The organism is Pseudomonas sp. NY11955, assembly GCF_048068035.1.
GTDB lineage: Bacteria > Pseudomonadota > Gammaproteobacteria > Pseudomonadales > Pseudomonadaceae > Aquipseudomonas.
This window is the reverse complement of the sequence record NZ_JBLUPS010000005.1, coordinates 338,828-396,180: the sequence shown is the minus strand read 5'-3', so window position 1 is coordinate 396,180 and position 57,353 is coordinate 338,828. Positions and strand designations below refer to the sequence as shown.

Here is a 57,353-nt window from a genome sequence, read left to right as displayed (position 1 = left end):
CGCGGCTGGAAGCCGTTCGCTTTCCAGCGGCGTGTCTGGGCTGCCGTCGAACGGGGCGAGTCCGGGTTGCTGCACGCCAGTACTGGCGCCGGCAAGACCTACGCGGTATGGCTCGCCGCGCTACGTGCATTCAAGGCCCAGCCGCAGGGCCGCCAGCCGCCCCCCCTGCAGGTGGTGTGGGTGACCCCCATGCGTGCCCTGGCCGCCGACACTGCACGTGCCTTGCAAGCGCCGCTGGATGAGCTCGAACTGCCTTGGAGCGTAGGGGTGCGCAGCGGTGACACCGGCAGCGCCGAACGCGCCCGGCAAGCCCGGCGGCTACCCAGCGTGCTGGTCACCACCCCCGAAAGCCTGACCCTTCTGCTGACCCGGGCACAGGCACGCGAGGACTTCGCCACGCTGCAACTGGTGGTGGTGGATGAATGGCACGAGTTGCTTGGCAACAAGCGCGGGGTACAACTGCAACTGGCCTTGGCACACCTGCGCCACTGGCACCCGGGCCTGCCGACCTGGGGCCTGTCCGCAACCCTCGGCAACCTGCAACATGCACTGGACGTCTTGCTGCCGCAAGGCGGCTTGCTGGTGCAAGGACGCCAGGACAAGGCGCTGCAGGTCGACACCCTGTTGCCGACAGTGATCGAGCGCTTCCCCTGGGCTGGGCACATGGGCCTGAAGATGCTCGACCAGGTCAGCCGTGAGATCGACGCCAGTGCCAGTTGCCTGGTGTTCACCAACACCCGTGCACAGGCCGAACTCTGGTACCAGGCGCTGCTTGACGCCCGTCCCGACTGGGCTGGGCTGATTGCCCTGCACCATGCCTCGTTGGCCCGCGATACCCGTGACTGGGTCGAACGCAGCCTGAAGCAAGGCAACCTGAAAGCGGTGATCTGTACCTCCAGCCTGGACCTGGGCGTGGACTTTCTGCCCGTGGAGCGGGTGCTGCAAATCGGCTCGGCCAAGGGCATCGCCCGCCTGATGCAACGCGCCGGCCGTTCAGGGCATGCGCCGGGGCGTCGCTCGCGGGTCACCCTGGTGCCCACCCATAGCCTGGAACTGGTGGAGGCTGCCGCGGCCAGGCAGGCCCTGCTTGCCGGCCACATCGAAGCCCGCGTCTCACCGCGCCTGAGCATGGACGTGCTGGTGCAGCACCTGGTCAGCATGGCCATGGGTTGTGGTTTTCGTCCCGAGCAGTTGCTGGCCGAAGTGCGCAGCACCTGGGCCTTTCGCACGTTGCGCGACAGCCAGTGGCAATGGGCGCTGGACTTCGTCTGCCATGGCGGCAGTTCACTCACCGCCTACCCGGACTACCAGCGCGTCGTGCGCCACACCGACGGCGTTTACCGGGTTGCCAGCGAACGCCTGGCACGGCGACACCGCATGGGTATCGGCACCATCGTCAGCGATGCCAACCTGCAGTTGAAGTACTGGGGCAAGGGCGGCGGGGGCAAGACCCTGGGCAGTGTCGAAGAAGCGTTCATCGCCCGCTTGCGCCCCGGCGATACGCTGGTGTTTGCCGGGCGGGTGCTAGAGCTGGTGCGGGTGGAAAACATGACGGCCTATGTGCGTCGCAGCACGGCGCGCAAGGCTGCGGTGGCGCGCTGGAACGGCGGGCGCATGCCGCTCTCGAGTGAACTGGCCGACGCGTTGGTCGAGCAGTTCGATGCAGCAGCCCATGAGCGCTTTGACGGCCCGGAGATGCAGGCAGTGCGCCCGCTGCTAGCGCTACAGGCACAATGGTCAGCCTTGCCCACCACCGGTACGCTGCTGGCCGAGACCTACAAATCCCGCCAGGGCTGGCATCTGTTCCTGTACCCGTTTGCCGGGCGCATGGCCAACCTGGGCCTGGCCAACCTGATTGCCTGGCGGGTCAGCCGCGAACAACCGCTGTCGGTGTCGATCGCCGTCAACGACTACGGCTTCGAATTGCTCAGCCCTACCCAGGTGGATTGGGCCAGGCACTTGCCGCTGGCGCTGAGCACCGGGCACCTGCTGGAAGATGTGCTGGCCAGCCTGAATGCCGGGGAGATGGCACTGCGGCGCTTTCGTGAAATCGCCCAGATTGCCGGGCTGGTGTTCGGCGGATATCCAGCGGCGCAGAAGAGCACCCGGCAGATCCAGGCCTCCAGCGGGCTGTTCTATGAAGTGTTTCGCAAGCACGATGCTGGGAATCTGCTGCTTGGCCAGGCGCGGGATGAAGTGTTGAGCGAAGAGCTGGAGATCGAACGGCTGCGTCGACAGCTAGTGAAAATGGGTGAACTGCAACTGGACCTGCGGACGTTGAAGCGGCCAGGGCCATTGGCGTTTGCCTTGTTGGTGGAGGGCATGCGCGAGACGCTGAGCACCGAAAAACTGGCAGACCGGATTGCGCGAATGCTGACGGAACTGGAACAGGTAGCGGGCGCGCAATGAATCACCTGCCCATCGAACACTGTGGCCAGGTGCTCTGGCTGCTCCCCGACAAGGCCATCTACTGGCCCGCGCGCCGTGTACTGCTGGTGGCCGACGTGCATATCGGCAAAGCCGCCAGCTATCGCGCCCTGCATCAACCGGTGCCACGCGGAACCACTGAGACGACACTCGGACGGCTCGATGCACTGCTGGTCGCGCATGACTGCGAGCAACTGATCATCCTGGGCGACTTCCTGCATGCCCGCACGGCCCGTGCACCGGCAACGCTGGCCAAGCTGCATGACTGGCGAGCACGGCATGAAAAGCTGCAAATAGTATTGATTCGAGGCAATCATGACCGTAACGCCGGCGACCCACCTGCCTCACTCAACATCGAGGTCATTGACGAGCCTTGGGTACTCGCACCCTTTGCCCTGCAGCACGAACCGCAGCCCCACGCGACGCATCCGGTGCTGGCAGGCCATGTGCACCCGGTCTTCGTCCTGCGCGGCAAGGCCCGTCAGCGCCTGCGCCTACCTTGTTTTCTGTTCGATGAACAGGTCAGCCTGCTACCGGCATTCGGCGAGTTCACCGGAGGTTGGGAAATCACCCCCACCCGCGCCAGCCGAGCGTACCTGGCTGGCGCGGGCCGCATCTGGCCGCTCTAGAGCGGCGCTCAAGCGACAGGCGCGGGAGGTGGCTCGTCAGGCAAGGTTGGCTCGCCTGGCTCCATGGGGGGTGTTTCACCGGGTTCCGGCGGCTGCGGGGTATCGGGGTCAGGCTGATGGGGCACGCCCCCCGCCTGCATGGGCAGCGGGTGCGCCAGCAGTGACCAGGGCAACAACCCCACGTGATTGGGCTGCAGGCCTGCCAGCTTGGCACTGATTGCGGGATGGAGTTTCATTGGCTGCTCCTGACGAAAGCCGATGCACATCATGCGCACCGGCATCACTGCGTTGGAGTGCCAAAGGCGCGGGTAATTCCCCGCGCTTGTCGGCTCAGGTACGCGGCAGGGTAACGCCGCGCTGGCCTTGGTATTTGCCGCCACGGTCCTTGTACGACACTTCGCACTCTTCGTCGGACTGCAGGAACAGCATCTGCGCCACGCCTTCATTGGCGTAGATCTTCGCCGGCAGCGTGGTGGTGTTGGAAAACTCCAACGTCACGTGGCCTTCCCACTCGGGCTCAAGCGGGGTGACGTTGACGATGATGCCGCAACGGGCATAGGTGCTCTTGCCCAGGCAAATGGTCAGAACGTCGCGCGGAATACGGAAATATTCCACAGTACGCGCCAAGGCGAACGAGTTTGGCGGAATGATGCACACGTCGCTCTTGATGTCGACGAAGCTGCCGGCGTCGAAGTTCTTCGGGTCGACGGTAGCCGAGTTGATGTTGGTGAACACCTTGAATTCGTCGGCGCAGCGCACGTCGTAGCCGTAGCTGGAGACGCCGAAGGAGATTACCCGGCTGTCCTGCTCGCCGCGCACCTGGCGCTCGACGAACGGTTCGATCATGCCGTGTTCCTGCGCCATGCGGCGAATCCACTTGTCCGATTTGATGCTCATGGCGGGGTGTCCTGAAGAGTTGCGTGGTGAAAATCGTGATGCGCATCTTACCGGTCCCGGCGCCCAGGTTAAAGTTCCATGCCTAATCCCGCGCCGGGCGGGGGCTGCAGCCGCCGTCGATCCGAATTTGCGTAAAGCGCCTTCTTACCATTGGCAGGTTGCGGAAAGTGGGGTAAGGTGGCGCCACTGTGCTGCACGTGACACCGAGAATCTCTAGTTTGATGCACGATCCTGATCGGCCCATCGCTGAATTTTCTGCTCTCTTTGCGCTCAGTCCCGGGCAGGGTTTTTCCTGACCGTTATCAAATTGTCCAAGGAGACAGAAAAATGTCCAACCGTCAATCCGGTGTTGTTAAGTGGTTCAACGATGAGAAGGGCTACGGCTTCATCACCCCTCAGTCGGGCGACGACCTGTTCGTGCACTTCAAAGCCATCCAAGCTGACGGCTTCAAAACCCTGAAAGAAGGCCAGGCTGTTACTTTCGTCGCTACCCGCGGCCAGAAAGGCATGCAGGCTGAAGAAGTTCAGATCGCCTAAGTCGATCTAGCTTCCTAGCTTTCAAAAAAACCCGCCTTCCGGCGGGTTTTTTTATGCCTGCTTGAAAGTCGGCGCTGGCTTCGCGGGCTTGCCCGCTCCCACAGAGGCTCCACAGACCTTGAGTGCTGTGCAGTCCCTGTGGGAGCGGGCAAGCCCGCGAAGTGGGCGACTCGGTCTCGGCTCAGTCTTCGCTGATGGTAATGCTCGGCATCGCCGGTGCCGCTGCTTCCTGCAGCACGATCCGCGCGCCCACCTGTCGCGCCAGCTCCTGATAGACCATGGCAATCTGGCTTTCCGGCTCGGCAATCGCCGTCGGCTTGCCGCTGTCGGCCTGCTCACGGATCAGCATCGACAACGGCAGCGACGCCAGCAGGTCGACGCCATACTGGCTGGCCAGCTTCTCGCCACCGCCTTCGCCGAACAGGTGCTCGGCATGGCCGCAGTTCGAGCAGATGTGCACGGCCATGTTCTCGACCACACCCAGCACTGGGATGTTGACCTTGCGGAACATTTCCACACCCTTCTTGGCATCCAGCAGGGCCAGGTCTTGCGGCGTGGTGACAATCACCGAACCGGCCACCGGCACCTTTTGTGCCAGGGTCAGCTGGATGTCGCCGGTGCCAGGCGGCATGTCGATCACCAAGTAGTCCAGGTCGTCCCAGGCGGTCTGGGTCACCAATTGCAGCAGCGCACCGGAGACCATTGGGCCACGCCATACCATCGGTGTGTTGTCGTCGGTGAGGAAGGCCATGGACATGACTTCCACACCATGGGCCTTGATCGGCACGAACCACTTCTGCTCACGAATCTGCGGACGGGTACCCTCGGCAATCCCGAACATCACACCCTGGCTGGGCCCGTAGATGTCGGCATCGAGAATACCTACCCGCGCACCTTCGCGGGCCAGGGCCAGGGCCAGGTTGGCCGCGGTGGTCGACTTGCCCACACCGCCCTTGCCCGAAGCCACGGCGATGATGTTCTTGACGTTGGCCATGGCCGGCACCTGGGCCTGAGCCTTGTGCGCAGCCACCACGCATTCGATCGACACCTGGGCACCGCTGACGCCCTCAAGGTTGCCGATGGCGGTCTGCAGCACCTGGGCCCAACCGTTCTTGAACAGCCCGGCGGCATAACCCAGTTGCAACTGCACGCTGACCTGCCCGCCCTGGATATCGATGGCACGCACGCAGCCGGCGCTGACTGGGTCCTGGTTCAGGTAGGGGTCGGTGTACTGGCGAAGCACGCCTTCGACGGCGGTACGGGTGACGGCACTCATGGAGACTCCCATTGGCAAACTGAATGTAAAACAGGCGCCTATCCTAACCCGTCAATCGTCAGCAGATGCGTATGTGGGGTGAAATATCTTCGCCAGCCCTTTATAGTGGCCGATCACCCTCATTTTTACCCCGTAGCCAGATAAGTAGCCGAGCCACCATGTCCGAGCCACGTCAGATTCTCGTCACCAGCGCCCTGCCCTATGCCAATGGATCGATCCATCTAGGCCATATGCTGGAGTACATCCAGACGGACATGTGGGTGCGTTTCCAGAAAATGCGCGGCAACCAGTGCATCTACGTCTGCGCCGACGACGCCCACGGCTCGGCCATCATGCTGCGCGCCGAAAAAGAAGGCATCACCCCGGAACAACTGATCGCCAACGTCCAGGCCGAGCACAGCAGCGACTTCGCCGACTTCCTGGTGGATTTCGATAATTTCCACTCCACCCACAGCGAAGAAAACCGCGAACTGTCAGGCCTGATCTACACGCGCCTGCGTGAAGCCGGGCACATCGCCACCCGTTCGGTGACCCAGTACTTCGACCCGGAAAAAGGCATGTTCCTCGCCGACCGCTTCATCAAGGGCACCTGCCCCAAGTGCGCGGCCGAAGACCAGTACGGCGACAACTGCGAAAAATGCGGCGCCACCTACGCGCCCACCGAGCTGAAGAACCCCAAGTCGGCGATCTCCGGTGCCACCCCGGTACTACGTGACTCCCAGCACTTCTTCTTCAAGCTGCCAGACTTCCAGGCCATGCTGCAGCAGTGGACCCGCAGCGGCACCCTGCAGGACGCGGTAGCCAACAAGCTGGCCGAATGGCTGGATTCCGGCCTGCAGGAGTGGGATATCTCCCGCGACGCGCCGTACTTCGGTTTTGAAATCCCAGGTGAGCCGGGCAAATACTTCTACGTATGGCTGGATGCACCAATCGGCTACATGGCCAGCTTCAAGAACCTCTGCGCACGTCGCCCGGAGCTGGACTTCGATGCCTTCTGGAACGAAGGCTCCAAGGCCGAGCTGTACCACTTCATCGGCAAGGACATCGTCAACTTCCACGCCCTGTTCTGGCCAGCCATGCTCGAAGGCGCCGGCTTCCGCAAGCCGACCGCGGTCAACGTGCACGGCTACCTGACCGTCAACGGCGCCAAGATGTCCAAGTCGCGCGGCACCTTCATCAAGGCCCGCACCTACCTGGACCACCTGCAGCCGGAATACCTGCGTTACTACTACGCAGCCAAGCTGGGCCGAGGCGTCGACGACCTGGACTTGAACCTGGAAGACTTCGTGCAGAAGGTCAACTCCGACCTGGTCGGCAAGGTGGTCAACATTGCCAGCCGCTGCGCAGGTTTCATCCACAAGGGCAACGAAGGTGTGATGGTAAGCGGTGATGCCGCGCCTGAGCTGACCGAAGCCTTCCTGGCGGCCGCGCCCTCCATCGCCGAAGCCTATGAAGCCCGTGATTTTGGCCGCGCCATGCGCGAAATCATGGCGCTGGCCGACCGCGCCAACGCCTGGATCGCCGACAAGGCCCCGTGGTCGCTGGCCAAACAGGAAGGCAAGCAGGATGAAGTACAGGCCATCTGCGCCCAAGGCATCAACCTGTTCCGTCAGTTGGTGATCTTCCTCAAGCCGGTACTGCCGGTGCTGGCCGCCGATGCCGAGGCGTTCCTCAACGTTGCCCCGTTGACCTGGGGCGACCACCTGTCGCGCCTGGAAAACCACAAACTGAACCCGTTCAAGGCCCTGATGAGCCGTATCGAGCCGGCCAAGGTCGAAGCCATGGTCGCGGCCAGCAAGGAAGACTTGCTGGCTACGCAAGCCAAGGCACCAGCGGGCAATGGCGAGCTGACCAAGGACCCGCTGTCGGCGGAGATCGAGTTCGATACCTTCGCGGCAGTCGACCTGCGCGTGGCGCTGATCGTCAAGGCCGAAGCCGTGGCAGGTGCCGACAAGTTGCTGCAACTGACCCTGGACATCGGTGACGAACGCCGCAACGTGTTCTCCGGCATCAAGTCGGCCTACCCCGATCCGTCCAAGCTGGAAGGCCGCCTGACCATGATGGTAGCCAACCTCAAGCCACGCAAGATGCGCTTTGGCGTGTCCGAAGGCATGGTCATGGCTGCCGGCCCTGGCGGTGAAGAAATCTACCTGCTGAGCCCGGACAGCGGCGCCAAGCCAGGCCAACGCATCAAGTAACCCCTCTGCCCCGGCCTTTGTGCCGGGGCAGTGCGTTCTGCACCTTGATTGCCGGACAATCGTCGCGATTCCCGGCTATCTTCATCTCATGAATGACTACATCCTGGTCCTGATCAGCGCCGCACTGGTCAATCACCTATGCAGGCTGCAACAGCCAATCTCCAGGCTGCACCTGCATGTACACGGCCTGGCGGGAGCCCTGTGCATTGCCTTGGGCGTGCTCGGCGCACAAGTGATGATGCGCGGGGTACTTACCCCATTGCGCATCCAAGACCTTGCCCTGTTCCTGCTATTGCCCTGGCTTGCCCTGCTGGCCTGGGGCCTGCCCCGGCTAATGGCCAAGTGGCGCCCGGCCTGGCCCGTAGTCGGGTTGCCAGCGCTGCTGCTGAGCAATGCCGTGGCGCTGGGGTTGGGGCTGCAGCAGACACGCGACGACAGCACCTGGGTAACCACGCTGCTGCAAGGCCTGCTGGCGGGTGGCGGTTTCTGGCTGGTGTTGATTTTGTTCAGCGATCTGCGCCAGCGCAGTGCCCATGCCGACATCCCTGGCGTACTACGCGGCCTGCCCATCGAACTGATCGGCGCCGGGGTGATGGCCATGGCGCTTTCCGGTTTCAATGGAATGTTCGGCCAATGAACAACAACCCCGACCCACGGTTACGCACGAGCATGGGCCTGGTCCTGCTGGCCTGCTTGCCTGGTCTGCTGGCTCTGTTGTGGCTGCATGGCTGGGGCATGCTGCTGAACCTGCTGCTGTGTGCCAGTGCCGCATTGCTGTGCGAAGCGCTGCTGCTGGCGCTGCGCGGTCAATCACCCAGCACGGCGCTGAACGACGGCAGCGCACTGGTGACCGCCGTGCTGCTGGCGGCCGCCCTGCCTACGCTGGCCCCATGGTGGTTGCCAGTGATCGCGGCAAGTGTTGCCATCGGCATCGGCAAGCAGGCCTTTGGTGGCGTCGGGCGAAATCTGTTCAACCCCGCCATGGTCGGTTATGCCTTCGTATTGCTGAGTTTTCCGTTACAGATGAACCATTGGCCAGGGCCGGTACCGGGCCTGCTGGACAGCCTGCGACAGGTGTTTGCAGGCGGCGAACAGATCGATGCCTGGGCCCGGCCGACGTTGCTCGACGGCTTGCGCCACAACCGTAGCCTGACCATCGACGAGCTGTTTGCCAGCCATCCGGGCTTCGGCAGTATTGGCGCGGCAGGAAGCGAATGGGTCAACCTGGCATTCCTGGTCGGCGGCCTGTTCTTGTTGCAGCGCAAGGTGATCAGCTGGCATGCGCCGGCAGGCTTGCTGGCAGGGTTGTTCGTATTCAGCCTGTTGGGCTGGAACGGTTCGGGGTCGGACTCCAATGGTTCGCCCTTGCTGCACCTGTTTTCCGGCTCGACCATGCTGGCAGCCTTCTTCATTGCCACCGAGCCGGTCTCCGGCCCCAGGAACGAATGGGCCAGGCTGTGCTTCGGCGTAGGCACTGGCCTGCTCATCTACCTGATTCGCACCTGGGGCAGTTACCCGGATGGCACCGCGTTCGCCATCTTGCTGATGAACCTGGTGACGCCAACGCTCGAGCGCCTGGCCACGCAGCGCCAGCAGGCCACCCGATGAAGCGCCTGGCACAGGATGTGGGCTTGCTGTTGCTGGCTGGGGCATTGGCCGTGTCTGCCACCCTGGCATGGCGGCATTTGACCAACCCAGCCATCAGCAGCGCCGAGAAGCAACTGCAAAGCCGCCAACGCCTGGCAGTGCTGCCAGAAGGCAGTTATGACAACCAGCCGCTGGACAACCCTCTACCGAGACCCAAGGCACAGCGCCCCAACAGCCACATCCTGGCGGCTTACCGCGCCACCCTGGCAGGCAAGCCAAGCGCTATCGTCCTGGTCACGCAAACCCAAGGTTATGCCGGGCCGATCCTGCTGAGTCTTGCCATCGCCACAGACGGCCGGCTGATCGGCAGCCGGGTCGTCGAACAACAGGAAAGTCCCGGGCTGGGCGCTCGCCTGGGCGACCCGCAGTTGCACTGGCTTGGGCAATTCGACAATCGCCAGCTGAACGATCACTGGGCGCTGAAACGGGACCAGGGCGACTTTGACCAATTGGCCGGCGCAACCGTGACCTCGCGGGCAGTGATCGCTGCCTTGCAGGAGGCGCTGAGCTACTTCGATGAACAGCGCAGCGTACTGCTGGAGAGTACCGTGCATGAATAGCTTCCGCCTGCTGGCCGTAAGCCTTGTGCCCCTGCTGGGCGCCACCCGCACACTTGCCGAAGGCGCCACCATTGGCCTGAGCGCGGTACTGATGGGATGCCTGCACCAACTGCTGCTGACACCCTTGCGTCCGCGCCTGGCCAACTGGGCCTATGTGCTGGCCAGCCTGCTGGTGCTGGCAGCCCTGGCCAGCTGCCTGCAAATGGCCCTGCGTGCCTGGTCGCTACCCTTGGCCCTAGCCCTCGGCTTCTATCCCGCCTTGTTGTGCCTGCAGTGTCTTGCCAGCGATTATCTGCTGCCCGACCAACGCCGCTGGCACCTGCTCGCCAGGCACCTCAGTGCGGTATTTGCCAGCTGCCTGCTGCTCGGCGCCATCCGCCAGTGGCTGGCCGACGTCACCGACCTGCACCTGGCCAGCCTGGCCTCCGGCGCCCTGCTACTGCTCGGACTGCTGTTGGCCTTGTACAATCGCCTGCGTCCGGGCCCTGCCCACCCACGTCGTCAAGGAAAGCTCTGATTACATGAATGCCGCCAAACGCCTGGAGATCTTTCGCAGGCTGCACGAAGACAACCCCGACCCAAAGACCGAACTGGCCTACACCACCCCATTCGAGCTGCTGGTCGCCGTGACACTGTCGGCGCAATCCACCGACGTCGGCGTCAACAAGGCCACTGCCCGGCTGTTCCCTGTCGCCAACACCCCCGAAGCCATCTTTGCCTTGGGCGTTGAAGGGCTTAGCGAGTACATCAAGACGATCGGGCTTTACAACAGCAAGGCCAAGAATGTCATAGAAGCCTGCCGGCTGCTGATCGAGCGCCACGACAGCCAGGTACCGCAAACCCGAGAGGCGCTGGAGGCGTTGCCCGGTGTAGGCCGCAAGACCGCCAACGTGGTGCTCAATACCGCATTCCGCCAACCGACCATGGCTGTGGACACTCATATCTTTCGGGTCAGTAACCGCACGGGTATCGCGCCAGGCAAAACGGTACTGGAGGTGGAAAAGAAACTGGTCAAGTTCGTACCGAAAGACTACTTGCTCGACGCCCACCACTGGCTGATCCTGCATGGGCGCTATGTGTGCCAGGCGCGCAAGCCAAGGTGCGGCAGTTGCAGGATCGAAGATTTGTGCGAGTACAAGCACAAAAGCTCCGACGATTGAGCCAATAGCTGAAAACCACTCACGGCGATTGAAAAAATCTTTTTTACCAGCGTCTGCTTTCTGGTTATAAGGACGGCCAATGGCCCCTTGGCTTGGAGCGACTCATGAGTACCGATAAAGACGACCTGTCGATCGAAGATGATTTCGTTGCCGCAGACGATGACGCGGAACCCCAGGTGGAAACCGCAAAGACCAATCTGAGCAAACGCCGCACCATCGATAACATGCTGGAAGAGCGGCGCTTGCAAAAACAGCTGGCCGACTTCGACTACGACCTGTAGTACTGAACCTGTAGCCTTGGCAAAGCCTCCTGGCCGGAGGCTTCAAGGCCTGGCCTTCAGAGGCCTTGACGTTGCGCCAGCTCGATCAGGTCGACCAGCGACTGCGCATTGAGCTTGAGCAATAGCCGCGACTTGTAGGTACTGACCGTTTTGTTACTGAGGTACATGCTGTCGGCAATTTCCTTGTTCGAACGCCCTCGCGCCAACTGCTGCAGTACCGTCATTTCACGGGCCGAGAGGCGGTTGACCATATCCATCTCGCTTCCCGCTCCCCTGCCGCGTGACGCATGCAAGGCCTGGTTGGGGAAGTAGCTGTAACCCGACAACACGGCCTTGATGGCGCTAAGCAGCTCAGTGAGTTCCTGCTGCTTGCACACGTAACCCGCCGCCCCCGCCTGCATGCAGCGCATCGAAAAATTGCCCGGGGACTGCGACGTCAGCACCAGTACCTTGCTACCCGGGCTGTAAGTCGCCATGCGGGCGATCACCTCCAGTCCATCCAGCTTTGGGATACCGATATCCAGCACCACGATATCCGGCAGGTGTTGCCGTGTCAGTTGCAAGGCAGCCACCCCATTGTCGGTTTCAGCCACAACGTCATACCCATGCCGCTCCATCAGCATGCGTACGGCCAGGCGTATGACCGGGTGATCATCCACGATAAGCACTTTATTCATGCGATATCCATTGATTCATTGTTATTGCTTTGGCACGCCACGATAACCGACGGAAGGCTTGCTGGCGCGGCGATTTGCCGGCGAAACTCATGGGCAGACAAAACTTACAACACTTACAGAAATCTCCTACACACCATGACTATCGTTGTAACAAACAAATTCCTTATTACCGAATTAACGGTATCACCCACCTGCAACAATTCACCAGTTGAAAACTGACCTTCGGCTGCAGAAACTTCCAACGCAAACATGTTGAAAAAGTAAAGCGGCAAGCTGTCTTGACGACTATTCCCGCCCAGGGAAACAGTCCTGTCTTCAATCGAGTACCCCAGCAAGTTAAAGATGGTCAAAACCGCTGGAGCCGGCCACATGACCCAAGCACAACCTGTCGCCCCGCTGACGATCATTGCCATCTTCGCGGGGGTCATCGAAGCCTCCGCCCTTGCCACACTGCCGTTTCTCAGCGAGTCCAGCCAAAAGCTCTACATTTGGTTCCTGGTGGGCTTCCCGTTCTTTCTGACAGCACTGTTCTTCCTGACACTCAATTTCAACTACAAGTCGTTTTACAGCCCCACACCCGACACAACCGCAGACGACTGTTCGCTGGCACCCAACAGCCTGGCCGCGCCTGCAATGGGTAACGAAGCCTGCGAAGCGGTTCAAGGCGACCCCGTCACGTTCATGTTTTCCGGCCCCGACGCCTATCACATGATGGAACAACAACTCTTGTCCGCACTTGCACAGCCTCCTGTGCCGGCGCGCACCTGGCGCTTTTGCAACCTGGATAGGCGTCAGTGCGCACAGCTTTCGATCAGTGCACTGGAGGGCTATGTTGTGAAACACGACAGTTGAACACCCCGATTTTTCTGCACGCATAAAAAAACCCCGGCCTCAGCCGGGGTTTTCATTGCACAAAGCCACAATCAGAGCAGCGAGCGGCCCTTGTTGGCAGCAATGCGCATGCGCAGAGCGTTGAGCTTGATGAAGCCGGCAGCGTCCGCCTGGTTGTAGGCGCCGCCATCTTCTTCGAAGGTGGCGATGTTGGCGTCGAACAGCGAATCGTCCGACTTGCGACCGACCACGGTGACATTGCCCTTGTACAGCTTCAGACGCACAACGCCATTCACGTTGACCTGCGAAGCGTCGATCATCTGCTGCAGCATCAGACGCTCCGGGCTCCACCAGTAGCCGGTGTAGATCAGGCTGGCGTACTTCGGCATCAGCTCATCTTTCAGGTGAGCGACTTCGCGGTCCAGTGTGATCGACTCGATGGCACGGTGAGCCTTGAGCATGATGGTGCCGCCTGGGGTCTCGTAGCAGCCACGCGACTTCATGCCGACGTAACGGTTTTCGACGATGTCCAGGCGGCCGATGCCGTTGGCACCACCGATACGGTTCAGGTCGGCCAGCACGGTGGCCGGGGATTTCTCGACGCCGTCGATGGCGACGATGTCACCGTTGCGGTAGGTCAGCTCGATGTAGGTAGCCTGGTCCGGGGCGTTCTCAGGCGAGACGCTCCAGCGCCACATGTCTTCTTCGTGCTCGGTCCAGGTATCTTCCAGGACACCGCCTTCGTAGGAGATGTGCAGCAGGTTGGCGTCCATCGAGTACGGCGACTTCTTCTTGCCGTGACGCTCGATCGGGATGCCGTGCTTTTCGGCGTAGTCCATCAGCTTCTCGCGGGACAGCAGGTCCCACTCGCGCCATGGAGCGATGACCTTGACGCCTGGCTTCAGGGCGTAGGCACCCAGCTCGAAACGCACTTGGTCGTTGCCTTTGCCGGTAGCGCCATGGGAAATGGCGTCAGCGCCGGTTTCGTTGGCGATTTCGATCAGGCGCTTGGCGATCAGCGGACGGGCGATGGAAGTACCCAGCAGGTACTCGCCTTCGTAGACGGTGTTGGCGCGGAACATCGGGAACACGAAATCACGCACGAATTCTTCGCGCAGGTCATCGATGTAGATCTCTTTAACGCCCATTGCCTGGGCTTTGGCACGAGCCGGCTCGACCTCTTCGCCCTGACCCAGGTCAGCGGTGAAGGTCACCACTTCGCAGTTGTAGGTATCCTGCAGCCACTTGAGAATCACCGAAGTATCAAGGCCGCCGGAATACGCCAGTACGACCTTTTTTACGTCCGCCATGCCATCACTCCACGGGGTTGTACGGAAAGGGATCGATTCTAACGGCCCTGCAGAAAAAATTACAGTGGGGCGACAGCTTCTGACGACAAAGCGACAGGAACTTTCGTAGGGGCGACGAGATGTATGCCTTGAGATGTTCGGCGCGTATGAGATCGAGCGCCGCCCGCGCGGCGCATCGCGAGCGAAGCTCGCTCCTACATTTGTTTCGGGCCAATTATTCCTGTGGGGTTTACGCGCGAACGCCTTGGTGCATGGCTGGATATCGCGTCGTACGAACAAGGCGGTCGCGCACGCCTGCCACAGGCGATACTTGCCCGAAACAAATGTAGGAGCGAGCTTCGCTCGCGATGCGCCGCGCGGGCGGCGCTCGATCTCACAGGCGCTGGAGATGCTGTGCCGAACACCCGGGGCCTACCCAATCTCAGGGTGCCTTGCCCACCGCGGCAGCAGCCGGGCTGGTTGGTGCTGCTGGTGCTGGTGCTGGTGCTGGTGCTGGTGCTGGTGCTGGTGCTGGTGCTGGTGCTGATGCAGGCGCTGCAACCGGCGCCTGCTCCACCGGTTTCAGGACCACCTCAACCCGATCCAGCTCAATATTCACCCGCCGATTGCGCGCCCGATTCGCCGCACTGTTGTTCTTCGCCAACGGATAACGCTCACCATGGAAGCGCACAGTGATCTGCTCTTCCTTCACACCATGGGCCGTGAAGTAATCAGCCACCGCCAACGCCCGGCGGCGCGACAGGTCACGGTTGGTCAGGCGGTTGCCACTGTTGTCGGAGTGACCGTTGAGCTCGATGTGGTTCACCGTCGGGTCGGCTTTCATGTAATCCAGAATCACATCCAGCCGTGCACGCGCCGCTTCGTCCAGCTCGATGCCGCCCCCCGGGAAGCCCACCTGAGTCTGGCGCACCTGGTCGTAGTTCATCGGCAACAGCTTACTGGCACAGGCTTGATAGTCACTGTAGGCCTTGGCGAAGCTGACCGGCAGCACACGCACCTCCATCGGCCTGCCAGCCTCACCGGTGTAGTTGCGCACCACGGTGCTGCGCCCGTCGAGCAAGCCGTTGATCAAGCGGCTGGCCTGCCCTTGGGATGAGCTGAACAGCACCCCGCTGCGGGCCATGCGCACATTGCCCAGGTTGATATCGCCACGCCCAGGTTGCCACGGCGCTGCCGCCGCTAGCAGGCTGGCGCTGCCCGTGCCGAGCAAGTTGCTGTCCGAACGCAGCTGGAACACCGGCTGCTCGCCCGCCCGGCGCACGAACTCACCACTGCCAAAGCCGTCGATCGGTTGGATCAAGCGGCATTCGAACTGATCACCCTCGACCTTCCAGGCAATGTTCTCCATGCGCGTCTGGAAAGTCAGTGCGCCGGCCGGCAGGCTGGCGAACAGGGTCAACAGGGCTAGGTAACGCTGGCGCACGGGCGGCTCCACAAATTCTGACGGCTTACCTGCAGGCTATCGGACGCCGCTCGGAAAACTTGATAGCCGTGCTCGCCCCAGGGTTTTCCGGTAGGATTGGGGCTTGAGTTCGACCCGCCTGGAATCCCCAATGTCCGATCGCCTGACCCTCCTGCGCCCCGACGACTGGCACATCCATCTGCGCGATGGTGCCGTCCTGCCCCACACCGTTGGCGATGTGGCGCGTACCTTCGCCCGTGCCATCATCATGCCCAACCTGGTTCCGCCGGTGCGCAATGCCGCCGAGGCCGGCGCCTACCGTGAGCGCATCCTCGCCGCCCGCCCGGCCGGCAGCCGCTTCGAGCCGCTGATGGTGCTGTACCTCACCGACCGCACCAGCCCCGAGGATGTCCGTGCGGCCAAGGCCAGCGGCATCGTGTACGCCGCCAAGCTGTACCCGGCCGGCGCCACCACCAACTCCGACTCGGGCGTAACCAGCATCGACAACATCTTCCCGGCCATCGAAGCGCTGGCGGAAGTCGGCATGCCACTGCTGGTGCACGGTGAAGTGACCCGCAGCGAAATCGACGTGTTCGACCGCGAGAAGCGCTTCATCGACGAGCACATGCGCCGCTTGGTCGAACGCTTCCCCACATTGAAAGTAGTGTTCGAACACATCACCACTGGCGATGCCGCGCAGTTCGTCACCGAGGCCCCGGCTAACGTCGGTGCCACCATCACCGCGCAGCACCTGCTGTACAACCGCAACCACATGCTGGTTGGCGGCATTCGTCCGCACTTCTATTGCCTGCCGATCCTCAAGCGCAACACCCATCAGGTAGCGCTGCTGGACGCGGCCACCAGCGGTAACCCGAAGTTCTTCCTGGGCACCGACTCGGCGCCGCACGCCCGTCACGCCAAGGAAGCCGCCTGCGGTTGCGCCGGCTGCTACACCGCCTACGCCGCCATCGAGATGTACGCCGAAGCATTCGAACAGCGCAATGCCCTGGACAAGCTGGAAGGCTTCGCCAGCCTGCACGGCCCGGCCTTCTACGGCCTGCCGGCAAACACCGATACCATTACCCTGGTTCGCGAAGAATGGACCGCCCCGGACAGCCTGCCGTTTGGCGAGCAGACGGTAATCCCGCTGCGCGCGGGTGAGAAACTGCGTTGGCGCCTGCTGGAGGAAAACGCGTGAGCGAAGACCTCTACGAAGACGACCTGGACACCCAGGGCAGCAGCGGTTCGCGCCATCCGATGGCCGAGCGCTTTCGCGGTTACCTGCCGGTAGTGGTGGATGTGGAGACCGGTGGTTTCAACAGCGCTACCGATGCCCTGCTGGAAATTGCCGCCGTCACCATCGGCATGGACGAGAAAGGCTTCCTGTTCCCTGAGCACACCTACTTCCACCGGGTGGAGCCGTTCGAGGGCGCCAACATCGAGGCGGCCGCGCTGGAGTTCACCGGGATCAAGCTGGACCACCCACTGCGCATGGCCGTCAGCGAGGAAAGCGCGCTGACCGACATCTTCCGGGGTGTACGCAAGGCGCTCAAGGCCAATGGCTGCAAGCGGGCGATCCTGGTAGGCCACAACAGCAGCTTCGACCTGGGCTTCCTCAATGCGGCAGTGGCGCGCAATGACCTGAAGCGCAACCCGTTCCACCCGTTCTCCAGCTTCGATACCGCCACACTGGCGGGCCTGGCCTATGGCCAGACGGTTCTGGCGCGTGCTTGCCAGAGCGCCGACATCGACTTTGACGGGCGTGAGGCGCACTCGGCGCGTTACGACACCGAGAAGACGGCCGAGCTGTTCTGCGGCATCGTCAACCGCTGGAAAGAGATGGGCGGCTGGCGCGATTTCAACGATTGATCTGAAAAAGCATTCGCGGGCATGCCCGCTCCCACAGGTTCACCTTTGCCTTCAGGCATGCAGAGAACTTGTGGGAGCGGGCGCGCCCGCGAACAGGCCGGCACAGAACGGCACAAAAAAAACCGGCCACCAGGGCCGGTTTTTTCATGCACGCGGCAATTACAGCTTGCCAGCGTTCTCGCTCAGGTAGGCAGCAACGCCTTCTGGCGAAGCGTTCATGCCCTTGTCGCCTTTTTTCCAGTTGGCAGGGCAGACTTCGCCGTGCTCTTCGTGGAATTGCAGAGCGTCGACCAGGCGCAGCAGCTCGTCCATGTTACGGCCCAGTGGCAGGTCGTTGATGATCTGCGAACGGACAACACCATTGGTGTCGATCAGGAAGGCACCACGGAAGGCTACGCCACCTTCGGACTCGACGTCGTAGGCTTTGCAGATTTCGTGGGTCATGTCGGCAGCCAGGGTGTACTTCACCTGACCGATACCGCCGTTGTTGACCGGGGTGTTACGCCAGGCGTTGTGGGTGAAGTGCGAGTCGATCGACACGCCGATCACTTCCACGTTACGGGCCAGGAAGTCAGGGATGCGGTTGTCCAGGGCGATCAGCTCGGACGGGCAGACGAAGGTGAAGTCCAGCGGGTAGAAGAACACCAGGCCGTACTTGCCCTTGATGGCCGAAGCCAGGTTGAAGCTGTCGACGATCTCGCCATTGCCCAGCACGGCCGGAACGGTGAAATCGGGGGCTTTCTTACCAACGAGTACGCTCATTGTAATCTCCTGATGAGGGTGAAAAACCGTTTGCCGGGCCAGACGAGCCTGCCCGACATCCAACAAAGGCCGACCATCATACACGGCTTCTGATGACAGGCCGACTCCATCGACACAGCAACCGCCGGTCGCTCAAGCGCGGCCCTTCCAGAAAGTCCTTTGACAAGCATTCTCATTAACATTAAGCTCCAACCCATCGACTCAACCCGCGATGGTCAGCCCTTATGTATGTGTGTCTTTGTGTCGGCGTTACCGACGGACAGATCCGCGATGCGATCTATGAAGGATGCTGCAGTTACAAGGAAGTGCGAGCCGCGACCAATGTCGCCAGCCAGTGTGGCAAATGCGCCTGCCTGGCCAAGCAAGTGGTCCGTGAGACCTTGACCGAGCTTCAGGTCAGCCAGGCCGCCCTGCCCTACCCGGTAGAATTTACCGCAGCCTGAAAACCCAGAATTTGAAGAACCGGACCTGGCGTCCGGTTTTTTTATGCCCAAAATTCAATAAGTTAGCGTTCCAACGCGGTTCACAAACATTCTTATTCCTATTAATTTTCACTTATTATTCAATAACTTAGGTTTGACACTCCTAAGTATCGGGCTCAAACTTCACTGTATTGGCACACTTCTACAGGGCAGGAACCCGAAATGAAAGGCGACGTAAGCGTCATCCAGCATCTCAACAAGATCCTCGGAAACGAGCTGGTCGCGATCAACCAGTACTTCCTGCACGCACGCATGTACGAAGATTGGGGCCTGAACAAGCTCGGCAAGCACGAGTACAAGGAATCCATCGACGAGATGAAGCACGCTGACAAACTGATCAAGCGTATTCTGTTCCTCGAAGGCATCCCAAACGTTCAGGACCTGGGCAAGCTGCTGATCGGCGAGCACACCAAGGAAATGCTCGAGTGCGACCTGAAGATCGAACAGAAAGGCCTGGTCGACCTCAAGGCAGCCATCGCCCATTGCGAAACCGCTGGCGACTTCGGCTCGCGTGACATGCTCGAAGATATCCTCGAGTCCGAGGAAGAACACATCGACTGGCTGGAAACCCAGCTGGGGCTGATCGACAAGATCGGTATCGAAAACTACCTGCAGTCGCAGATGGGCGAAGAGTAATTTTTCGCCGCATAAAAAAACCCGCGATCAGCGGGTTTTTTTATGCTTGCCGGAAGATCAGGCTTCAGCAGCCTTGGCCTTGGCAGCCGCTTCCTTGATCAGGGTTTGCAGCTCACCCTTTTCGAACATTTCCAGCATGATGTCGCTACCGCCAACCAGCTCGCCAGCTACCCACAGCTGCGGGAAAGTCGGCCAGTTAGCGTACTTTGGCAGGTTGGCGCGAATTTCTGGGTTCTGCAGGATGTCGACGTAGGCGAACTTTTCGCCACAACCCATCACAGCCTGCGATGCCTTGGCCGAGAACCCGCACTGCGGGGCATTCGGCGAGCCTTTCATGTAAAGCAGAATGGTGTTGTTGGCAATCTGCTCTTTGATCGTATCGATGATATCCATCTAGCACCTCAGCTGAACTTTCCGACGCGGTCGTCGGCACGGTGACGCATTGTATCGGAAAGCCGAGCAGCGTGCTCGGCCTTACCGCTCCTTACGCGGCCTCTACCTGCACCGGCACGCCATTGAGGGCAGCATTGCCGGAAACCGGGTCCCGCAGGCGCTCGTCGGTCAGGTCATTGGCACTCACCCCAGGTTGCGCCTGGGCGACCTGCATGTGCACGCCCTGACGGCCGTGACCGAAACCATGGGGCAAGCTGACCACACCGGGCATCATGTCCTCGCAGGCCTGCACCTCCACTTCGAGCTCACCGGTGCGCGAACGGATACGCACCCGCTGGCCATCCTGCAACTGACGCTGTTGCAGGTCTTGCGGGTGCATCAACAACTGATGGCGTGGCTTGCCTTTCACCAGGCGATGGAAATTGTGCATCCACGAGTTGTTGCTGCGCACATGTCGACGCCCGATCAATAGCAGCTCGCCCGGCACCGGGGGCGCCAATTGCGCCAGCCGGTGCAGGTCGTCCAGCAACACCTGAGGTGCCGCCTCGACAGCCTTGCTGGCAGTTGCCAGGCGCACAGCCAGATTGCTGCGCAAAGGCCCGAGGTCAAGCCCGTGCGGGTGATCGTCCAGCGTTGCCAAGGAGAGCCGCCAAGGCGTTGCATCGCCATAGCGCCCTTTGCGCAGGGCCAGGTCGATCATCTGCGCAGGCGCCATAGTCGCTTTCAATTCCAAGTCGGCACGCTTGGCAAACGCCTGCGCCAGGCCAACGAAGATTTCCCAGTCATGCAGCGCCCCCTCCGGCTTGGCCAGAATCGCCCGGTTGAAACGGGTGACGTTGCGCACGGCCAGCAAGTTGAAGGTGCTGTCGTAATGGTCGTTTTCCAAAGCCGAGGTGGAGGGCAGGATCAGGTGGGCGTGGCGAGTGCTCTCGTTGATGTAGAGGTCGATGCTGAGCATGAACTCCAGGTCTTGCAGTGCCGCATCCAGCTGGCGGCCGTTAGGGGTGGACAGCACCGGGTTGCCGGCTACTGTCACCAGGGCGCGCACCTGCCCGTCACCCGGCGTCCGTATCTCCTCGGCCAAGGCCGCCACGGGCAGCTCGCCGCCGTACTCGGGCAAGCCCGACACACGGCTCTGCCAAGCGTTGAAATGGCCACCGGAGGTGGTTGCCACCAGATCGACGGCAGGCTCCGTGCACAACGCGCCGCCTGGGCGGTCAAGATTGCCGGTCACCAGGTTGATCAGTTGCACCAGCCAATGGCAAAGGGAGCCAAAAGCTTGGGTCGAGACGCCCATGCGGCCATAGCACACAGCCTGCCCGGCAGCGGCGAAATCCCGTGCCAGTTGGCGAATGTCCGCCGCTGCAATACCACAATGGGCACTCATGGCCTCGGCACTGAACGGCGCAATGGCCTCGCGCACCTGCTGCAGGCCGCTGACGGGCAAGTGCGAGCCCCGGGCCAGGCCCTCTTCAAACAAGGTATTGAGCAGGCCACACAGCAGCGCTGCATCACCACCGGGACGGATGAACAGATGGGTGTCGGCCATCGCCGCCGTTTCGCTACGCCGCGGGTCCACCACCACCAGGCGCCCACCACGCGCCCGCAGGGCCTTCAGACGCTTCTCCACGTCCGGTACGGTCATGATGCTGCCATTGGAGGCCAACGGGTTGCCGCCAAGAATCAGCATGAATTCGGTATGGTCGATGTCCGGGATCGGCAGCAACAGGCCATGGCCATACATCAGGTGGCTGACCAGGTGTTGCGGCAACTGGTCCACTGACGTGGCAGAGAAGCGGTTGCGGGTCTTGAGCAGGCCCAGGAAATAGTTGCTGTGGGTCATCAAGCCGTAGTTGTGCACGCTCGGGTTGCCTTGGTAGACCGCCACGGCATTGCGCCCATGGGCTTGCTGGACTGCCCACAACCTGTCGGCAGCCAGGGCGAAGGCCTCGTCCCAGCCAATGGCCTGCCAATGCTCGCCTACTCGCTTGTGTGGCTGGCGCAGGCGATCCGGGTCGTTCTGAATGTCCTGCAAGGCCACGGCCTTGGGGCAGACATGGCCACGGCTGAACGGGTCCAGAGGGTCGCCCTTGATCGAGCTGATCAACGCCCGCCCGTCGTCCTCGTGGCTGACTTCGATGTTGAGCCCGCAAATCGCTTCGCACAGGTGACACGCACGGTGATGCAGGGTCTTGGTCATGGCCGCCTCTGCCTTGTTGTTATCCAACCGTGACTATGCGCCCGGCCCCTCGTCGCAGCCAGCGTGCTTTGCCGCATGAATCCACCGACATCAGGCGCACGATTTGCGACAGCCATTTGCCAAATTGCCAGCAAGCCGTGTACAACCTTTGTGTAGTAAATAAAAAACAGCACGGGCCAACGGGTAAAGACACCCTTTGCAACACCCTTTGCGATCAGGCCGCTGTTTCCCCCCTTGGCTTCAGGCGACATTTACTTATAGTATTGCGCCTTTCCCTATTTCGTCCGCCCCGTGCGGCTTACGCCGCAGGTCACTCCCGTTGTCAAAAAAAACCATACGGTCGACCTGCATACCGTTGCAGATAAGGTAGTCAATCATGAGCGCTAGGCACTTTCTCTCCCTGCTGGACTTCACCACCGACGAATTGCTCGGGGTGATCCGCCGCGGCATCGAGCTGAAGGACCTGCGCAAACGAGGCGTGCTGTTCGAGCCACTGAAGAACCGCGTACTGGGCATGATCTTCGAGAAGTCCTCGACCCGTACCCGCGTGTCCTTCGAGGCCGGTATGATCCAGCTCGGCGGCCAGGCCATCTTCCTGTCCCCGCGCGACACCCAACTGGGCCGTGGCGAGCCGATTGGTGACAGCGCCATCGTGCTGTCGAGCATGCTCGATGTGGTGATGATCCGTACCCACGCCCACAGCACCCTGACCGAGTTCGCCGCCAAATCGCGCGTACCGGTGATCAATGGCCTGTCCGACGAGTCGCACCCGTGCCAGCTACTGGCCGACATGCAGACCTTCCTTGAGCACCGTGGCTCGATCCAGGGCAAGACCGTGACTTGGATCGGCGATGGCTTCAACATGTGCAACTCCTATATCGAGGCCGCCAGGCAGTTCGATTTCCAACTGCGCATCGCCTGCCCCGAAGGCTACGAGCCGGACCAACGCTTCATGGCGCTGGGTGGTGACCGCGTGCAAATCATCCGTGATGCCAAAGAAGCCGTGCGTGGTGCACACCTTGTGGTCACCGATGTCTGGACTTCCATGGGCCAGGAGGAGGAAACTGCACGGCGCCTGGCGCATTTCGCGCCTTACCAGGTCACCCGCGAACTGCTCGACCTGGCGGCACCCGATGTCCTCTTCATGCACTGCCTGCCCGCCCACCGTGGCGAGGAAATCAGCCAGGACCTGCTCGACGACCCACGTTCGGTCGCCTGGGACGAGGCTGAAAACCGCCTGCATGCACAGAAGGCGCTTCTCGAATTCCTTGTAGAACCGGCTTACCACCACGCATGAGTCAACCCCTACTGCTCAACCTGCGCAACCTCGCCTGCGGCTATGGCGACCAGCGCATCGTCCAGAACCTCAACCTGCACCTGAATGCAGGCGACATTGGTTGCCTGCTGGGTTCTTCCGGTTGTGGCAAAACCACCACCCTGCGCGCCATCGCTGGCTTCGAGCCGGTGCACGAGGGCGAGATCCAGCTGGCCGGCGAGGTCATTTCCCGCGCGGGTTTCACGCTTGCCCCGGAAAAGCGCCGTATCGGCATGGTGTTTCAGGATTACGCGCTGTTCCCGCACCTGACCGTGGCACAGAACATTGCCTTTGGTATCGCCAAGCACCCCCGCCAGGCTGCAGTCATCGAAGAGATGCTGGAGCTGGTCAAGTTGGGTGGCCTGGGCGGGCGTTATCCGCATGAGCTGTCCGGCGGGCAGCAGCAGCGGGTCGCCTTGGCCCGGGCGCTCGCGCCCGAGCCGCAGTTGCTGCTGCTCGACGAGCCGTTCTCCAACCTTGACGTGGAGCTGCGCCGGCGCCTGAGCCATGAGGTTCGCGACATTCTGAAAAGCCGTGGTACCAGCGCCATTCTGGTTACCCACGACCAGGAAGAAGCCTTTGCCGTCAGCGATCAGGTCGGCGTGTTCAAGGAAGGCCGCCTGGAGCAGTGGGATACACCGTACAACCTTTACCACGAACCGCAGACGCCGTTCGTGGCCAGCTTCATTGGTCAGGGGTACTTCATCCGTGGCCAGATGAGCAGCCACGAGGCCGTCAATACCGAGCTGGGTGAACTGCGCGGTAACCGTGCCTACATCATGGCACCGGGCAGTTCGGTGGATGTGCTGCTGCGTCCGGACGACATCGTGCATGCGCCGGGCAGCGCGCTACAGGCCAATATCGTCGGCAAGAGCTTCCTGGGAGCCTCGACACTGTACCGCCTGCAATTGCCGACCGGCAGCCAGCTCGAAGCGATCTTCCCTAGCCACAACGACCATCAGGTTGGCGAGGATGTGGAGATTGCGGTGAAGGCCGATCACCTGGTGCTGTTCCCGGTACCGGGCAGCGTGGCGGCGCAGTTGCCGCGGCAGGAAAACGGCGTTCGTCGCTACAGTTCGGCAACCTGACTCCAATACCCTGGGGCCGCTTTGCGGCCCAGGATCTCAGCCTCGACCAATACCGGCGAACTTGCCTTGGGTATGCTCGGCCAGCACCGCCGCCGCCAACTCCACTTCCAGCCCACGCCGCCCGGCGCTGACATGGATGGTTGCAAAGTTCTGCGCTGACTCGTCGATGAACGTGCGCAAGCGCTTCTTCTGCCCCAGCGGGCTGATCCCACCCACCAGGTAACCCGTAGCCCGCTGCGCCGCCGCAGGGTCGGCCATCTCGCACTTCTTCACCCCGGCAGCATGGGCCAGGGCCTTGAGGTCCAGGGTGCCCACCACAGGCACGACCGCTACCAGCAACTCCCCTTTCTCGCTGCTTGCCAGCAACGTCTTGAACACCTGTTGCGGGTCGAGCCCAAGCTTCTCCGCCGCTTCCAGGCCATACGACGCCGACTTCGGGTCATGTTCATAACTGTGCACGCGATGCTCGGCACGGTGCTTCTTCAACAGGTCTAGGGCGGGGGTCATGCAAGGGCTCCGGTCTGGATCGGCTCGGCGGCTACTTTAGGACAATTCCCACATCCCAGCCAGCGCACCGCAATCGCGCAGCTCTAGTACGTGGATTGGCAGCTGATTTTAACGGCCATATCGTGACTGGTCGTTCACTTTCGACCTTTGACATCAGCGTTTCTTGTCTATATTTTTTCGTTTCTGAATAAACACTGCACTTTTAAAGTGCATTTCCTACATACGCTCGGGGTCAATGGGGATAGACACCGGGCTTTGCTGTCGAGCGCCACGCGCCTCACAACAAAAAAAAACGAGGTCATACATGACGACTGCTCTACGCCAACCCACGCTGTCCAGCCAATGCCTGGCCGAGTTCCTCGGCACCGCCCTGCTCATCTTCTTCGGCACTGGCTGCGTCGCCGCGCTCAAGGTCGCGGGCGCCAGCTTCGGGCTGTGGGAAATCAGCATCATCTGGGGCGTGGGGGTCAGCATGGCCATCTACCTCACTGCCGGCATTTCCGGTGCGCACCTGAACCCGGCCGTGAGCATCGCCCTCACCCTGTTCGCCGGGTTCGACAAGCGCAAGCTGCCCTTCTACATGCTGGCCCAGGTGTGTGGTGCCTTTTGTGGTGCGGCGCTGGTCTACACGCTGTACAGCAGCCTGTTCTTCGATTTCGAACAAGCCCACGCCATGCTGCGCGGTAGCGAAGCCAGCCTGGAGCTCGCCTCGGTGTTCTCCACCTACCCGCACCCGTCGCTGTCCATCGGCCAGGCATTTCTGGTCGAAGTGGTGATCACTGCCATTTTGATGGCCGTGATCATGGCCCTGACCGACGACAACAACGGCCTGCCGCGCGGTGCCATGGCGCCGCTGTTGATCGGCCTGCTGATTGCGGTGATTGGTAGCGCCATGGGCCCGTTGACCGGCTTTGCGATGAACCCTGCCCGTGATTTCGGGCCAAAACTCATGACCTTCCTGGCCGGCTGGGGCGAAATCGCCTTCACTGGCGGACGAGACATTCCTTATTTCCTGGTTCCGGTGTTCGCCCCGATCCTTGGCGCCTGCCTGGGTGCTGCGACCTATCGCGGCCTGATTGCCCGCAATCTGCCAACGGCCGCCGCGAACCCTGAGACAAATGACATTCGCCAGGGCGATACTCAAGTCAATTGATGCCGGCATCACGCCCAGCCCTGACCCCTATTTTTGCAAGGCCTACGACCATGACAGACACCCAGGATAAGAACTACATCATCGCCCTGGACCAGGGCACCACCAGTTCACGGGCGATCATTTTCGACCGTGACGCCAATGTGGTGGGCACCTCCCAGCGCGAGTTCGTCCAGCACTACCCGCAGGCGGGCTGGGTCGAACACGACCCGATGGAGATCTTCGCCACGCAGAGCGCGACCATGGTCGAGGCCCTGGCCCAGGCCGGTATCAGCCACGCCCAGGTCGCTGCGCTGGGCATTACCAACCAGCGCGAAACCACTGTGGTGTGGGACAAGGAAACCGGCCGTCCGGTGTACAACGCCATTGTCTGGCAGTGCCGCCGCAGCACCGAAATCTGTGCTCAGCTCAAACGTGACGGCCATGAAGACTACATCCGTGAAACCACCGGCCTGGTCACCGATCCTTACTTCTCCGGTACCAAGCTGAAGTGGATCCTCGACAATGTCGAAGGCGCCCGTGAGCGCGCCGAGCGTGGCGAACTGCTGTTCGGCACCATCGACACCTGGCTGATCTGGAAGTTTTCGGGTGGCAAGGTGCACGTCACCGACTACACCAACGCCTCGCGCACGCTGATGTTCAACATCCACAGCCTGCAATGGGACGACAAGCTGCTGGAAATCCTGGGTATCCCACGGCAAATGCTGCCTGAAGTGCGCCCATCCTCGGAAGTGTACGGCCACACCAAGAGCGGCATCGCCATCGCCGGTATCGCCGGCGACCAGCAATCGGCACTGTTCGGCCAGATGTGCGTGGAGCCTGGCCAGGCCAAGAATACCTACGGCACCGGCTGCTTCCTGCTGATGAACACTGGCGACAAGGCGGTCAAGTCGTCCCATGGCCTGCTCACCACCATTGCCTGCGGCCCGCGTGGTGAAGTGGCCTATGCGCTGGAAGGCGCCGTATTCAACGGCGGCTCCACCGTGCAATGGCTGCGTGACGAATTGAAGATCGTCAACGACGCACTGGATACCGAGTACTTCGCCAGCAAGGTCAAGGACAGCAACGGCGTGTACCTGGTACCGGCCTTCACCGGCCTGGGCGCCCCGTACTGGGACCCGTATGCACGCGGCGCGCTGTTCGGCCTGACCCGTGGGGTGAAGGTGGACCACATCATCCGCGCGGCGCTGGAGTCGATTGCCTATCAGACCCGCGACGTGCTCGACGCCATGCAGCAGGACTGCGGCGAGCGCCTGTCCGAGCTACGCGTGGACGGCGGTGCAGTGGCCAACAACTTCCTCATGCAGTTCCAGGCCGACATCCTCGGCACCTGCGTGGAACGGCCGCAAATGCGCGAAACCACGGCCCTGGGCGCCGCCTACCTGGCAGGCCTGGCCTGTGGCTTCTGGAGCGGCCTTGACGAGTTGCGCGACAAGGCGATCATCGAGCGCGAGTTCAGCCCACAGCTGGACGAAACGCAGAAAGAGAAGCTGTATGCCGGCTGGAAGAAGGCGGTCGAACGCACCCGTGACTGGGAAGATCACGAGGCATGACGCCTGCTGGGGCCGCCAAGCGGCCCCAATCGTCTACTGGTCGTCCTCCCCTTCCTACGGCATCATTGCAGCATTTGTCCGGCAGCCCCAAAGGACCGCCCATGAATCTGCCCCCTCGCCAACAACAAATCCTCGAACTGGTGCGCGAACGCGGCTACGTCAGTATCGAAGAAATGGCGCAGCTGTTCGTCGTGACCCCGCAAACCATTCGCCGCGACATCAACCAGCTGGCCGAGCTCAACCTGCTGCGTCGCTACCACGGTGGCGCGGCCTACGACTCGAGCATCGAGAACACCGCCTACGCCATGCGTGCCGACCAGATGCGCGACGAAAAGCAGCGCATTGCCGACGCCGTGGCCCGGCAGATTCCCGACCATGCCTCGCTGTTCATCAACATTGGTACCACCACCGAATCGATTGCCCGGGCACTGCTCAACCACAGCCACCTGAAAGTCATCACCAACAACTTGCATGTGGCAGCGATCCTGGCCGCCAAGGACGATTTCGAGGTGCTGGTGGCGGGCGGCACTGTGCGCCGCGATGGGGGAGTAGTCGGCCAGGCCAGTGTCGATTTCATCAACCAGTTCAAGGTCGACTTCGCCCTGGTGGGTATCAGCGGTATCGACGAAGATGGCAGCCTGCTCGATTTCGACTACCAGGAAGTGCGGGTATCTCAGGCGATCATCGCCAATGCCAGGCAAGTGATCCTTGCCGCCGACTCCAGCAAGTTCGGGCGCAACGCCATGGTACGCCTGGGCTCGATCAGCCTGGTCGATTGCCTGGTGACCGACCAGGCGCCAACGCCCACCCTCACTCAGTTGCTTAATCAGTACAAGATTCGGCTCGAGGTGGTGTGAGGGCTGGGATGTTCATGTCGAAGGGTTTGTGGCGCCTGTGAGATCGAGCGCCGCCCGCGCGGCGCATCGCGAGCGAAGCTCGCTCCTACATTTGTTTCGGGCCAATTATGCCTGTGGGATTTGCGCGCGAACGCCTTGGCGCATGACTCGATATCGCGTCGTACAAACCAGGCGGTCGCGCGCGCTTGTCACAGGCGACACTGGCCCGAAACAAATGTAGGAGCGAGCTTCGCTCGCGATGCGCCGCGCGGGCGGCGCTCGATCTCACAGCCACCACAAACATTCCGCCATACACCCGCCCCCAAACCACCCCCCAAATTTTCGTAAATGTTCACTTTATTGTCATCCGATCAGTTTTTTCTATAAAGACTGACTGGCGACCGCCTTTCCATTGCGCTAGTATTTTCGAAAACGAACATCAATGTTCATATTCGATGTGAACAGCCCCAGGAGGCCTTGCCCGTGTCCCAACCCGTTTCGTCCCAGCCCCCAGCCGCCGACTGCTATGACCTCGCCGTGATCGGCGGTGGCATCAATGGCGTGGGCATCGCTGCCGACGCCGCCGGGCGTGGCCTCAAGGTTTTCCTCTGCGAAAAGGACGACCTGGCCCAGCACACCTCGTCGGCCAGCAGCAAGCTGATCCACGGCGGCCTGCGCTACCTGGAGCACTACGAGTTCCGCCTGGTCCGCGAAGCGCTGGCCGAACGGGAAGTGCTGCTGGCCAAGGCACCGCACATCGTCAAGCCGATGCGCTTCGTACTGCCACACCGCCCGCACCTGCGCCCGGCGTGGATGATTCGCGCAGGCCTGTTCCTGTACGACCACCTGGGCAAGCGCAAGCGCCTGGGTGCCTCGCGCAGCCTGCGTTTTGGCCCGGGGTACCCGCTCAAACCGGCGATCACCCGCGGTTTCGAATACGCCGACTGCGCCGTGGATGACGCCCGCCTGGTGGTGCTCAATGCCATGGCCGCCCGTGAACACGGCGCACACATCCACACGCGCACCCGCTGCCTGCGCGCCGAACGCGTCGATGGCCTGTGGCAAGTTGAACTGCAGCACGCCGATGGGCGCCTGCAGACCATTCGCGCCCGCGCCCTGGTCAACGCCGCCGGCCCATGGGTCGCCAGCTTCATCAAGGATGACCTCAAGCTCGATGCGCCTTATGGCATTCGTCTGATCCAGGGCAGTCACCTCATCGTGCCGCGACTGTACGAAGGTGAGCATGCCTACATCCTGCAAAACGAAGACCAGCGCATCGTGTTCTGCATCCCTTACCTGGGCCGCTTCACCCTGATCGGCACCACGGATCGCGAATACAGCGGCGACCCGGCCAAGGTGGCGATCACCGAGCAGGAGACCGACTATCTGCTCAAGGTGGTCAACGCTCACTTCAACCATCAGCTGAGCCGCGACGACATCCTGCACACCTATTCCGGTGTGCGCCCGCTGTGCAACGACGAGTCGGACAACCCCTCCGCCGTTACCCGCGACTACACCCTGGCATTGTCGTCCGAGCAGGGCCAGGCGCCGTTGTTGTCTGTGTTCGGGGGCAAGCTGACGACCTATCGCAAGCTGGCCGAGTCGGCGATGGCGGAACTGAAACCGTTCTTCACTCAGATGCGCGAAAGCTGGACCGCCGAAGCGCCGCTGCCAGGCGGGGAAAACATGAGCAGCGTCAAAGCGCTGGTCGACGCCCTCCTCACCCACAGCGCCTGGCTGCCCGAGGACATTGCCAAGCGCTGGGCACAGACCTACGGCAGCCGCGTATGGCAGTTGCTCGAAGGTGTCCAGGGCCCGGACGACCTGGGCCAGGCTATTGGTGGTGGGTTGTTTGCCCGTGAAGTGGACTATCTGCTGGCTAACGAGTGGGCGGCCAGCAGCGACGACATTCTCTGGCGCCGTACCAAGCTTGGCTTGTTTACAACAGCTGCAGAGCAGCAAGTGCTCGACCAGTACCTGCAGCAGGCCAGGCTGCACCAGGCCCGGGTGCAGGCAGCCTGAACCCCACACGGTCCGCGCCCCCGGTCATGGCACCGGGGGCGACGCTCATTCATTCGGGTTTCCGAACGGCAATCGTCACTTCATTCGGAATGCCGAGCACACATTTGGCGAAAAAAACCTTCATCAAAGGGTAATCCCCAGCATTTTCGCGGCGTTATGATCAGGCGCAGAGCTTGGCACGACTCATGCTCTACACTTGGTAGCCGAATGCACTCGCTTCTTGCGGTATTCGTTGAACGAAAGAGTCCGCCAACGGCTCCATAAAAAAAACAAACACGTCGAGGAAAATTTGATGCGTATCGTTCGTCAATTGCTGGGCGCCGCCATCGCGGCCGCTGTGATCGCTTCGCCGGCCATGGCCGAAGAACTGACCGGCACCCTGAAGAAGATCAAGGAATCGGGCACCATCACCCTGGGCCACCGCGACTCCTCCATCCCGTTTTCCTACCTGGCCGGCAAGCCCGAGCCCGTGGGCTACTCGCATGACATCCAGCTGGCTGTCGTCGACGCCCTGAAGAAGCAACTGGGTACCGACATCAAGGTCAAGTACAACCTGGTCACCTCCCAGACCCGCATCCCGCTGGTGCAGAACGGCACCGTCGACCTGGAGTGCGGCTCCACCACCAACAACGTCGAGCGCCAGCAGCAAGTCGGCTTCTCGGTCGGCATCTTCGAAGTCGGTACCCGCCTGTTGACCAAGGTCAAGGACGGTCAGCCTGCATTCAAAGACTTCCCGGACCTGGCCGGCAAGAACGTGGTGACCACCGCCGGTACCACCTCCGAACGCATCCTCAAGGCGATGAACGCCGACAAGCAGATGAAGATGAACGTGATTTCCGCCAAGGACCACGGTGAAGCCTTCAACATGCTCGAAAGCGGCCGCGCCGTGGCCTTCATGATGGACGACGCCCTGCTCGCCGGCGAAATGGCCAAGGCGCGCAAACCGTCGGACTGGGTCATCACCGGTACCCCGCAGTCGTACGAAATCTACGGCTGCATGGTGCGCAAGGATGACGCGGCCTTCAAGAAAGCGGTCGATGACGCCATTGTCGGTTACTTCAAGTCCGGTGAAGTCAACAAGAGCTACGACAAGTGGTTCCAGCAGCCGATCCCACCAAAAGGCCTGAACCTGCAGTTCCCGATGAGCGACGAGTTGAAGAAACTGATCGCCGAGCCGACCGACAAGGCCGCGGACGAGAAGAAGTCCTGATCCTCAGCCAATAGTGGCCTGGTGCTCACGAGCACGAATCAATTCTGCAGGCCACTCATTAGTGTCTAACCTTTCATCCGAGGGCGCGCGCCGCCCTTGGATGCTCGAAGGTGCCCGTGAAACAACCGTCTGAGGGGAAATCCCGATGAATTACAACTGGGACTGGGGCGTGTTCTTCAAGTCCACCGGCGTGGGCAGCGAAACCTATCTGGACTGGTACGTCACCGGCCTGGGCTGGACCATCGCCATCGCCATCACCGCCTGGATCATCGCGCTGCTGCTGGGGTCGGTCCTCGGTGTCATGCGGACCGTGCCGAACCGCCTGGTATCGGGCATCGCTACCGCCTATGTGGAACTGTTCCGCAACGTGCCATTGCTGGTGCAGCTGTTCATCTGGTACTTCCTGGTACCGGACTTGCTGCCCGAAGGCTTGCAGGAGTGGTTCAAGCAAGACCTCAACCCGACCACCTCGGCGCTGATCAGCGTCGTCATCTGCCTGGGCCTGTTCACCGCCGCCCGCGTCTGCGAGCAGGTGCGTACCGGTATCCAGGCGCTGCCTAAAGGCCAGGAAGCCGCCGCCCGCGCCATGGGCTTCAGCCTCCCGCAGATCTACAACAACGTGCTGCTGCCGCAGGCTTACCGGATCATCATTCCGCCGCTCACCTCCGAGTTTCTCAACGTCTTCAAGAACTCCTCGGTGGCGTCGCTGATTGGTCTGATGGAACTGCTGGCGCAGACCAAGCAGACCGCCGAGTTCTCCGCCAACCTGTTCGAGGCGTTCACCCTGGCCACACTGATCTACTTCACCCTGAACATGGGCCTGATGCTGCTCATGCGCATGGTCGAGAAAAAAGTCGCCGTGCCCGGCCTGATCTCCGTGGGGGGCAAATAAATGGATATGGATTTCAGCGAAATCATCCCGGCCCTGCCGGCCCTGTGGGACGGCATGGTCATGACCCTGCAGTTGATGGTCATGGGCGTTGTCGGCGGTATCGCGCTGGGCACCATCCTGGCACTGATGCGCCTGTCATCGAGCAAGCTGCTGTCCCGTGTGGCAGGAGCCTACGTCAACTACTTCCGCTCGATCCCGCTGCTGCTGGTGATCACCTGGTTCTACCTGGCGGTGCCGTTCGTGCTGCGCTGGATTACCGGCGAAGACACGCCAGTCGGTGCGTTCACCTCTTGCGTGGTCGCCTTCATGATGTTCGAGGCCGCGTACTTCTGCGAAATCGTCCGCGCCGGCGTGCAGTCGATCTCCAAAGGCCAGATGGGCGCCGCGCAAGCGCTGGGCATGAATTACGCGCAAACCATGCGCCTGATCATCCTGCCCCAGGCCTTCCGCAAAATGACCCCCCTGCTGCTGCAACAGAGCATCATCCTGTTCCAGGACACCTCGCTGGTCTACACCGTCGGCCTGGTGGACTTCCTCAACTCGGCACGCTCCAACGGCGACATCATCGGCCGCTCACATGAGTTCCTGATCTTCGCCGGGGTCGTCTACTTCATCATCAGCTTCTCCGCTTCGTGGCTGGTCAAGCGCCTGCAAAAAAGGATCACCGTATGATTTCCATCAAGAACGTCAACAAGTGGTACGGCGACTTCCAGGTACTGACCGACTGCAGCACCGAGGTCAAGAAAGGTGAGGTGGTGGTGGTCTGCGGCCCGTCGGGTTCGGGCAAGTCCACCCTGATCAAGTGCGTCAACGCGCTGGAGCCGTTCCAGAAGGGCGACATCGTGGTCGATGGCACCTCGATTGCCGACCCGAAGACCAACCTGCCCAAACTGCGCTCGCGCGTGGGCATGGTGTTCCAGCACTTCGAGCTGTTCCCGCATCTGAGCATCACCGAAAACCTGACCATCGCCCAGCGCAAGGTACTGGGCCGCAGCGAGGCGGAAGCCACCAAGAAGGGCCTGGCCCTGCTCGACCGCGTAGGCCTCAGTGCCCATGCCAAGAAGCACCCCGGCCAGCTTTCTGGCGGTCAGCAACAACGCGTCGCGATCGCCCGCGCGCTGGCGATGGACCCGATCGTCATGCTGTTCGACGAACCCACCTCGGCACTGGACCCGGAAATGGTCAGCGAGGTACTGGACGTGATGGTGCAGCTGGCCCACGAAGGCATGACCATGATGTGCGTGACCCACGAGATGGGCTTTGCCCGCAAGGTCGCCAACCGGGTCATCTTCATGGACAAGGGCAACATCATCGAAGACTGCACCAAGGAAGAGTTCTTCGGTGACCAGAGCGCCCGCGACCAGCGCACCCAGCACTTCCTCAGCAAGATCCTGCAGCACTGAGTCGGCCACCGCATTCGCTGCCACGGGACCCACCGGGCAGCGGATGCTGGTCGTGACAAGGCCACTGTGATGAAATGCGACCCCTCGCTACTTCACCCTACCAAGCCTGCCGTGAACTCCCGCCTGATCCGTCAATTGCTGTTGCCGCCCCTGATCATCCTGCTGATGGTCGGCCTGGGCCTGGCCGGCTACCTGATAAGCGAAAGCAACGGCATCCGCACGCTCAGCGAAAACGGCGAACGCCAACTGGAGCTGCACGCGCGCACGGTCGAAAGCGAAATCAGCAAGTACACCTATTTGCCGAGCCTGCTGGAACTGGAAGACAGCGTTTCGCAGTTGCTCACCGACCCGGATGGCGGCTCACGCCAGACGGTCAACGAATACCTTGAGGGCCTGAACCGGCGCAGCCGCAGCCGGGCCATCTTCGTCCTCGACACCAATGGCCGGGTCCAGGCCACCAGCAACTGGCGCGATGCCGACTCGTTCCTGGGTGAAGACCTGTCGTTCCGCGCCTACTTCCAAACCGCCGTGCGCGGCGAGCCAGGGCGGTTCTACGGCATCGGCAGTACCACAGGCGAAGCCGGCTATTACTTGGCCCATGGCCTTGAAGAGCACGGCAAGATCATTGGCGTAGCGGTGATCAAGGTGCGCTTGGACACCCTCGAGGAGCGTTGGCAACGTGCCCGCCTGGAGGCGTTCGTCAGCGACGAGAACGGCATCATCATCCTTTCCAGCGACCCAGCCCGGCGCCTGAAATCGGTGCGCCCGCTGACCCCGCAAATCAAGGAACGCCTGGCGCGCAGCCTGCAGTACTACTGGTGGCCGCTGAACGAGTTGCAGCCACTGGCTCGGGAAACCCTGGCCGATGGTGTGGAAAAACTGACCTTTCCGGCCAATAGCGAAACGGCCCAGGGCAAGCCCCACGAAGTGGCCTACCTGGCGCAGACCCGGCGCCTGGCCGACACGCCCTGGCATTTCACCCTGCTGACCCCACTACAGGATTTGCGGCGCGAGTCCATGGTGCAGGGCATTCTGGTGGGCGTGGCCTTCGCCTTGCTGGCGATCCTAGGCATCGCCTGGAACGAGCGGCGCAAAGTCATCGCCACCCGCCTGGCGGCCCGCGAGGCGCTGGAAGAAGCCAACAGCCAGCTGGAACGGCGGATTGCCGAACGCACCGCCGACCTGCGCGCCAGCAACGAACGCCTGAAGGGCCAGATTCGCGAGCGCCGGCATGCCGAGCAAACCCTGCGCCATGCCCAGGATGAGCTGGTGCAGGCCGGCAAGCTGGCCGCCATCGGGCAGATGTCCACCAGCATTGCCCACGAGCTGAATCAGCCACTGGCTGCACTGCGCACCTTGTCCGGCAATACCGTGCGCTTCCTCGAACGTGGCGCGCTGGAAACCGCCAGTGCCAACCTGCGCACCATGAACGACCTGATCGACCGCATGGGCCGCATCACCGCCAGCTTGCGCTCGTTCGCCAGGCGTGGCGACGATGGTGGCCAGGCTTCGCTGGCCAAGGCGGTGGAGGCTACCCTGCAGGTGCTGGCCAACCGTATCAGTGCCTGCCATCTGCAGTTGCACCAGCAATTCGAGGACCAGCAACTGGCCATCGACCAGACCCGCCTGGAGCAGATTCTGGTCAACCTGATCGGCAACGCCCTCGACGCCATGGCCGCGCAACCGCTACCCGAGCTGTGGCTGGAAGGCGAACTGCAAGGCGACAAGTACCGTTTACAGGTGCGCGACAACGGCCACGGTATCGACGCCGAGGCACGCAAGCACCTGTTCGAACCCTTCTTCACCACCAAACCGGGCGAACACGGCCTGGGTCTGGGCCTGACCCTGTCGGCGAGCCTTGCCGCCGCCGCCAAGGGCAGCCTCAACGTCGAGCACCCCGTCACCGGTGGCACGGCCTTCGTCCTGGCCCTGCCCCTGGTTTCTCCCCCTAGCGAATCGGCAGAGCATCCATGAACCAAGCGCCACTTACCGTCCTGATCGTCGAAGACGACCCGCATGTGCTGCTCGGCTGCCAGCAGGCGCTGGCCCTGGAGGACATTGCCTGCGAGGGCGTGGGCAGCGCCGAACAGGCGCTGGAGCGCATCGGCGACGATTTCGCCGGCATTGTCGTCAGCGATATCCGCCTGCCGGGCATCGATGGCCTGGAGCTGCTCAACCGCCTCAAAGCCCGTGACCGCAGCCTGCCGGTAGTGCTGATCACTGGCCATGGCGATATCGACATGGCCGTAGGCGCCATGCGCAACGGTGCCTACGACTTCATGGAAAAGCCGTTCTCCCCCGAGCGCCTGGTCGACGTGGTGCGCCGCGCGCTGGAACAGCGCGGGCTGTCGCGCGAGGTGGTGGCCCTGCGCCGCCAACTGGCCGAACAAAGCAGCCTGGAGGGGCGCATCATCGGCCGCTCGCCGGCCATGGAGCACCTGCGCGAACTGATCGCCAACGTCGCCGATACTTCAGCCAACGTGCTGATCGAAGGTGAGACCGGCACCGGCAAAGAGCTGGTCGCGCGCTGCCTACACGACTTCAGCCGCCGCCAAGGCCAGCCGTTCGTGGCGTTGAACTGTGGCGGCCTGCCGGAAAACCTGTTCGAAAGCGAGATTTTCGGCCACGAAGCCAACGCCTTCACCGGTGCCGGTAAACGCCGCATCGGCAAGATCGAACACGCCAATGGCGGCACGCTGTTCCTCGATGAAGTGGAGAGCATGCCGATCAACCTGCAGATCAAGCTGCTGCGCGTGCTGCAAGAGCGCACTCTGGAGCGGCTGGGCTCGAACCAGAGCATCCCGGTGGATTGCCGAGTGATCGCCGCGACCAAGGCCGACCTCGATACCTTGGGCCAGAGCGGCCAGTTCCGCAGTGACCTGTATTACCGGCTGAACGTGGTAACCCTGGAACTGCCGCCGCTGCGTGAGCGCCGTGAAGATATCCTGCAGTTGTTCGAACACTTCCTGCAGCAGTCGGCCCTGCGCTTCGACCGGGAAACACCGACACTGGACAGCCAGACCCTGTCGCGCCTGATGGCTCACGACTGGCCGGGCAACGTGCGCGAATTGCGCAACGTGGCCGAACGCTATGCCCTCGGCTTGCCGGCGTTCAAGAAAGGCCCCAGCGGTGCTGCCAGCCAAGGCTTGGGCTTTTCCGAGGCAGTGGAAGCGTTCGAACGCAGCCTGCTCAGCGATGCCCTGCAACGCACCGGCGGCAACCTGAGCCAGGCCAGCCAGGAACTGGGCATGGCCAAGACCACGCTGTTCGACAAAGTGAAAAAATACGGCCTCGGCTGACTTCAACCCAAACTGGAAAGACAACGTGGACCTGGTATTCAAAGCTGCCTTGGGCGCTGGCGTGGTGCTGCTGCTGGCGGTGCTGTCGAAGACGCGTAACTACTACATCGCGGGGCTGGTGCCGCTGTTTCCCACCTTCGCCCTGATTGCCCATTACATCGTCGGCAAGGGGCGCAGCATTGCCGACCTGAAGACCACCATCTTGTTCGGCATGTGGTCGATCATCCCGTACTTCGTGTACCTGGCAACCCTGTATGTGCTGGTCGACCGCCTGCGCCTGGAAGCCTCGCTGGCGCTGGCCACGGTGGCTTGGTTGATGGCTGCGACAGTGCTGGTGAGCGTGTGGGTGCGGATGCACTGATCATCATCGGCGTGCGCTTCTTCGCGGGCGCGCCCGCTCCCACCGCTCCCACCGCTGCTGCGCATGATTGAAGGCGGGTGTTTTCCCTGTGGGAGCGGGCATGCCCGCGAAGCAGGCAACGCGGTTTCACAGCCCTGCGATGTGCGTGACATCCTGCCGATGGGCTTGCAGGTAGGGCAACACCGCCCCCAGCAGCGGCGCCTTGAATGGCTCCTGGAAGCGGTGCGCCAGCCCTGGGATCAAGCGCAACTGGCTGCCCTGGATATGCGCCGCCAAATGCACGCCATGCATGACCGGCAACAACGGGTCGGCCGTGCCGTGGACCACCAGGGTCGGCACGCGCAGTTGGTTAAGCAACTCGACGCGGCTCGGCTCGGCCAGTATCGCCATGATCTGGCGCTTGGCACCGTCAGGGTTGAATGCCCGGTCGTAGGCCACGGCCGCCTGATGCAGCAACACCGCGCGGTCATCCCGTACCTCGGGGCTGCCCAGTGCCGCCAGCAGGTCGGCCTGCTGCTCGATGGCCACTTCACGGGTGGGTGCGCTGCGCCGGGCCAGTAGCTGCACCAGCGCCGGATCCGGCGCCGGCAGCCCCGCCGCCCCTGAACTGGACATGACCAGCGTCAGGCTGCGAACGCGCTCGGGCGCCATCGCCGCCAAATGCTGGGCAATCATGCCGCCCATGCTCACGCCCAGTACATGAAACTGGCGCACACCCAACGCGTCCATCAGACGCAAGCCATCATCGGCCATATCAGTCAGCGTATAAGGCGCCGCCACCGGCAGGCCCAGCTTGTAGCGCAGCAGCTCGACCGTGAGGTTGGCTGACGGTGGCACCTGGTTCCAGCGTGACAGGCCGACATCGCGGTTGTCATAGCGAATGACCCGAAAGCCCTGACGGCACAAGGCCTCGACCACATCGTCCGGCCAATGGATCAGTTGCCCGCCCAAGCCCATGACCAGCAGCAAGGCCGGGTCACGCGGCGCACCGACGCTCTGGTACACCAGGCTGACGGCGCCCAGCTCAGCACGCTGCACCGGCACGCGAGCATCACAACGCTGTTCGGCGAAACTCGCAGGTACGCTGAATAGGAAGAAAAGAAAAAGCCAAAAAGCCCGCATGAAAGAAACACCAGAATGCAGATCCCCAGTAGAGCGCGAGTCTGATGAATTTTGTTCGGGCGCGCTGCCACAGTTCGGTGACAGTTTCATGACTCCCGCCAGGCGGTGCGGCCGATCGCCCTGTCGACAGGCGTAGCAACATGAGGGAAACTCAACTCATCCCATGTTTCCTCAAATCTACACCCCGGAGCTATCCGTGCTGGAAATCCGTCACCTGAAAACCCTTCATGCCCTGCGGGAAGCCGATAGCCTGGTGGAGGCCGCCGAGCGTCTGCACCTGACTCAATCGGCACTGTCGCACCAGTTCAAGGAGCTGGAAGAACGCCTGGGCCTGCCCATATTCGTGCGCAAGACCAAGCCGATCCGCTTCACCAGCGCCGGGTTGCGTCTTCTGCAACTGGCCGATGCCACCCTGCCGTTGCTGCGCGGTGCCGAGCGTGACATCGCGCGCCTGGCCGGTGGCACTGCCGGGCGCCTGCACATGGCCATCGAATGCCACAGCTGCTTCCAGTGGCTGATGCCGACCATCGACCAGTTCCGCGATGCCTGGCCGGAAGTGGAGCTGGACCTGGCCTCCGGCTTCGCCTTCGCCCCGCTGCCGGCCCTGGCCCGCGGCGATCTCGACCTGGTGGTGACCTCCGACCCGGTGGACCTGGCAGGCATCACCTATGTGCCGCTGTTCACCTACGAGGCGATGCTGGCCGTAGCCAATCAGCACCCACTGGCGAGCAAGCCTTACATCGTGCCGCAGGATCTGCTCGACCAGACATTGATCACCTACCCGGTGGAGCGCGACCGCCTGGACATCTTCACCCGCTTCCTGGAACCGGCCGATATCGAGCCAGCCGCCGTGCGCACCTCGGAGCTGACGGTGATGATGATGCAACTGGTGGCCAGCGGCCGTGGGGTGTGCGGCATGCCGCACTGGGCGCTGCACGAGTACAGCTCGCGCGGCTATGTGAAGGGCAAGCGCCTGGGCGAGAAAGGCCTGTTCGCCACGCTGTATGCCGCCGTGCGCACCGACATGCTCGATGCGCCGTACATGCGCGACTTTTTGCTGACGGCCAAGGACACCTCGTTCGCCACCCTCGATGGCGTCAGCGCGGTGCGTTGAGCGCCTGGCGGTACAGCGGCAGGATCAGGTCGCGGGTCAGCGGCGCCAGTGGCATTGCCGGTGCCTGATCGGCGGCCAGCCAGACCACCTCCTCGATCTCGGCAGCCGGAACCACGGTGGCGGCGCTGTCGACACGAAACAGTTCGGCCTGCACGTCGAAGCCTGGCTCGTTGGCCGCCGGGGCACTGAACTGGCCCAGGTGCACGGCCTGGGCCGGGTCGATATGCAGGCCCAGTTCCTCGTACAACTCGCGCACCAGTGCCTGCACCGGCGTTTCACCGGCATCGATCTTGCCGCCTGGCTGCATGAAGGCCTCGGTGCCGCGCTTGCGTACCAGCAGGGTGCGGCCCTGAGGGTCGATCAGCAGGGCGGCGGCGATGCGGATGGTGTTGGGCATGGATGGGCTCGCTGGAAACAATGGCCGGGGAGGATCCCACGGGGTCCTTGGCCTGACAAGGCCAGACGAACGGCCCCTTGCCAACCCGCCACACACCCGCCATAACCAACACATGAACCTGCCCGCCAAACAGCACCCGGTGCTCGAGCTGTTCCACCCTGCCGTCAGCACCTGGTTCCGTCGCCATTTCGCCACGGTCACCGATGCCCAGGCACAGGCCTGGCCGCTGATCCATGCGGGCCAGTCGATGCTGCTGGCGGCCCCGACTGGCTCGGGCAAAACGCTAAGCGCTTTTCTGGCCGTGCTCGACGAACTGTTCCGCCAAGGCCTGGAGCACCAGGGCGAACTGCCAGCGCACACCCAGGTGGTCTACGTTTCACCGCTAAAGGCCCTGTCCAACGACATCCGCCTGAACCTGCAGGCCCCGCTCGAAGGCATCAGCCAGGCCCTCGCAGACCAAGGCCTGAACGCCCCACGCGTCACCACGGCCGTGCGCACCGGCGACACGCCGCAGCAGGAACGCGTGGCCATGCGCAAGCGGGCCCCGCACATACTGGTGACCACACCCGAGTCGCTCTACGTGCTGATGGGCTCGGCGTCCGGCCGTGAAGGCCTGGCCAACGTGCACACGGTGATCGTCGACGAAATCCATGCCCTGGCCGGCAACAAACGCGGCGCCCATCTGGCACTCACCCTGGAGCGCCTGCAGGCCTTGTGCCGCCAGCCACTGCGGCGTATCGGCCTGTCCGCCACGCAACGCCCGGTAGAGCGGGTGGCGCAGTTTCTGGTGGGCAACGGGCGCCCCTGCGCCATTGTCGATGTCGGCCATGCGCGCAAGCGCGATCTGGCCATCGAAGTGCCGCCGGTACCGCTGGGCGCGGTGATGGCCACCGATGTCTGGGGCCTGGTTTACGACCGCTTGGCCACCCTTGCCCGCGACCACAGCACTACATTGGTGTTCGTCAATACCCGGCGCCTGGCCGAGCGCATCACCCGCCACCTCAGCGATCGGCTGGGCAAAGAGGCGGTTGCCGCGCACCATGGCAGCTTGTCCAAAGAGCTGCGCCTGAACGCGGAGCAGCGGCTCAAGCGCGGCCAGCTGCAGGTGCTGGTAGCGACGGCATCACTGGAGCTGGGCATTGATATCGGCGATGTCGACCTGGTCTGCCAGATCGCCTCGCCAGGTTCGATTGCCGCCTTCCTGCAACGGGTTGGCCGCGCCGGCCACCAGGTCGATGCTGTGCCCAAGGGGCGCTTGTTCCCCACCTCCCGCGATGACCTGATCGAATGCGTTGCCCTGCTCGACTGCGTGCGCCTGGGTGAGCTGGACGAACTGCACATCCCCCGCGCGCCGCTGGATGTACTGGCCCAGCAGATCGTCGCCGAAGCCAGCAACCAGGTCTGGCACGAACAGGCGCTGCTGGATTGCCTGCGCCAAGCCACGCCTTATGCCGAGCTCGACCAGCAGCATTACCAAGCCCTTTTGCGCATGCTCGCCGAAGGCTACAACGGCCGCCAGGGCGTACGCAGCGCCTACCTGCACCGCGATGCGGTCAGCGGTACGCTGCGAGGCCGCCGGGGCAGCCAGCTGACTGCGCTGACCAGCGGCGGCACCATCCCCGACAACGCCGACTACGCCGTGCTGCTGGAACCGCAGGCGCTGAACATCGGCAGCGTCAATGAAGACTTTGCCGTGGAGAGCATCGCCGGCGATATCTTCCAGCTGGGCAACGCCTCGTATCGCATATTGCGCGTCGAGCTGGGCCGCGTAAGGGTGGAAGATGCGCATGGAATGCCGCCAACCATTCCGTTCTGGCTGGGTGAAGCGCCGGGGCGCAGTGACGAGCTGTCTGCCGCCGTGGCCCGGTTGCAGGCACGCATCGACCAGCAACTGGCGCAGGCGGACGGCGACATGGCGAAGGTACTGGCTTGGTTGCAGGCTACCTTCGAACTGGGCGAGGACAGCGCCGGCCAATTGCTCGACTACCTGGCCCGCACCCGCGAAGTGCTTGGCGCCCTGCCCTCGCAAGACACGCTGGTGATGGAGCGCTTTTTCGATGAGTCCGGCGGCACCCAGCTGATCATCCATTCGCCTTACGGCAGCCGCATCAACCGCGCCTGGGGCCTGGCCCTGCGCAAGCGCTTTTGCCGCACCTTCAACTTCGAACTGCAGGCCGCCGCCAGCGAGGACGCCATCGTGCTGTCGCTGTCGACCAGCCACAGTTTCGAGCTGGACGAAGTGTGGCGCTACCTGAATAGCCGCAGCGCCGAGCCGATACTCATCCAGGCCTTGCTGGACGCGCCGCTGTTTGGCGTACGCTGGCGCTGGAACGCAGGTGTGGCCATGGCGCTGCCGCGCTTCGTGGGCGGACGCAAGGTGGCACCACAGATCCAGCGCATGAAGAGCGAAGACCTGATCGCCGCGGTGTTCCCCGACCAGATCGCCTGCCTGGAGAACATCGCCGGCGAGCGGCAGATTCCCGACCACCCGCTGGTCGAACAAACCCTCGATGATTGCCTGCACGAGGCGATGGACAGCGAAGGCTGGCTGGCCCTGTTGCGGCGCATGGAAAACGGCGCGGTACGGCTGCTATGCCGCGACCTGCCCGCGCCTTCGCCGCTGGCGTCAGCGATTCTAAACGCCCGGCCCTATGCCTTTCTGGACGATGCACCACTGGAAGAACGCCGCACTCAGGCGGTGCTCAACCGGCGCTGGAACGACGTGCACAGTGGCGATGACCTGGGCGCCTTGGACACCGACGCCATTGCTGCCGTTGCGGCCGAGGCCTGGCCTGAGCCGGGCAATAGCGATGAAATGCACGAGGCGTTGATGGGCCTGGGCGCTATCAGCCAGGCCGAGGTCGAGGCCAACCCCAGCTGGGACCTGCTGCTAAGGCAACTGGCCAAGGCCGGACGCGCCTTGCGCCTGGGCGATGAAAAACTCTGGCTGGCCCGCGAGCGCCTGAACCTGATGCTGGCACTGTACCCGGCAGCACAGCTGAAGCCTGCGCTCGTACAGCTCCCCGGCTTCGACCAGCCCATCGACCCCGAACCTGCACTAAGCGAACTGCTGCGCGCCCGCTTGAGCGGCCATGGCCCGCAGACCCTGGCGCAGCTCGCGGTGCCATTGGCCAAGTCAGCAATCGATGTCGAACAAGCCTTGGCCCGCCTGGAGGCCGAAGGCTATGTGCTGCGCGGGTATTTCAGCCCCGGTACACCCGACCAACAATGGTGCGAACGCCATTTGCTGGCACGCATCCACCGCTACACGGTCAAGCGCCTGCGCCGCGAGATCGAACCGGTCAGCCTGCAGGACTTCATGCGCTTTCTGTTCGACTGGCAGCACCTGGCGCCCGACGAGCGCCTGCGTGGCCCGCAGGCGGTGGCCGAAGTACTGGGCCAGTTGCAGGGCTTCCCCAGCGCCGCAGTGGCCTGGGAGGCAGATCTGCTGCCGGCGCGCATCAAGGACTACAGCCCGCACTGGCTCGACGACGCCTGCCGCAGCGGGCAGTTTGCCTGGAGCCGGCTGGCGGCAACGGTGGCGAGCAGCACCCTGGCCAGCACGCCACTGGTGCTGCTGCCACGGGACCAGTTGAACACCTGGCGCAGCTTGGCGCCCGCACCCGCCGTGGATGCCCTTGGCCTGCGTGCGCAACGGGTGCACGAAGCACTGAAAACTCAAGGAGCGCTGTTCTTCGATGAACTGGCACATGAGGCACATCTACTGCCCAGCGAACTGGAGACCGCGCTGCAGGAGCTGGTGGGTTCGGGCCTGGTCGGCGCGGACAGTTTCACCGGCTTGCGCAGCCTGATCACGCCCGCGGCCAAGCGCAGTTCACGCAACAGCCGCCGCGGGCATCCGCCGCTTTCCAGCAACATGGCGCATGCCGGGCGATGGGCACTGCTGCGCCGCAGCGATACGCCAACGGATCACGACCAGCGGCTGGAGCACATTGCCCGCACCCTGCTGCGCCGCTATGGCGTGATCTGCTGGCGGCTACTGGAGCGCGAAAGTGACGTGCTGCCGCCCTGGCGTGAGCTGCTGCGCTGCTACCACCGGCTGGAGGCGCGTGGCGAGATCCGTGGCGGGCGCTTCATTGCCGGGCTGGCAGGTGAGCAGTTCGCCTTGCCGGAGGCGGTGGGCTTGCTGCGGCAAGTGAGGCGACGTGAACCAGACGGAGCGCTGCAGGTGGTGAGTGCCGGTGACCCGCTGAACCTGGTTGGCTCGCTACTGCCCGGAGCGAAAGTGCCAGCAGTGAGTGGTAACCGCCTGCTGTATCGCGACGGGGTGCCGGTGGCGGTTCGGGTGGCCGGGCGTTACTCATTTCTGCTGGAGGCGCCCGCGCAAGAGCAGGACAACTGGCGGCAAAAACTGCTGCGTGACACACACTGAGCGTCATTGGCCGTACCGGCCCTATCGCTTGACGAGAATGATTTTCGCTACCCCGATTTTAATTTGCAGCACCCGTCAACTTGGCTATGGTCGGGGTTTGCCCCCAGGCCCTGAGCCTGACCGCGCCATCGCAAGGACCCTGTATGAGCCTGTCACTTCTCAGCCGCTATGCCTTTTTCGCCGCCTGTGTGCTGTTCACCCTGGCGAGCCTGCCCTTCACCCACCACGAATGGTTGTGGCCGTTCACCCTGACCACTGGCATCCTCAGCCTGATCGGCGTGTTCGACCTGCTGCAGCAGCGCCACGCCGTACGCCGCAACTACCCGATCCTGGGTAACATCCGCTACCTGGTCGAGGCGATTCGCCCGGAGATCCGCCAGTATTTGCTGGAGTCCGACAGCGACGCCCTGCCCTTCTCCCGTGCTCAGCGCTCACTGGTGTATGCCCGGGCCAAGAACGAAGCCTCGGACAAACCTTTCGGCACGCTGATCGATGTGTATGAGTCCGGCTTCGAGTTCATCGGCCACTCCATGCGCCCGGCGCCGCTGGCCGACCCGGCCAGCTTCCGCGTCATCGTCGGCGGGCCACAGTGCAGCCAGCCGTATTCGGCGTCGATCTTCAACATTTCGGCCATGAGCTTCGGCTCGCTCAGTGCCAATGCCATTCGCGCGCTCAACCAGGGCGCCAAGCTGGGCAATTTCCACCATGACACCGGCGAGGGCAGCATCAGCCCGTACCACCGCGAGCACGGTGGTGACCTGGTGTGGGAACTGGGCAGCGGCTATTTCGGCTGCCGCACGCCGGACGGGCGCTTCGACCCCGAGCGCTTTGCCGCCCAGGCACGCACCCCACAGGTGCGCATGATCGAGATCAAGATGAGCCAGGGCGCCAAGCCCGGCCACGGCGGCATCCTGCCCAAACATAAGGTCACCCAGGAAATTGCCGAAACCCGTGGCGTACTGATGGGCGAGGACTGCATTTCGCCATCGCGCCACAGTGCTTTCTCCACCCCGATCGAGATGATGCAGTTCATCGCCCAACTGCGTGAACTGTCCGGCGGCAAGCCAGTGGGGTTCAAGTTCTGCCTGGGCCACCCGTGGGAGTTCATGGGCATCGCCAAGGCCATGCTGGAAACCGGCATCCTGCCCGACTTCATCGTCGTCGATGGCAAGGAAGGTGGCACCGGTGCGGCGCCCGTGGAGTTCACCGACCACATCGGCGTACCGCTGCGTGAGGGCCTTTTGTTCGTGCACAACACCCTGGTCGGCCTGAACCTGCGCGACAAGATCAAGCTGGGCGCCAGCGGCAAGATCGTCAGCGCCTTCGACATCGCCAGCGTGCTGGCCATTGGCGCCGACTGGGCCAACTCGGCACGCGGCTTCATGTTCGCCATCGGCTGCATCCAGTCGCAAAGCTGCCACACCAACAAATGCCCGACCGGCGTGGCCACGCAAGACCCGCTGCGCCAGCGTGCACTGGTGGTGCCAGACAAAGCCCAACGGGTGCTGAACTTCCATCACAACACCTTGCGTGCCTTGGCCGAAATGCTTGCGGCGGCGGGCCTGGAGCATCCGGCGCAACTGGAGGCCAAGCACCTGGTACGACGCATCTCGGCCACCGAGATCAAGCTGTTCTCGCAGATGCATGTGTTTCTGAAACCGGGCGAGTTGCTGACCGGCGAGGTGAATGGGCAGTTCTATTCGCGGATGTGGCAGCTGGCACGGGCGGACAGCTTTGAGCCGCACAGCGAGGTGGCGGCCTGAGGGAGCCATGGGGCCGCGCAGCGGCCCCGGCTATTTCAGATCAGGAAGCGGTACTGGCGACACCTTGTGCTTCTTTCGGTGCCAGGCGGAACGCGTAATACAGCACGGTCAGCAGCACCAGGAACGCCGGGCCGATGTACAGGGCTACACGGGTATCCTCGAAGTACGCCATCAAGCCGACCACCAGCACCAGGAAGGCCAGTGCCAGGTACGAGCTCAGCGGCCACAGCCACATGCGGTACTTCAGCCCCTTGCGCTCGGCAGTGGTCAGGCCGGCACGGAACTTCAGCTGTGCCAGCAGGATCATCACCCAGGTCCAGATTGCACCAAAGGTGGCGATCGAAGTCACCCAGACGAAGACCTTTTCCGGCACCAGGTAGTTGGCCAGCACGCCCAGCAGCAGGGCGCCGATCGACAGCAGCAGCGCATTGCGTGGCACGCCGTTCTTCGAGGTGCGGGCGAAGGCCGCCGGAGCCTGGCCGTTCTGCGCCAGGCTGTAGAGCATGCGCCCGGTGCTGAAGATACCGCCGTTGCACGAGGACAGCGCCGCGGTAATGACCACGAAGTTGATGATGCCGGCGGCGGTCTTGATGCCGAGGCGCTCGAAGGTCATAACGAACGGGCTGCCCTGGCTGCCGATTTCGTTCCACGGGTAGATCGACAGGATCACGAACAGTGCACCGACGTAGAACAGCAGGATGCGCCAGAACACCGAGCCGATGGCCTGCGGAATGGTCTTTTGCGGGTTGCGTGCTTCACCGGCGGTGAGGCCGATCATTTCCACGCCCAGGTAGGCGAACATCACCATCTGCAGCGACATCAGCACGCCGGTCACGCCGTTGGGCATGAAACCGCCGTTGCTCCACAGGTTGGAGATACCAACTGCCACACCGTCGTTGCCAAAGCCAAAGGCAATGATGCCGATGCCGCCAAGGACCATGGCGATGATGGTGACGATCTTGATCAGGGCGAACCAGAACTCGAACTCACCGAAGGCCTTCACCGCCACCAGGTTGACCGCGCCCATGCTGCCCAGCGCCGCCAGGGCCCAGATCCAGCGCGGAACGTCAGGGAACCAGATGCCCATGTAGATGGCCACCGCGGTGATTTCGGCAACGCAGGTCACCAACCACAGGAACCAGTAGTTCCAGCCGGTGAGGAAGCCCGCCAATGGGCCAAGGTAGTCCTGCGCATAACGGCTGAAGGAGCCGGCAACAGGGTTGTGCACGGCCATTTCACCCAAGGCGCGCATGATCACCAGGATGGCCAGGCCACCGATGATGTAGGACAGCATGATGGCTGGGCCGGCCATTTCGATGGCCTTGGCCGAACCGAGGAAAAGACCGACACCGATACAGGCGCCCAGCGCCATCAGGCGGATGTGCCGTTCGCCCAGTTCACGCTTGAGCGGGCCGCCTTCAGTGGCCTGGCCATGGGCAGAGTGGTTGCCGACTGGCATAGCAATACAACCTCATTTTGTTATTGGATTTGACCTTCGTGCAGCACCGACCATGCCGATAGGCGTGGCGTTGGCTTGCCAGGCTGGCCTTGTGGGCCGGCCCGTGTGCCGGAGTAGAGCGCCCGGCGAGGCGAAGGGGGCGAGCAGTATAGGAAGACCATTGTAGGGATTTTCGCTGTATATACAGGAATAATCAGCAAGTTTTCTCGAGCCTGTAGAAGACCTACCGGCACCATAGCAACATCGCCGTGTGAATAAACCCACACCAAAGCCGCATAGCCCTACGCCACGTTTCTCCATTCCCTACAAATTTTTCACCTCATCCGCTCAACGTCTAAGCTTCAGACAAGCAAGACGAAAACACCTGGCCGGATAGAAGACTATGGGCGCACTGTGGCAATCGGAACCAAGCAGAACGGAAGCACCCGAGATACCTCCGGCCGAGACGCCACAACCCAAGTCCCCCCGTCAGCGTCGGCTATGGTGGCGGCTGATCATCCTTGTCCTGCTGGTGGCACTGGTAGCCATCGGTGTTGCCGCGTATGACGAATTCCGCACCTCCGAACTGCAATCGCGCGAGTTCAGCAAACTGGCCGGAACACTGACCTACTCGCTGCAGCCCGGCCCCAGCGATGCCATCATCTACCCCGGTGATGGGCCGTTCGACAAACGCCTGGGCTATAGCGCCCTGGGTGAATTCCTGCCACGCCTGCTCAAGCGCGACTACCTGATCAGCGAACAGGTGAAGTTCTCACCTGCATTGATGAACTACGTCGACCATGGGCTGTTCGCCCCCTACATCGAAAAGATCCAGGCCGGCTTGTCGATCACCGACTGCCGCGGCGACACGCTGTACCAGTACAACTACCCACAGCACCTGTACCCGGACTTCGCCGCGATCCCGCCGGTGATGGTGAACAGCCTGCTGTTCATCGAAAACCGCGACCTGCTGGATACCCAGGACCCACGTAACAACCCGGCCGTGGACTGGCCACGCTTCGCCAAGGCCGCCTACAGCCAGGTGGCCAAGTACCTGGCCCTGCCCGGCCAGTCTGCCGGCGGCAGTACCCTGGCCACGCAGCTGGAAAAATACCGCCACTCCCCCGACGGCTTGACGGTGTCGGGCGCGGAAAAGATCCGCCAGATGGTTTCTGCCAGCGTACGTGCCTACCAGGGCGGCCCCGACACCACCGAGGCACGCCAGCGCATCGTGCGCGACTACCTCAACAGCGTGCCGCTGTCGGCCGTGCCTGGGCATGGTGAAGTGCACGGCATGGCCGAGGGCCTGCGGGTGTGGTACGGCGCCGACTTCGACCAGGTCAACCAGGCCTTGAACGCCACCGCCACCGACCCCGAAAGCATGGCCGCACGTGGCCTGGCGCTGCGCCAGGTGCTGTCGCTGATGATTGCCCAGCGCCGTCCCTCGCATTACTTGTCCAAAGGCCGCGTCGAGCTGGCCGAACTGACCGACGCGCACATCCGCGTGCTCGCCGCCAACAAGGTCATCGAGCAGCCACTGGCCGATGCCGCGCTGGCCAGCAAGGCGGTGTACCGCGACTGGGTAGCGCAACCGACCATCGTGCCGATCGTCACCAACAAGGGTATCAGCCTGGCACGCAACCGCCTGGCGGCCATGCTCAACCGCCCGCTGTACGACCTCGACCGCCTCGATGTGTCGGCCACCAGTACGCTGCAGGCCGACCTGCAGTTGCAGGTCAGCCAGTACCTGAAAAACCTTGCCGACCCGCAGTTTGCCGCACAGATCGGCTTGATCGGCGAGCGCCTGCTCACCGCCAAGACCACCGACCAGGTAAGTTACAGCTTCACCTTGTTCGAGCGCACCGCCGATGGCTCGCGGGTACGGGTGCAGACCGACAGCACCAACCAGCCCTTCGACATCAACGAGGGCAGCAAGCTGGAACTGGGCTCCACCGCCAAGCTGCGGGTGCTGACCACCTACCTGGAAATCATCGCCGAGCTCCACGACAAGTACGCCGGCAAGCCTGCCGCCGAGTTGAAGAAGGTCGACGTGGCCGAGCTCGACCGCATCACTCAGTGGTCGCTGGAATGGCTGGCTCAGAACAGCAAGAACCAGAGCCTGGACGCCATGCTCGATGCCGCACTGGAACGCAAGTACTCGGCCAACACCGGCGAGGCGTTCTTCACCGGCGGCGGGATGCATGTCTTCAACAACTTCCGCAAGGAAGACAACAACCGCAACCCGACGCTCAAGGATGCGCTGCGCGAATCGATCAACCTGCCGTTCATCCGCCTGATGCGCGATTTGGTGCGCTACGTGACCTACCAACAGCCGTACAACCGCGTGCCGCTGCTCAAGGACGATGCCGACCCGCGCCGCCAGGAGTACCTGGCCCGCTTCGCCGACAAGGAAGGCACCAACTACCTGATGCGTTTCTGGAAGAAATACCAGCGCAAAACCTCGCAACAGCGCCTGGATACCTTCCTCGACAGCATGCGCGTGACCCCGCAGCGGTTGGCGGCGGTGCACCGCTATCTGTTCCCCGAAGCAGGCCAGGAAACGTTCAACGCCTTTGTGCGTGCCCACCTCAAGGGCGACAAGATCGTGCTGGGCAAGCTGACCGATGGCCGCCTGTCAGAGATGTACGAAGCTTACGGCCCAGGCAAGTATGACCTGCCCGACCAGGGCTATATCGCCAAGGTCCACCCGCTGGACCTGTGGCTGCTGGGCTACCTGCTGAAGAACCCGAGCTCGACTTTGACCGAAATGATCAACGCCAGCCGCTTCGAACGCCAGGAGGTCTACGGCTGGCTGTTCAAGAGCCGCCACCAGGGCGCTCGTGACAGCCGTATCCGCACCATGGTCGAGACCGAAGCGTTCCTCGACATCCACCAGCGCTGGAAGCGCGTTGGCTATCCATTCGACCACCTGGTGCCCTCGCTGGCCACCGCCATCGGCAGCTCGGGCGACCGCCCCGCCGCCCTCTCCGAACTGGTCGGGATCATCCAGAACGACGGCATTCGTTTGCCGACCTTGCGCATAGACACCCTGCACTTTGCGGCCAACACACCCTACGAGACCAAATTGATCACCGACCCCGACCGGGGCGTGCGGATTCTGCCGGTCGAAGTGGCGCGCGCGCTCAAAGGCGCCATGTCGCAAGTGGTCGACGCCGGTACCGCGCGGCGTATTTCCGGCAGCTTCAAGCTGCAGGACGGCACGCCACTGGTGATGGGCGGCAAGACCGGTACCGGTGACAACCGCATCGAAAGCTTTGGTGCCGGCGGTCGTCTGATCGGCTCGCGCTCGCTGAACCGTACCGCCACATTCGTGTTCTTCCTGGGCGACAACCACTTCGGCACGTTGACCGCCTTCGTACCTGGGCGCTCGGCGGAGGCCTTCAAATTTACCTCGGCATTGCCGGTGCAGGTGCTCAAGGGCATGGCGCCGATACTCATGCCCTACCTGCAGCCAGGCAATCCAAATGAGTGCAAGCCGCCACAGGTTGCGGTGCACACACCCGCCTCGACAGGGAATACATCGACTGACTAGATGATAATCATCTGCATTAAAGGGCTTGTCTTTAGATATATCTTGAGTAATATCTTACGATATATCGCAAACGACGGAGCCCTACCCTTATGCGCGAACACACCCCTCACGACCCCTTCGAGCGGCGCCCCGGCCGTGGTGAGCGCGGCCCACGCGTTTTCGCCCCCGGTGACCTCAAGCTACTGATGCTGGACCTGTTGGCCGAGCAGCCCGGCCACGGTTACGACCTGATCCGCCAGATTGAAAACCTGTTCGACGGCAGCTACAGCCCAAGCCCTGGGGTGATCTACCCCACGCTGAACTTCCTTGAAGAAGCCGAGCTGATCAGCGGCCAGGTCCAAGGCAGCAAACGCCTCTATGCCATCACCGATGCCGGCCGCAGCGCCCTGGCCGACCAGGCTGTAGCCCTGGATGGCGTGCGCATGCGCATCGAAGTCAGCAAACGCGCCTTGCGCGGCCACGACCGCCCACCAGAAATTCACGAAGCCGTCGGCAACCTGCGCCACGCACTGCACATGCACAGCGGCCGCTGGACACCGGAAGAGATCGAACGGGTCCGCGATTTGCTCAACCATACCGCCAAGGCCATTGCCTCCGGGCCGGCCGAAACTGTCAGGGAGACTCCCCATGAGTGACACCATTCACCGCGTCAACCACGAGATCCGCCAGCGCCGCCTGCACGTGCTGCGGGTCACCGAGCTGACCCCGCGCATGCGCCGCATCACCTTGGCTGGCGCCGAGCTGCAAGGCTTTACCAGCGTGGGCAGCGACGACCATATCAAGCTGCTGTTCGCTGAAACGCCGGAGCAACAGCAGGCCATCGAGGCCGGCAATCTGGGCCGGGACGGTGGCGCGCGGCCCACCATGCGCGAGTACACCCCACGGCGCATCGACCTGGTGGCCAATGAGCTGGACATCGACTTCGTGCTGCACGGCGATGGCCCTGCTTCTACCTGGGCCGCGCAGGCTACGCCAGGGCAAACCCTCGACATCGCCGGGCCTCGGGCGTCGATGGTGGTGCCGGACATTTTCGACAGCTACCTGCTGATCGGTGATGAAACCGCCATCCCGGCGATTGGCCGTCGGCTGGAAGAATTGCCAGCGGGCCGCCAGGTGCTGGCGGTGATCCAGATCGAAGACGAACAGGAACGTCAGCCACTGCCGAGCAAGGCTCAGGTGGAGGTGATCTGGGTGCGTCGCCAGCAGGAAGATTTGCTGGCGTTGGTGAAGAACCTGACCTTGCCGCAAGGCCGCTTGTATGGCTGGGTGGCGTTGGAAAAAGCCTTGACCCGCCAGGCCAAGGCATTGCTGCTGGAGAAGGGTGTGCCTGAGGATGCATTGAAGGCTGCGGCCTATTGGCGTGCCGACGGGACTGCGGACGACGAATAAATGGTTGTTTGCAGGGCCGGCCTCTTCGCGGGCAAGCCCGCTCCCACAGGATGCTGCGGTATGCCTGTAGGAGCGGGCTTGCCCGCGAACAGACCGTTACAGATCAAGCAAAGCGCTGCAGCCCCCGCCACCGATCCAGCCCTAGCAGAACCAGCCCGATCCCCCAGAATCCTGCCAGCACCCCCAGGGCATTGAGCATCACCTGCCCATACCCCAGGCTCGCCACATCAATGAACGGGTAGGCATACATGCCAATCTCGTTCCCCCGCCACAGCGCATAGCCAAAGTAGACCGCCGGGTACACCGCCCACGCCAGCACATGCCATAGCCGCAGCCTGCCCTTGGGCACCTCGCGCCACCAGTACAAGGCATACAGCACCGGCATCACGTCGTGCAGCAACTCGTCCGCCAGCCATTGCCAGCCCTGCGGTTGCCACAAATGGCGCAACAACACGCTGTAGGCCAGCGCCACCAGCACGATGCTGGCGGCCACCGCCGAGCTCACCGCGGGCGACAGGAAAAAGCGTTTGCCACGGCCTTCCCGGCCGAACGCTGCGTAGCTGAGCACCGTGGCCACCAAGGTGTTGGTCAGCACGGTGAAATAGCCGAACACATTGATCAGGCCGCCAATCAGGCTGGCCTGCTCCTGCCAACGCGCCAGCAGTACCAGGTACACCTGCACGGCCAGGCCGAACCAGCCCAGTACAGCCATGCCGGTCAGCCAGGGACGACGCGGCATGTCAGGCCTGACGCTGCAGCTTCACATACAGCTGCTCGACCTTCTCCCGCGCCCACGGTGTCTTGCGCAGAAAGGTCAGGCTCGACTTGATGGTCGGGTTGCTCTTGAAGCAGCGCACATCAATACGCTCGGCCAGGCCCTGCCATTGGTAGTGCGCCACCAGCTCGGTGAGGATCTGTTCGAGGGTCTTGCCGTGCAGCGCGTTGTGTTGGGCCGTGCTCATGCTGTGCTCCATAGGAAAGATGCGCACCTTACACGAGTGTAGTGGTGGGTGGGATCAGTCGAGTCGACAGAAAAAATGCTGGCCAGGGGCAAAACCACTGTGCTGAAATAGTTATGTTATGTTGTAACACTAAAAAAGCCTCTGCCAAGGAACGCCCCTTCCCCATGCTGTACACAACGCTTCGCCTCTCCCCGCTCACCGTCGCGCTCTGGCTGGCAGCATCCCCCAGCCAGGCCGTGGAACTCGAACCCCAGGTCATCACCGCCAACCCGTTGGGTAACCGCCAGCTGGCCGCTCCCAGCACCGTGCTCGAAGGCGACAATCTGCTGCAACAGCAGCACGGCAGCCTGGGTGAAACCCTGAACAAACAGCCCGGTGTCGCCTCTACCTGGTTCGGCCCTGGCGCCAGCCGCCCGGTGATCCGCGGCCTGGACGGCGACCGTATCCGCATCCTGCGCAACGGCGTCGGTGCCCTGGATGCCTCGTCGCTGTCCTACGATCACGCCGTACCGCTGGACCCGGTGACCGTCGAGCGCGTCGAAATCGTCCGTGGCCCGGCCGCCCTGCTCTACGGCGGCAACGCCATTGGTGGGGTGGTCAACACATTCGACAATCGCATCCCGGATTCGCCGATCGAGGGTATCCACGGTGCCGGTGAACTGCGCTACGGCGGTGCCGACACCACCCGTAGCAGCGCTGGCAAGCTGGAGGCCGGCAACGGCACCTTTGCCCTGCACCTGGATGCCAACAGCCGCCAGTTCAACGACCTGCGCATCCCCGGTTACGCCCGCAGTGCCAAGGTGCGTGATGCCGATGAGCCGGGCAGCAAGCACCGCCTGGAAAACAGCGACGGCCGCCAGGACGGTGGCGCGGTAGGCGGTGCCTACCACTGGGATCACGGTTACGCCGGCCTGTCGTACAGCCGTTACGACAGCAACTACGGCTCGGTGGCCGAACCCGGTGTGCGCCTGGACATGAAGCAGGACCATTACGCCTTCGCCTCCGAGCTGCGCGACCTCGACGGCCCGTTCAGCTCGGTCAAGGTCGATGCCGGCTACACCGACTACGAACACCGCGAAATCGAAGAAGGCGAAGTCCATACCACCTTCAAGAACAAAGGCTATGAAGCGCGCATCGAAGCCCGCCACCAGCCGCTCGGCCCGGTCGAGGGGGTGATCGGTGCCCAAGTCAGCCGCAACGAGTTCTCGGCCCTGGGCGAGGAAGCCTTCGTCCCGCACACCGACACCGACAGCCTGGCGCTTTTCATGCTGGAGCAGTGGCAGGCCACGGAACGCCTTAACCTGAGCCTGGGCGCGCGCATGGAGCACACCCGGGTAGACCCGGACGCCAAAGGCAACGAAAACTTCGCCGATGCCGACAGCGCCAGCAGCTTCAACGCCTTCAGCCTGTCCTCAGGGGCAGTCTACCAGCTCGACCCGATCTGGTCGCTGGCGGCCAACCTCGGCTACACCGAGCGCGCCCCAACCTTTTACGAGCTGTATGCCAACGGCGCGCATGTGGCCACCGGTGCCTTCGAGGTCGGCGATGCCAGCTTGAACAAGGAAAAGGCCATATCCGCCGACCTGGCCCTGCGCTTCGACAATGGCACCCATAAAGGCAGTGTCGGGGTGTTCTATAGCCACTTTCGCAACTATATCGGCCTGATCGGCACCGGAAACATGCGCGAGGGCGGGCATGACCACGACCATGACGAGGATGACCACGACCACGATCATGACCACGAAGGCTTCCCGGAATACCAATACCAGGGCGTGCGAGCGCGCTTCTATGGCATCGAGGCCCAGGACCGCTGGCAACTGGCCGAAAACCGTTACGGCAGCTTCGCCCTGGAGTTGTCCGGTGACTACACCCGGGCCAAGAACCTCGACAGTGGCGAGCCGCTGCCCCGTATCGCCCCACTGCGCCTGAACAGCGGCCTGGTCTGGGAGCTGGACCGCTGGCAAGCCCGGGTGGATGTGCAACATGCGGCATCGCAGCACCGCAAGCCGGCCAACGAAACCAGCACCGATGGCTACACCACGTTGGGGGCGAGCGTTGGCTACCGCTTCGACATTGGCCAGAGCCAATGGCTGGCATTCGTGCGCGGCGAAAACCTGACCGACCAGACCGTGCGCTACGCCAGCTCGATCCTGCGGGATATCGCTCCGGCGCCAGGGCGCAGCGTTGAAGTGGGCCTGCGTACCACCTTCTGACGGCAAATGAGCAGCTGTGGGAGCGGGCGTGCCCGCGAAGCGCCCGACGCGGTGAATGGCACCGGCTACGCCGGTGTTCGCGGGCACGCCCGCTCCCACAGCAACTATTGCGAAATCAGCAACAATCCACTGCGACAATTTGTCTTTTTTTCTTACAACTTCCCCTATATCCTCCCCGCCGCAAGCTGAAACGCTTCATCGAAAGTATTTTGCCGCCATATCCATTGAAGGGCTCGTCCTTCGATGCGCTTGCCGTTTTTTCAATAATCAAAAGATAGCGCTATCTCATGCTCCAACTGCCCAAAACCTGTTACATCGGCCTTGCCCTCAGTGCCCTGGCAACCCCCGCCGGCGCCAGCGAAATGTTCGCCAGCGATTCCCCGTGGATGCTCGGCGACTGGGGCGGCACCCGCAGCCAGTTGCTGGAACAAGGCTACGACTTCACCCTCGGCTACACCGGCGAGATGGGCAGCAACCTGCACGGTGGCTACGACCACGACCGCACCGCGCGCTACAGCGACCAATTCACCTTTGGCAGCCACCTGGACCTGGACAAGATCCTTGGCTGGCACGACACAGAATTCCAGCTGACCATCACCGAGCGCCACGGCGACAACATCAGCAACGACCGCATCAACGACCCGCGTGTCGGCGGCTTTACCTCGGCCCAGGAAGTCTGGGGCCGCGGCGAAACCTGGCGGCTGACGCAGATGTGGATCAAGCAGAAGTACTTCGATGGCGCGCTGGATGTGAAATTCGGCCGCTTCGGTGAAGGCGAGGACTTCAACAGCTTCCCTTGCGACTTCCAGAACCTGGCCTTCTGCGGCTCGCAGGTGGGCAACTGGGTGGGTGGCATCTGGTACAACTGGCCGGTCAGCCAGTGGGCCCTGCGCGTGCGCTACAACCTCAACCCTGAGCTGTACGCCCAGGTCGGCGTATTCGAGCAAAACCCCTCCAACCTCGAATCGGGCAACGGTTTCAAACTCAGCGGCAGCGGCACCCAGGGCGCGGTAATGCCGGTCGAACTGGTATGGACCCCGCGTATCCAAGGCCTGAAAGGGGAATATCGCGCCGGCTACTACTACAGTAATGCCAAGGCACACGATGTGCTCAAGGACAGCAACGGTCAGCCGGCAGCCCTCAGCGGCGCCGCCTACCGCAGCAGCTCGAGCAAGCACGGCTTGTGGCTCGGCGCCCAG

The 57,353-nt window shown here is 62.6% G+C and carries 51 protein-coding genes (2 of these 51 running past the window's edge); 36 read left to right on the top strand and 15 right to left on the bottom strand.

Going from position 1 to position 57,353, the window contains the following annotated elements; genetic code table 11:
• Both ACNFBR_RS12695 and pdeM read left to right on the top strand, forming a co-directional pair.
• On the top strand, positions 1–2,409 hold the 3' portion of the coding sequence (locus ACNFBR_RS12695) for a ligase-associated DNA damage response DEXH box helicase (RefSeq protein WP_416735205.1). It extends 42 nt beyond the left edge of the window; the window shows 2,409 of its 2,451 coding nt (coding positions 43–2,451); its start codon lies beyond the left edge, outside the window; its stop codon occupies positions 2,407–2,409.
• Positions 2,406–3,056 carry a ligase-associated DNA damage response endonuclease PdeM gene (gene pdeM, locus ACNFBR_RS12690; protein ID WP_416735204.1) on the top strand — a complete coding sequence of 217 codons (651 nt, stop codon included), beginning with the start codon at positions 2,406–2,408 and terminating at the stop codon, positions 3,054–3,056. Before ACNFBR_RS12695 ends, pdeM begins: the two co-directional genes overlap by 4 nt.
• An 8-nt stretch (positions 3,057–3,064) precedes the next feature.
• Here pdeM and ACNFBR_RS12685 read toward each other — a convergent pair whose 3' ends face one another.
• Positions 3,065–3,292 (bottom strand): hypothetical protein, encoded by a 228-nt coding sequence (locus ACNFBR_RS12685; RefSeq protein WP_003254918.1) that lies wholly within the window; start codon positions 3,290–3,292, stop codon positions 3,065–3,067.
• Between the two features lie 94 nt (positions 3,293–3,386).
• Positions 3,387–3,953, bottom strand: a complete 567-nt coding sequence (gene dcd / locus ACNFBR_RS12680) for a dCTP deaminase (protein ID WP_003258001.1) — start codon at positions 3,951–3,953, stop codon at positions 3,387–3,389.
• Between the two features lie 327 nt (positions 3,954–4,280).
• Here dcd and ACNFBR_RS12675 point away from each other — a divergent pair, with 327 nt between their 5' ends.
• Entirely contained in the window at positions 4,281–4,490 is a 210-nt protein-coding gene (locus ACNFBR_RS12675) for a cold-shock protein (protein WP_003254922.1), read from the top strand.
• A gap of 181 nt (positions 4,491–4,671) precedes the next feature.
• Here the strand turns inward: ACNFBR_RS12675 and apbC are convergent, their stop codons facing one another.
• Positions 4,672–5,766 (bottom strand): iron-sulfur cluster carrier protein ApbC, encoded by a 1,095-nt coding sequence (gene apbC, locus ACNFBR_RS12670; RefSeq protein ID WP_416735203.1) that lies wholly within the window; start codon positions 5,764–5,766, stop codon positions 4,672–4,674.
• Positions 5,767–5,924: 158 nt separating this feature from the next.
• Between apbC and metG the strand changes: the two genes are divergently transcribed.
• From metG to ACNFBR_RS12635, 7 genes are all read left to right on the top strand, one after another.
• The gene (gene metG, locus ACNFBR_RS12665) at positions 5,925–7,964 is read left to right on the top strand and encodes a methionine--tRNA ligase (RefSeq protein WP_416735202.1); all 2,040 of its coding nucleotides are present in this window, start codon (positions 5,925–5,927) and stop codon (positions 7,962–7,964) included.
• 88 nt (positions 7,965–8,052) lie between these two features.
• Positions 8,053–8,601 (top strand): Rnf-Nqr domain containing protein, encoded by a 549-nt coding sequence (locus ACNFBR_RS12660; protein WP_416735201.1) that lies wholly within the window; start codon positions 8,053–8,055, stop codon positions 8,599–8,601.
• Complete coding sequence (locus ACNFBR_RS12655) at positions 8,598–9,572, top strand: RnfABCDGE type electron transport complex subunit D (protein ID WP_416735200.1); 975 nt, start codon at positions 8,598–8,600, stop codon at positions 9,570–9,572. The genes ACNFBR_RS12660 and ACNFBR_RS12655 overlap by 4 nt, the downstream gene beginning before the upstream one ends.
• Complete coding sequence (locus tag ACNFBR_RS12650) at positions 9,569–10,171, top strand: RnfABCDGE type electron transport complex subunit G (protein WP_416735199.1); 603 nt, start codon at positions 9,569–9,571, stop codon at positions 10,169–10,171. The genes ACNFBR_RS12655 and ACNFBR_RS12650 overlap by 4 nt, the downstream gene beginning before the upstream one ends.
• On the top strand, positions 10,164–10,688 hold the full coding sequence (locus ACNFBR_RS12645) for an Rnf-Nqr domain containing protein (RefSeq protein WP_416735198.1): 525 nt from the start codon (positions 10,164–10,166) through the stop codon (positions 10,686–10,688). Before ACNFBR_RS12650 ends, ACNFBR_RS12645 begins: the two co-directional genes overlap by 8 nt.
• Before the next feature lie 4 nt (positions 10,689–10,692).
• Positions 10,693–11,331, top strand: coding sequence for an endonuclease III (nth, locus tag ACNFBR_RS12640; RefSeq protein ID WP_416735197.1), 639 nt, complete (start codon positions 10,693–10,695; stop codon positions 11,329–11,331).
• Positions 11,332–11,435: 104 nt separating this feature from the next.
• Positions 11,436–11,612, top strand: a complete 177-nt coding sequence (locus ACNFBR_RS12635) for a PA3496 family putative envelope integrity protein (protein WP_012273877.1) — start codon at positions 11,436–11,438, stop codon at positions 11,610–11,612.
• 56 nt (positions 11,613–11,668) lie between these two features.
• Here the strand turns inward: ACNFBR_RS12635 and ACNFBR_RS12630 are convergent, their stop codons facing one another.
• Positions 11,669–12,289, bottom strand: coding sequence for a response regulator (locus ACNFBR_RS12630; protein WP_416735196.1), 621 nt, complete (start codon positions 12,287–12,289; stop codon positions 11,669–11,671).
• 369 nt (positions 12,290–12,658) lie between these two features.
• Here ACNFBR_RS12630 and ACNFBR_RS12625 point away from each other — a divergent pair, with 369 nt between their 5' ends.
• Complete coding sequence (locus tag ACNFBR_RS12625) at positions 12,659–13,141, top strand: hypothetical protein (protein WP_416735195.1); 483 nt, start codon at positions 12,659–12,661, stop codon at positions 13,139–13,141.
• A gap of 71 nt (positions 13,142–13,212) precedes the next feature.
• Here the strand turns inward: ACNFBR_RS12625 and ACNFBR_RS12620 are convergent, their stop codons facing one another.
• Both ACNFBR_RS12620 and ACNFBR_RS12615 read right to left on the bottom strand, forming a co-directional pair.
• The gene (locus ACNFBR_RS12620) at positions 13,213–14,430 is read right to left on the bottom strand and encodes an argininosuccinate synthase (protein WP_003254941.1); all 1,218 of its coding nucleotides are present in this window, start codon (positions 14,428–14,430) and stop codon (positions 13,213–13,215) included.
• A gap of 421 nt (positions 14,431–14,851) precedes the next feature.
• Positions 14,852–15,853, bottom strand: a complete 1,002-nt coding sequence (locus tag ACNFBR_RS12615; protein WP_416735194.1) for a flagellar protein MotY — start codon at positions 15,851–15,853, stop codon at positions 14,852–14,854.
• A 130-nt stretch (positions 15,854–15,983) separates the two neighbouring features.
• Between ACNFBR_RS12615 and pyrC the strand changes: the two genes are divergently transcribed.
• Both pyrC and rnt read left to right on the top strand, forming a co-directional pair.
• Positions 15,984–17,030, top strand: a complete 1,047-nt coding sequence (gene pyrC / locus ACNFBR_RS12610) for a dihydroorotase (protein WP_416735193.1) — start codon at positions 15,984–15,986, stop codon at positions 17,028–17,030.
• 59 nt (positions 17,031–17,089) lie between these two features.
• Positions 17,090–17,701 (top strand): ribonuclease T, encoded by a 612-nt coding sequence (gene rnt, locus ACNFBR_RS12605; protein WP_225917480.1) that lies wholly within the window; start codon positions 17,090–17,092, stop codon positions 17,699–17,701.
• A gap of 159 nt (positions 17,702–17,860) precedes the next feature.
• Here the strand turns inward: rnt and ACNFBR_RS12600 are convergent, their stop codons facing one another.
• The gene (locus ACNFBR_RS12600) at positions 17,861–18,463 is read right to left on the bottom strand and encodes a peroxiredoxin (protein ID WP_416735192.1); all 603 of its coding nucleotides are present in this window, start codon (positions 18,461–18,463) and stop codon (positions 17,861–17,863) included.
• A gap of 224 nt (positions 18,464–18,687) precedes the next feature.
• Here ACNFBR_RS12600 and ACNFBR_RS12595 point away from each other — a divergent pair, with 224 nt between their 5' ends.
• Positions 18,688–18,906, top strand: coding sequence for a bacterioferritin-associated ferredoxin (locus ACNFBR_RS12595; RefSeq protein ID WP_045185737.1), 219 nt, complete (start codon positions 18,688–18,690; stop codon positions 18,904–18,906).
• Between the two features lie 201 nt (positions 18,907–19,107).
• Complete coding sequence (bfr, locus tag ACNFBR_RS12590; RefSeq protein WP_003258014.1) at positions 19,108–19,581, top strand: bacterioferritin; 474 nt, start codon at positions 19,108–19,110, stop codon at positions 19,579–19,581.
• Positions 19,582–19,638: 57 nt separating this feature from the next.
• Here bfr and grxD read toward each other — a convergent pair whose 3' ends face one another.
• Both grxD and ACNFBR_RS12580 read right to left on the bottom strand, forming a co-directional pair.
• Complete coding sequence (grxD, locus tag ACNFBR_RS12585; protein ID WP_012273887.1) at positions 19,639–19,974, bottom strand: Grx4 family monothiol glutaredoxin; 336 nt, start codon at positions 19,972–19,974, stop codon at positions 19,639–19,641.
• A 91-nt stretch (positions 19,975–20,065) separates the two neighbouring features.
• Positions 20,066–22,174, bottom strand: a complete 2,109-nt coding sequence (locus tag ACNFBR_RS12580) for a molybdopterin-dependent oxidoreductase (protein ID WP_416735191.1) — start codon at positions 22,172–22,174, stop codon at positions 20,066–20,068.
• A 376-nt stretch (positions 22,175–22,550) separates the two neighbouring features.
• On the opposite strand from ACNFBR_RS12580, the gene argF reads away from it, so the two are divergent.
• Together argF and ACNFBR_RS12570 are read left to right on the top strand one after the other, a co-directional pair.
• On the top strand, positions 22,551–23,471 hold the full coding sequence (gene argF / locus ACNFBR_RS12575; protein WP_416735190.1) for an ornithine carbamoyltransferase: 921 nt from the start codon (positions 22,551–22,553) through the stop codon (positions 23,469–23,471).
• Positions 23,468–24,577 (top strand): ABC transporter ATP-binding protein, encoded by a 1,110-nt coding sequence (locus ACNFBR_RS12570; protein ID WP_416735189.1) that lies wholly within the window; start codon positions 23,468–23,470, stop codon positions 24,575–24,577. The genes argF and ACNFBR_RS12570 overlap by 4 nt, the downstream gene beginning before the upstream one ends.
• Positions 24,578–24,613: 36 nt before the next feature.
• Here the strand turns inward: ACNFBR_RS12570 and ybaK are convergent, their stop codons facing one another.
• A complete protein-coding gene (gene ybaK, locus ACNFBR_RS12565; RefSeq protein WP_012273891.1) occupies positions 24,614–25,084 on the bottom strand; it encodes a Cys-tRNA(Pro) deacylase in 471 nt (156 codons plus the stop codon).
• Between the two features lie 304 nt (positions 25,085–25,388).
• Between ybaK and ACNFBR_RS12560 the strand changes: the two genes are divergently transcribed.
• The 11 genes from ACNFBR_RS12560 to ACNFBR_RS12510 all read left to right on the top strand — a co-directional run bounded on the left by ACNFBR_RS12560 (position 25,389) and on the right by ACNFBR_RS12510 (position 37,810).
• Positions 25,389–26,237, top strand: a complete 849-nt coding sequence (locus ACNFBR_RS12560) for an MIP/aquaporin family protein (protein WP_416735188.1) — start codon at positions 25,389–25,391, stop codon at positions 26,235–26,237.
• Positions 26,238–26,287: 50 nt separating this feature from the next.
• The gene (gene glpK / locus ACNFBR_RS12555) at positions 26,288–27,787 is read left to right on the top strand and encodes a glycerol kinase GlpK (RefSeq protein ID WP_416735187.1); all 1,500 of its coding nucleotides are present in this window, start codon (positions 26,288–26,290) and stop codon (positions 27,785–27,787) included.
• Between the two features lie 101 nt (positions 27,788–27,888).
• On the top strand, positions 27,889–28,644 hold the full coding sequence (glpR, locus tag ACNFBR_RS12550) for a DNA-binding transcriptional repressor GlpR (protein WP_416735186.1): 756 nt from the start codon (positions 27,889–27,891) through the stop codon (positions 28,642–28,644).
• 462 nt (positions 28,645–29,106) lie between these two features.
• Positions 29,107–30,645, top strand: a complete 1,539-nt coding sequence (gene glpD / locus ACNFBR_RS12545) for a glycerol-3-phosphate dehydrogenase (RefSeq protein ID WP_416735185.1) — start codon at positions 29,107–29,109, stop codon at positions 30,643–30,645.
• Between the two features lie 292 nt (positions 30,646–30,937).
• Complete coding sequence (locus tag ACNFBR_RS12540; protein WP_416735184.1) at positions 30,938–31,855, top strand: glutamate/aspartate ABC transporter substrate-binding protein; 918 nt, start codon at positions 30,938–30,940, stop codon at positions 31,853–31,855.
• Between the two features lie 145 nt (positions 31,856–32,000).
• The gene (locus ACNFBR_RS12535; protein ID WP_416735183.1) at positions 32,001–32,747 is read left to right on the top strand and encodes an amino acid ABC transporter permease; all 747 of its coding nucleotides are present in this window, start codon (positions 32,001–32,003) and stop codon (positions 32,745–32,747) included.
• Entirely contained in the window at positions 32,748–33,419 is a 672-nt protein-coding gene (locus ACNFBR_RS12530; protein ID WP_264360556.1) for an amino acid ABC transporter permease, read from the top strand. It abuts the gene before it with no gap.
• Entirely contained in the window at positions 33,416–34,150 is a 735-nt protein-coding gene (locus ACNFBR_RS12525; RefSeq protein ID WP_416735182.1) for an amino acid ABC transporter ATP-binding protein, read from the top strand. The genes ACNFBR_RS12530 and ACNFBR_RS12525 overlap by 4 nt, the downstream gene beginning before the upstream one ends.
• Before the next feature lie 69 nt (positions 34,151–34,219).
• Positions 34,220–36,124: a sensor histidine kinase gene (locus ACNFBR_RS12520; protein WP_416735181.1), complete on the top strand. Its 1,905-nt coding sequence runs from the start codon at positions 34,220–34,222 to the stop codon at positions 36,122–36,124.
• A complete protein-coding gene (locus ACNFBR_RS12515) occupies positions 36,121–37,449 on the top strand; it encodes a sigma-54-dependent transcriptional regulator (protein WP_416735180.1) in 1,329 nt (442 codons plus the stop codon). Before ACNFBR_RS12520 ends, ACNFBR_RS12515 begins: the two co-directional genes overlap by 4 nt.
• 25 nt (positions 37,450–37,474) lie before the next feature.
• Entirely contained in the window at positions 37,475–37,810 is a 336-nt protein-coding gene (locus ACNFBR_RS12510) for a GlpM family protein (RefSeq protein WP_416735179.1), read from the top strand.
• A 126-nt stretch (positions 37,811–37,936) separates the two neighbouring features.
• Here ACNFBR_RS12510 and ACNFBR_RS12505 read toward each other — a convergent pair whose 3' ends face one another.
• Complete coding sequence (locus tag ACNFBR_RS12505; RefSeq protein WP_416735178.1) at positions 37,937–38,932, bottom strand: alpha/beta fold hydrolase; 996 nt, start codon at positions 38,930–38,932, stop codon at positions 37,937–37,939.
• Positions 38,933–39,128: 196 nt separating this feature from the next.
• Here ACNFBR_RS12505 and metR point away from each other — a divergent pair, with 196 nt between their 5' ends.
• Positions 39,129–40,046: a transcriptional regulator MetR gene (gene metR / locus ACNFBR_RS12500; RefSeq protein ID WP_021781953.1), complete on the top strand. Its 918-nt coding sequence runs from the start codon at positions 39,129–39,131 to the stop codon at positions 40,044–40,046.
• Here the strand turns inward: metR and ACNFBR_RS12495 are convergent.
• Positions 40,030–40,443 (bottom strand): NUDIX hydrolase, encoded by a 414-nt coding sequence (locus tag ACNFBR_RS12495; protein WP_416735177.1) that lies wholly within the window; start codon positions 40,441–40,443, stop codon positions 40,030–40,032. The two genes, metR and ACNFBR_RS12495, sit on opposite strands and share 17 nt — an antisense overlap.
• Before the next feature lie 112 nt (positions 40,444–40,555).
• Here ACNFBR_RS12495 and ACNFBR_RS12490 point away from each other — a divergent pair, with 112 nt between their 5' ends.
• Both ACNFBR_RS12490 and ACNFBR_RS12485 read left to right on the top strand, forming a co-directional pair.
• A complete protein-coding gene (locus ACNFBR_RS12490; protein ID WP_416735176.1) occupies positions 40,556–44,836 on the top strand; it encodes a DEAD/DEAH box helicase in 4,281 nt (1,426 codons plus the stop codon).
• A gap of 143 nt (positions 44,837–44,979) precedes the next feature.
• Positions 44,980–46,599: an FMN-binding glutamate synthase family protein gene (locus ACNFBR_RS12485; protein ID WP_060493338.1), complete on the top strand. Its 1,620-nt coding sequence runs from the start codon at positions 44,980–44,982 to the stop codon at positions 46,597–46,599.
• Between the two features lie 40 nt (positions 46,600–46,639).
• On the opposite strand, the gene ACNFBR_RS12480 is transcribed toward ACNFBR_RS12485, so the two are convergent.
• On the bottom strand, positions 46,640–48,058 hold the full coding sequence (locus ACNFBR_RS12480; protein WP_416735175.1) for an amino acid permease: 1,419 nt from the start codon (positions 48,056–48,058) through the stop codon (positions 46,640–46,642).
• Between the two features lie 382 nt (positions 48,059–48,440).
• On the opposite strand from ACNFBR_RS12480, the gene ACNFBR_RS12475 reads away from it, so the two are divergent.
• From ACNFBR_RS12475 to ACNFBR_RS12465, 3 genes are all read left to right on the top strand, one after another.
• A complete protein-coding gene (locus ACNFBR_RS12475) occupies positions 48,441–51,590 on the top strand; it encodes a transglycosylase domain-containing protein (RefSeq protein WP_416735174.1) in 3,150 nt (1,049 codons plus the stop codon).
• 89 nt (positions 51,591–51,679) lie between these two features.
• Positions 51,680–52,225 (top strand): PadR family transcriptional regulator, encoded by a 546-nt coding sequence (locus ACNFBR_RS12470; protein WP_416735173.1) that lies wholly within the window; start codon positions 51,680–51,682, stop codon positions 52,223–52,225.
• Positions 52,218–52,979 carry a siderophore-interacting protein gene (locus tag ACNFBR_RS12465; RefSeq protein WP_416735172.1) on the top strand — a complete coding sequence of 254 codons (762 nt, stop codon included), beginning with the start codon at positions 52,218–52,220 and terminating at the stop codon, positions 52,977–52,979. Before ACNFBR_RS12470 ends, ACNFBR_RS12465 begins: the two co-directional genes overlap by 8 nt.
• Before the next feature lie 103 nt (positions 52,980–53,082).
• Here ACNFBR_RS12465 and ACNFBR_RS12460 read toward each other — a convergent pair whose 3' ends face one another.
• Both ACNFBR_RS12460 and ACNFBR_RS12455 read right to left on the bottom strand, forming a co-directional pair.
• Entirely contained in the window at positions 53,083–53,718 is a 636-nt protein-coding gene (locus tag ACNFBR_RS12460) for a Pr6Pr family membrane protein (RefSeq protein WP_416735171.1), read from the bottom strand.
• A gap of 1 nt (position 53,719) precedes the next feature.
• Entirely contained in the window at positions 53,720–53,941 is a 222-nt protein-coding gene (locus tag ACNFBR_RS12455) for a VF530 family DNA-binding protein (RefSeq protein ID WP_003252112.1), read from the bottom strand.
• 164 nt (positions 53,942–54,105) lie between these two features.
• On the opposite strand from ACNFBR_RS12455, the gene ACNFBR_RS12450 reads away from it, so the two are divergent.
• Complete coding sequence (locus tag ACNFBR_RS12450) at positions 54,106–56,154, top strand: TonB-dependent receptor (RefSeq protein WP_416735170.1); 2,049 nt, start codon at positions 54,106–54,108, stop codon at positions 56,152–56,154.
• 287 nt (positions 56,155–56,441) lie between these two features.
• On the top strand, positions 56,442–57,353 hold the 5' portion of the coding sequence (locus tag ACNFBR_RS12445; RefSeq protein ID WP_416735169.1) for a carbohydrate porin. Its footprint extends 423 nt past the window's final position; the window shows 912 of its 1,335 coding nt (coding positions 1–912); it begins with the start codon at positions 56,442–56,444; its stop codon lies off the right edge, out of view.

Coding starts and splice junctions, on each gene's coding strand:
- pdeM (WP_416735204.1), top strand. CDS start 2,406: ATGAATCACCTGCCCATCGAACACTGTGGCCAGGTGCTCTGGCTGCTC.
- ACNFBR_RS12685 (WP_003254918.1), bottom strand. CDS start 3,292: ATGAAACTCCATCCCGCAATCAGTGCCAAGCTGGCAGGCCTGCAGCCC.
- dcd (WP_003258001.1), bottom strand. CDS start 3,953: ATGAGCATCAAATCGGACAAGTGGATTCGCCGCATGGCGCAGGAACAC.
- ACNFBR_RS12675 (WP_003254922.1), top strand. CDS start 4,281: ATGTCCAACCGTCAATCCGGTGTTGTTAAGTGGTTCAACGATGAGAAG.
- apbC (WP_416735203.1), bottom strand. CDS start 5,766: ATGAGTGCCGTCACCCGTACCGCCGTCGAAGGCGTGCTTCGCCAGTAC.
- metG (WP_416735202.1), top strand. CDS start 5,925: ATGTCCGAGCCACGTCAGATTCTCGTCACCAGCGCCCTGCCCTATGCC.
- ACNFBR_RS12660 (WP_416735201.1), top strand. CDS start 8,053: ATGAATGACTACATCCTGGTCCTGATCAGCGCCGCACTGGTCAATCAC.
- ACNFBR_RS12655 (WP_416735200.1), top strand. CDS start 8,598: ATGAACAACAACCCCGACCCACGGTTACGCACGAGCATGGGCCTGGTC.
- ACNFBR_RS12650 (WP_416735199.1), top strand. CDS start 9,569: ATGAAGCGCCTGGCACAGGATGTGGGCTTGCTGTTGCTGGCTGGGGCA.
- ACNFBR_RS12645 (WP_416735198.1), top strand. CDS start 10,164: ATGAATAGCTTCCGCCTGCTGGCCGTAAGCCTTGTGCCCCTGCTGGGC.
- nth (WP_416735197.1), top strand. CDS start 10,693: ATGAATGCCGCCAAACGCCTGGAGATCTTTCGCAGGCTGCACGAAGAC.
- ACNFBR_RS12635 (WP_012273877.1), top strand. CDS start 11,436: ATGAGTACCGATAAAGACGACCTGTCGATCGAAGATGATTTCGTTGCC.
- ACNFBR_RS12630 (WP_416735196.1), bottom strand. CDS start 12,289: ATGAATAAAGTGCTTATCGTGGATGATCACCCGGTCATACGCCTGGCC.
- ACNFBR_RS12625 (WP_416735195.1), top strand. CDS start 12,659: ATGACCCAAGCACAACCTGTCGCCCCGCTGACGATCATTGCCATCTTC.
- ACNFBR_RS12620 (WP_003254941.1), bottom strand. CDS start 14,430: ATGGCGGACGTAAAAAAGGTCGTACTGGCGTATTCCGGCGGCCTTGAT.
- pyrC (WP_416735193.1), top strand. CDS start 15,984: ATGTCCGATCGCCTGACCCTCCTGCGCCCCGACGACTGGCACATCCAT.
- rnt (WP_225917480.1), top strand. CDS start 17,090: ATGGCCGAGCGCTTTCGCGGTTACCTGCCGGTAGTGGTGGATGTGGAG.
- ACNFBR_RS12600 (WP_416735192.1), bottom strand. CDS start 18,463: ATGAGCGTACTCGTTGGTAAGAAAGCCCCCGATTTCACCGTTCCGGCC.
- ACNFBR_RS12595 (WP_045185737.1), top strand. CDS start 18,688: ATGTATGTGTGTCTTTGTGTCGGCGTTACCGACGGACAGATCCGCGAT.
- bfr (WP_003258014.1), top strand. CDS start 19,108: ATGAAAGGCGACGTAAGCGTCATCCAGCATCTCAACAAGATCCTCGGA.
- grxD (WP_012273887.1), bottom strand. CDS start 19,974: ATGGATATCATCGATACGATCAAAGAGCAGATTGCCAACAACACCATT.
- ACNFBR_RS12580 (WP_416735191.1), bottom strand. CDS start 22,174: ATGACCAAGACCCTGCATCACCGTGCGTGTCACCTGTGCGAAGCGATT.
- argF (WP_416735190.1), top strand. CDS start 22,551: ATGAGCGCTAGGCACTTTCTCTCCCTGCTGGACTTCACCACCGACGAA.
- ACNFBR_RS12570 (WP_416735189.1), top strand. CDS start 23,468: ATGAGTCAACCCCTACTGCTCAACCTGCGCAACCTCGCCTGCGGCTAT.
- ybaK (WP_012273891.1), bottom strand. CDS start 25,084: ATGACCCCCGCCCTAGACCTGTTGAAGAAGCACCGTGCCGAGCATCGC.
- ACNFBR_RS12560 (WP_416735188.1), top strand. CDS start 25,389: ATGACGACTGCTCTACGCCAACCCACGCTGTCCAGCCAATGCCTGGCC.
- glpK (WP_416735187.1), top strand. CDS start 26,288: ATGACAGACACCCAGGATAAGAACTACATCATCGCCCTGGACCAGGGC.
- glpR (WP_416735186.1), top strand. CDS start 27,889: ATGAATCTGCCCCCTCGCCAACAACAAATCCTCGAACTGGTGCGCGAA.
- ACNFBR_RS12540 (WP_416735184.1), top strand. CDS start 30,938: ATGCGTATCGTTCGTCAATTGCTGGGCGCCGCCATCGCGGCCGCTGTG.
- ACNFBR_RS12535 (WP_416735183.1), top strand. CDS start 32,001: ATGAATTACAACTGGGACTGGGGCGTGTTCTTCAAGTCCACCGGCGTG.
- ACNFBR_RS12530 (WP_264360556.1), top strand. CDS start 32,748: ATGGATATGGATTTCAGCGAAATCATCCCGGCCCTGCCGGCCCTGTGG.
- ACNFBR_RS12525 (WP_416735182.1), top strand. CDS start 33,416: ATGATTTCCATCAAGAACGTCAACAAGTGGTACGGCGACTTCCAGGTA.
- ACNFBR_RS12520 (WP_416735181.1), top strand. CDS start 34,220: ATGAAATGCGACCCCTCGCTACTTCACCCTACCAAGCCTGCCGTGAAC.
- ACNFBR_RS12515 (WP_416735180.1), top strand. CDS start 36,121: ATGAACCAAGCGCCACTTACCGTCCTGATCGTCGAAGACGACCCGCAT.
- ACNFBR_RS12505 (WP_416735178.1), bottom strand. CDS start 38,932: ATGCGGGCTTTTTGGCTTTTTCTTTTCTTCCTATTCAGCGTACCTGCG.
- ACNFBR_RS12495 (WP_416735177.1), bottom strand. CDS start 40,443: ATGCCCAACACCATCCGCATCGCCGCCGCCCTGCTGATCGACCCTCAG.
- ACNFBR_RS12490 (WP_416735176.1), top strand. CDS start 40,556: ATGAACCTGCCCGCCAAACAGCACCCGGTGCTCGAGCTGTTCCACCCT.
- ACNFBR_RS12485 (WP_060493338.1), top strand. CDS start 44,980: ATGAGCCTGTCACTTCTCAGCCGCTATGCCTTTTTCGCCGCCTGTGTG.
- ACNFBR_RS12480 (WP_416735175.1), bottom strand. CDS start 48,058: ATGCCAGTCGGCAACCACTCTGCCCATGGCCAGGCCACTGAAGGCGGC.
- ACNFBR_RS12475 (WP_416735174.1), top strand. CDS start 48,441: ATGGGCGCACTGTGGCAATCGGAACCAAGCAGAACGGAAGCACCCGAG.
- ACNFBR_RS12470 (WP_416735173.1), top strand. CDS start 51,680: ATGCGCGAACACACCCCTCACGACCCCTTCGAGCGGCGCCCCGGCCGT.
- ACNFBR_RS12465 (WP_416735172.1), top strand. CDS start 52,218: ATGAGTGACACCATTCACCGCGTCAACCACGAGATCCGCCAGCGCCGC.
- ACNFBR_RS12460 (WP_416735171.1), bottom strand. CDS start 53,718: ATGCCGCGTCGTCCCTGGCTGACCGGCATGGCTGTACTGGGCTGGTTC.
- ACNFBR_RS12455 (WP_003252112.1), bottom strand. CDS start 53,941: ATGAGCACGGCCCAACACAACGCGCTGCACGGCAAGACCCTCGAACAG.
- ACNFBR_RS12450 (WP_416735170.1), top strand. CDS start 54,106: ATGCTGTACACAACGCTTCGCCTCTCCCCGCTCACCGTCGCGCTCTGG.